The following is a 56,345-nucleotide window of genomic DNA, read 5'->3' on the forward strand; positions in this document are numbered from 1 at the left end:
CGCTGACATGGGATCGCGGCAAAGAACTAGCTGACCACAAGCGCTTCACACTGGCTACAGATATCCAGGTGTATTTCTGCGATCCACGAAGCCCGTGGCAACGCGGATCGAATGAAAATACCAACGGTCTGCTGCGCCAGTACTTCCCGAAAGGAATGGATATCTCGGGTTACTCGCAGGCTCAATTGAATGCTGTTGCCAGACAACTCAATGAACGACCGAGAAAAACTTTAAACTACGAAACACCGGCTCAACGGTTTTATCAATCTGTTGCATCCACCGGTTGAAACCGCCGCCAATAGCGGACATTCAGTATATTTATCAAATTGCCTATGACGACGGGATATCTTTGGAATATGCCCTATCACTTCAACAAGCCGAAAAGCTTGGGGTATTAAAACTTATTCGAATCTTTAGCCATGCCCTTGTGAATGGATACAACGGTTTCGAGCTGAGCTAAATAATCTTCCCGTGAGACGCGCAAGGACCGTTCTGCTTCTTCGAACATCTTACGGCAAAGCCGTTTATGGGCCATCCATTCATCGAAGCTAGCGAGCCTTTGGCTATCCGTAACTATACGATTCTGCGGCGCTGGTTTTATATCAGTAATTTTCTTGTCCATATTTCCTCCATGCAACACCTTTACATGCCGCTCAGTTGCCTGCAAGCATCGTAATGCTCAATACCATGTAGGACAAACGGGCATTGTTAATTAGATGAATTCCATTTGTCCCAGCTTTTCAATGTCAGCTTTGGGTCGGAAGCGGACTTCGGGTACCGAAACGATGTTCAATATAAAAATCCCGCTAAAAAGCGGGATGTTTATTTGGTCTGTCGGATCGACTTTCTTAATTTAAAGTGCTGAACGCTAACCCAACAGTTTGCTTATTTTTTACTTGTTCACCAGTGACTTCGGTTGCAGCAATGCCAGCACAGCGCCAATAATCAAAGCGCCAGCAACAAAGTACATGCCAGCGTTAGTGCTACCTGTGACGTCTTTCAACCAGCCCACGATCGATGGGCTGACAAAACCGGCAAGATTACCAACCGAGTTGATCAAACCGATACCCGCCGCTGCGGCTGCGCCGCTGAGAATGGCGCTTGGATAAGTCCAGAACACAGGCATCGTCGACAGCATGCCGGCCGTACCCAGGGACAAGGCCATCAAGGCCAGCACGACATTATTCCCATACACGGTGCTCAGGAACAGGCCCAGACCGCCGAGTGCACTGGCAATCGCAAAGTGCCAGCGACGTTCACGCATACGGTCCGCACTACGCGCCACCAGCAACGTAGCGATCACGCCGCACGTATAGGGAATGGCCGTCAGCAGACCGACGTCCAGTGCATCCTTGACGCCCGATGCCTTCACCAGTGTAGGCAGATAGAAGCTGATGCCGTACAAGCCCATCATGCAGCAGAAATAGATTGCTGCCATCAGCCAGACTTTTGGATTGGTGAACACGCCAGCCACAGAGTGCGACTTCGTTGCGCTGCCGTCCTTGGCAATGTTTTCTTCCAAGAGTTTTTTCTCATCTTCAGCCAGCCAAGTTGATGCACGTATGCTGTTTGGCAAATAGAAGAATGTGACTACACCCAGGATCAACGAAGGAATAGCTTCAAGCAAGAACAGCCATTGCCAACCGTACCAGCCGTTAACACCGGCAAAATAATTCATGATCCAGCCGGACAATGGCCCGCCGACTACACCCGCAATCGGAATACCGATCATGAACAATGCGTTCATGCGACCACGACGCGAAGCCGGGAACCAGTAGGTCAGGTACAGCACGATGCCGGGGAAGAAGCCGGCTTCAGCGACGCCGAGCAGGAAGCGAATCACGTAGAACATGGTCGGCGACGTGACGAACATGGTGGCCGCAGAAAGCACCGACCACGTCACCATGATGCGTGCGATCCAGACCCGCGCGCCCACCTTGTGCATGATGATGTTGCTTGGCACTTCAAACAGGAAGTAGCCGATGAAGAAAATACCTGCACCCAAACCATAAACGGTTTCACTGAACTGCAGATCGTTCAGCATGTTCAATTTGGCAAAACCTACGTTGACGCGATCGAGATAAGCCGCGACGTAGCAGATAAAAAGAAAAGGTAACAAACGCAGAGTTACTTTGGCGTAGATGCTGTTTTCCAGCGTTTCGCGTGCGCTGAGTGTGGCACTAGGATAAATGGCGCTCATAGGTAGGTAATGTCTTATTCAGATTGTCAGGCCGAGGACCGGAGAAAGACGCGAGTCCTGCCTCCGGCCAGCCGGATGATGCCTTGCCGCTAGCACGGTCAGGGCTAAAGTAATGCTGCAAATGCTGGATAGGCAGATATTTGCTGGGCGCCGATTCGGGATAAAACCGGACATGGGTAGGCACCGGTTTTGCCGGTCTCGGCGATCATAGCATTCGATATTTACCGATACACATGCAAAAAATTCACGCCCACTTGAAAATAATGCTGCTTAGCAGCAAAGAATAAAGCAATTGTTTTCATGAGGGAAACAATCGTTTTAATTCTGCTTGTTGAATGGAATTTCCCTGGAAAAACTTATCCCGACTCTGGCCTAAAATTTTCCGCCAGTAACCCTGCCGTATGAGATGCCTGAAGTGTTGCACAACCGGCCTAGACAACGTTATTCAGCCGAAGATTTTTCTAGCATAAGAACCAAGGTGCCCTCATCCCGTTAGAAAACCGGCGTGAAAGGCTTGTGGGTCATCTGAGACCGGCAGTTTGTCCGCAACGCCCGGCATTGCCGCGAATACAAAATAGAAGGCAAGACAGATTGTGCCTTTCTAAGTGGTTTATGAGAATAAAACTGGATTGACCGCTCCGAAAATGAAGTGTCAATTGGACCGCTAGCCCAACCCCTTTCATCATGGAAAACGGCAGCCGACCTTTCAGTTGGCTGCCGTTGTTTTCGTCACCAGTTGATCAAGTGATGCTGTGATGCACCATCCTTACTTTTCCGCCTGCTCCAGCTTCCAGTACATGGCGGCAACGACCATACCGAATATCGCATGTGCAACGACAGTTGCCCAACTGCGCATTTCACTGAACCAGGAGAAGAATCGCACCATGCCGTAGAAGTTAAACAGATATATCAGCAACCCGAATATCGCCCCGACCAACAATGCCATGCCTACACTGGAATCAAAATGGAACGACGCCATAACGGTGGCAAGAATCAGCGCAAATACTACGCCGAGCACGTAGTGGGTAATCAATGCGACCGCAACAATTGTCAGGTTGAAATCAGTGGACTGCAAGACATCTTGACCCATCACAATGGCAGCGACCATATGTGAGGTTTCCCAAGGACTAGCCCCCATGATAACGGTCGACCAAAGCAACTCCAGCACCATTAAAACTGCACCTGCGGCAAAGCCGGAAACAGCCGCTACTGTCCAGTCAGGACTGCGTTGTTCCCATCGATGTGAATGCATGTGAAGTTCCATAACAACCTCCATAAAGAAGCAATGCCGACTTCTTAAACATCAGGCAACCATTCGGTCATCGCAGCACAGCGAACAAAGAACTACCCGTTGATTTCAAGTTTCCGTCTCAGGGGAAAACCGGCATATGTGGTTCTTCACCACCAAATTTCAATTCTGGATGACGTGCGGCTAACATTTTTTCAATTTCTTGTACGCGTCTTGCGGGCACATCCACGATCATCAAGATCCGACCTTTTTCCAGATCAGGATAAAACTCTTTCAACTGTGAATTCGGTACTGCCGCCGCCACCATGCTGGATGCCCAGCCACCAAACAAGATACCCATCAGCGTCGTCACCAATACTGTCGCCTGACCGAGTTCGTAATACACAATCAGCAAGGCGCCAAATACCATGCCAAGAATCGCGCCGACAATCATGCCCGCAGCAGCGCCGTGCAATACATCTGTTTTCAGGAAGAAACCCGCCTCTGGCATATCGGGTGGTAATGGTGTGCTGGAGATAAAACGTATATGGCGCTGCTCTATGCGACTGAGCAACATGTCGTCAAAGCTGCGCCGAGCACTGTCAATATCTGGCAGGAAATAATATAGTCTGTGTCTCATGACAACTCCTTTGATGGTCTCCACGCGATTTAGTATAGGCAGTATGTTTTGACTTTCAATGTGTTATTTAGACAATAAATTATAAAGAATTCTTTCATTTTCAAATAAGAACCATTATCATTAATGCCTTGTACTCTTTTGCGAATACATCGTTTCGATGCGTTTCCTCATTTGAAATGTTGAGCATTCGCAGATATCCCTAATTCAGCCAGCCAATTCAATCGATTATCTCGATAGCCAGCCAACAGTCTTTGCTGCGGCTTGCCGCGCTTTTCATCGAGGTCATCTTGAATCAAAACACCATTGCTGCCTCCGTGGCAGCCTTGTTTTTACCATTTTCAGTATCGCTGGCGCATGCACAAAACAACCTCGCTCAAGACCCCGTGGTCCTACCCGCGGTAATCGTCGAAGCAGCGCAAGACGGTGACCTAGGCTTTACCGCCAAAAAAGCCGTTGGCAGCACAAAATCAGATGCCAGCTTGCTGGATACCCCGCAATCGATTTCCGTACTGACGCGCGAATTGCTCGACTCCCAGCAAGCCGTCACGCTGACAGATGCGCTGCGGAATGTTACCGGCGTCGTCAGCGGCAATTTTGGCCGACGCGGCTGGGATGACTTCATCATCCGCGGGCAGCGCGCGACAGAATCGGTTTTTCTGGACGGCTTGTCGGTTTCTCAAAATGCATGGGTCGCACAAGAACCGTTCGGCATGGAGCGTGTAGAAGTATTGAAAGGTCCTGCCTCCATTTTGTTTGGCAAGGTGCAGCCTGGCGGCATGGTCAATATGGTCAGCAAAAAACCGCGTAGCGATGCCTTTAATGAAGTCGGCGTCACAATAGGTAGTGATAACTTCAAGCAAGCGACTTTCGATCTAGGGCGACCGATTTCGGAGAACGGCAAGAGCGCGTTCCGTATTAACGGCCTGGTACTCGATCGCGACGATCCGACAGACTTCGTCTATCAAAAACATCGCTGGATCGCGCCGTCGCTGACACTCGATGTAGGCCCGGATACCGACTTCACGCTATTAACCAGCTATAACTACAATGAGTACATACGCCAGCAAGGCCTGTCGCCTTACGGCACTATCCTGCCCAACGTCAACGGTGAAATTCCGTGGAATCGCTTTATCGGCGAACGCGCATTTGGTCCTTATACATCGGAACAATATCGCGTCGGTTATGCCTTGGAACACCGCTTCACGCCCGACTTGAAATTACGGCAAAATTTCCGCTGGCAGGAACAATCGATGCAAGGCCGCGCAGTATTTAACGGAACCCTGCAAGCAAATCAGCTTCTGCAAAATCGCTCGGCCACACTGCAAGATTCAAAAAGCCGCGTGATCGGACTCGATACGAATATCGAAAAGAAACTCGATCTGCTTGGTATGAAACACAGCGTCATGGGCGGACTCGATCTGTCCCAGGACAGGGATCGCTTCAAGTCCAGCACATGTACGCTTGCGGCACTGGATCTCTATCAGCCCGTCTATGGTGCGACTATCACTTGCCCTGCAAACTGGGTGAACGACAACACCACCACCTTTTCGTCGACCGCACTCTACCTCCGTGATCGCATTGAATTCAATGATCGTCTGAGTGTGTTGCTCGGGGTCAGACGCGAGGACGGCAAGCTGGAAACACTTAACAACAATACATCCACAACACAAACGCAAAATACGTTGGCCACTACCTCCAGCAGTGCCTTGATGTTTAAGATTTCATCGAGTGTGACGTCATACATCAGCCACGCAGATTCATTTTTACCGATCAGCGGCCTCAAAATCAGTGGCGAACAACTTAAACCTGAGACCGGCAAGCAAAGTGAAATCGGTTTGAAGTTTGCATCCGAAGACGGACGGCTTACATCAGGTATTGCCGTCTATGATTTGAAACGTCAAAACGTATCGGCATCCGATCCTGCCAACACCGGCTACAACCTGCAAATTGGCGAACAGCACAGCAAAGGTGTGGAAGCGGACGTGGCGATGGATCTGCGTAACGGCTGGAACTTAATCGGCGGCTACACCTATACCGACAGCGAGGTCACCAAAGATAACGTCGCCGCCAATGTAGGCAAACCATTGAATAGTGTGCCGCGTCATGCAGCTACCTTGTGGGGAACCTACACCTTCCGCCAGGCTGCGCTGCATGGCGTCAGCGTAGGTGCCGGCGTCCGCTATTCCGGCGCCATGCGCGGCTATTCATACAACTACACCCTTCCCGGTTACACCCTGGCAGACGCTGCGCTCAACTATGTAGGCAAGGGATACAAACTGGCATTGAATGTCAAAAACCTGTTCGACAAAAAATACTATCCCGGTGCTTTGAACAATAATGTTGTTGCACTGGGCGATCCTCGTCAGGTCTTGCTGAACGCGACATTCTTCTTTTAAAACATATCCAAGGACTGCACATCTCTTGCAATAGTGGTCCGCAGATTAATATCAACGCAACGGGCCTGCTGTGAAGCAGGCCCGCTTTGTTTCAGTTGCGTCAGGCTTTTAAGCCGAAAATCCACCATCAATCGTCAAACTTGCACCAGTGATATAGCCAGCTTCAGGGCCCGCAAGATGCGCAACGAAAGCGGCAATTTCTTCTGCTTTGCCATAGCGCCCCACTGCCATCAACCCTTTCAAGCTATCTGCAAAATCGCTGTCAGCTGGATTCATATCGGTATCGACTGGCCCTGGCTGTACGTTGTTCACCGTAATCCCGCGCGGGCCGAGATCGCGCGCCAGCCCCTTGGTCAAACCGACGATTGCCGCTTTGCTCATCGCATATGCGGCGGCGCCCTGGAACGGCATGCGGTCAGCGTTCGTGCTACCGATCGTGATAATGCGACCGCCGTTACCCATATGACGTTGCGCTTCTTGTGTCGCAACAAACACGCTGCGTACATTCACTGCGACGGTACGATCAAAATCTTCCAGTTTGAAGTCCTCAATCGGACCTAAAGCCAATACGCCAGCGTTGTTCACCAGAATATCGATGCGCCCAAAGGTTGCTGCAGCCTGATCGATTGCTTGTTTTACTGCTGCGGCATCGCTACTGTCCGCCTTGATAGCCAATGCGCGCCCGCCGCTTTGCTGAACGGCAGAGACAACTTCATTTGCCTTGTCCGGCGAGCTGACATAAGTGAATACAACTGATGCGCCGTCGCGTGCCAGGCGTTTGACGATGGCTGCGCCGATACCGCGTGAACCGCCTTGAACGAAAGCGACTTTGCCTGCCAATGTTTGCTGTGTTGTGTTCGACATGATTATTCTCCGTATGGTTAATTTAGCTGCAATACGCAAGCTGAACGTCTTAACAAATTTCGCCAAGCTGGACTGCGTTGAATTGCGTGACGATGGAGTCAGTATCGGACATCAATTATGTTGTTACTAGATGGCAATTCTTATATTCTATTGAAACTAAAAGTTTCAAATAGCCGTTCAAATTGGCATGAAGGAGTCGTCATGGAGTCGATGAGCAGTATCGAATGCTTTGTCCGCAGTGCCGAGGCAGGCAGTTTTTCGGAAGCTGCACGGCGCCTCAGCCTGACATCTGCTGCGGTGGGTAAAAATGTGGCGAAATTGGAATCCAACCTGGGCGTGCGCCTGTTCCAGCGCAGCACGCGCAGCCTGAAATTAACCGAAGCCGGTGAACTCTTTCTGGCCGAAGTCAGTGGTGGTCTGGCGACGATTCAATCGGCGGTCGCCAATATGGCCAGCGCGGACGGCCAGCCAGCGGGTACCTTGAAGATCAGCATGGGCACAGGATTCGGCCGTACCTACATCGTTCCCTTGCTGAGTGATTTCCTGCAACGCTATCCTGCCATCGTGCCGGACTGGCACTTCGATAATCGGCGCGTCGATATGGTGGCAGAAGGATTCGATGCGGCGATCGGTGGCGGCTTCGATTTGCCGCCTGGCGTGGTTGCACGCGCACTGGCACCCGCGCATGGTGTACTTGTTGCAGCCCCACATTATTTTGCAGATAGACCCATACCAAAAGTGCCTGAGGATTTGTCGCAGCACGATGGAATTCTGATCCGCTCGCCACAAACCGGACGTATCCGTTCGTGGCCTTTGCGCAATCATGCGAATGAACAGATGCCGATCTTGCTGCGTACGCGCATGACGATGAGCGATCCGGATGCGGCGTGTGAAGCAGCGCAACTCGGATTGGGCATCGCGCTGATTTCAATGCCGAATGCGTTGCACTATCTGGAAAATAAGAAGCTGATACGCGTCATGCCGGATTGGTACGTCGATATAGGCACGCTATCTCTCTATTTCACTGCACAAAAACTATTGCCTGCAAAAACCCGCGTCTTCGTCGATTTCATTGTGGAGCATTTCCGCAAAGAGAAGTTGGCCAAGCGATTCTCGGCATTCTGAATACAAGTACGCTATGACGTCTACCAAACGAGCCATCTGTAACCAATGCCTGCGACCACAGAACACATGCATCTGTCGCTGGATCACGCCAATGGAGCATGCGGTTGAGGTTCTCTTTTTACAGCATCCGCTGGAGACAGCCAATCCAAAAGGCAGCGCACGCCTGCTGCATTTGAGTTTACCGGGCAGTCGACTGGTCACAGGCGAGGCGTTTTCTGAAGACACGCTGGAGGCATTGCTGTATTCCCCCTTCGACAACAGCAATAAGGGAAAGACCATCCAGCCGCTGCTCCTGTATCCAGATACCTCTGAGGATGGGCGCATCGAAAAATCACCAGCATTTATCCAGCCGGCAAGCAGCGCAGCGACTCAGTATCGTTTGATTGTTCTCGACGGCACCTGGCGCAAGAGCCGAAAAATGCTTTACTCCAATCCTTTGCTGCAGCAGCTACCACGTCTCCCCTTAAACAATCCGCCTGCTTCGCATTACCGAATACGCAAGGCACGCAAGTCCGACCAGCTCTCAAGCTATGAAGCGACCTGCTACGCGCTGATGCAATTGGAAAATGAAACTGAAAAATACCTGCCGTTGCTGACGGCCTTCGAGGGTTTTGTTGAACAAATCGGCGCCTATGATCCGCAAACAAAGCACCATCAATAGACCTCCAGTGGGAGGCGGCCTGTATTTGACCGCTGTTGCGCGGTGCGCAAGGGAATCAACGCATCAAAGGCGGACGTCTATACATTTTAAGTGTGCGTCCAACGCGTCTTCGATTTCCTGCCTATAATCGCAGCACGCATTATCGGCCATTCGCCTGCTTACTTCGCCAAACTCTTCGTCACACTCTTCATCAAGGATATTTCATGACCATTTCTCTGCACGCCGCGTCCGTCCCCGTTTTCAAGCAAATGCTCAACAGCCTCAGCGCTTTGCTGAGCAAAGCCGAAGAACATGCGACAGCAAAAAGCATAGAGCCAAATGCCTATCTGCAAGCCCGTCTGTTCCCGGATATGTTCCCTTTGATTCGCCAGGTACAAATCGCCGGTGATTTCGCACGTGGTGTATCAGCCCGTCTGGCTGGTCTGGATGTGCCAAAAGTCGATGACAGCCTGGCCACTACGTTTGCCGATCTGCGCACGATGCTGGCAGAGACGGTGGCGTTTATCGACGGCATTCCGGCCGACAAAATAAACGGCCAGGAAGCACGCGAGATCGTTCTGCGTCCGGGCACACCGAAGGAAAGAAAATTCAACGGTCAGGATTATCTGCTGCACTTCGGGCTGCCGCAATTCTTCTTCCATGTCACGACGACTTACGCCATCCTGCGTCACAATGGCATTGAAATCGGCAAGCGTGATTACATGGGCAATCCTTGATTGCTGCAGTCATGAACATCGCAGTCTGATCGATGCTGCGGACTGGCAGAATTCTGCTGGCCTTGTCTGCCTGCCTGCTGGCAGGCAGCTCCTTTGCGGAAAGAGATGGCAAGACGATTGCCGTCGCAAATAGTGCGGGCCCTGTAGAAGTAAAGATCATTGCCTTCAACGATTTGCACGGCCATCTCGAAGCACCACGTTTATCCCTACTCCTCCCCGCTGCCCATAAGGCCGGCAACTTTGTGCCGGCCGGTGGCGCGGCTTATCTGGGCAGTGCCATCAAATCGCTGAAACAAGCGAATCCTTATCATGCAGTTGTATCCGCCGGCGACATGATCGGTGCATCACCACTGGTCTCCGCGCTATTCCTCGACGAGCCAACGATCGAAGCAGTCAATGCATTCGGCATCGACTTCAATGCTGTTGGCAATCACGAGTTCGACAAAGGTTATGCCGAATTATTGCGCATGCAGAATGGCGGTTGTGCCAAATTTACGCCGCGCGAACCATGTGCCTTGAGCAAGCCGTTTACTGGCGCCAATTTCGGCTTTCTGGCGGCCAATACCTATCAGGCGGATGGCAAGACGCTGTTCCCGGCGACCGGCATCAAAACGTTCGGTAGCGGCACGCAGCAGGTGAAAATAGGCTTCATCGGATTGACGCTGAAGAACACGCCGCACATTGTCACGCCTGCTGGTGTCGCAGGCCTCACCTTCACAGACGAAGCACGCACCGCGAACGCGTTAGTTCCGGAATTGAAAGCGCAAGGCGCAGATGCCATCGTGGTCGTTATCCATGAAGGAGGAACGACCGACGGCACTCCCGATGATTCCTGTCCCAGCCTGAGCGGCGCTATCGTGCCAATACTGGAGCGACTCGATCCGGGTATCGACGTTGTCGTTTCCGGCCATACCCATCGCGCCTACATCTGCGATTACGGCAAACGCAATCCGGGCAAACCATTCTTGCTGACCAGCGCAGGACAATACGGCACGTTGGTGACAGACATCAAGCTGACGATCGATCCTCGCACCCACAAGGTTGTTGCCAAATCAGCGAATAATGTCATCGTGCAGGGAGACGCTTTCGTCAACCACGCCGGCGTCAGGATTCAGCCATCAGATGACTATCCGCGCTTTGTGAAAGACTCCGAGGTCGATGCGATTGTCAGCCGTTATACCGACGCGGCGGCATCACTGAGCAAGCGGATAGTCGGCAGATTGATGACGCCGCTAACTCGCAGACAGGTGGCATCAGGTGAAAGTGAGCTTGGTAATCTGATCGCCGATGCGCAACTTGCTGCGACCCAATCAGCGGAACATGGCGGCGCGCAGATCGCGTTGATGAATCCGGGTGGCGTGCGCGCTGATTTGTATGTGCCATATGGCGGCGGCGACCTTAGCTATGGCCAGATATTCAGCGTTCAGCCTTTCGGCAACAATCTGGTGGTGAAGAGTTTTAGCGGGGCGCAACTGCGCGGCTTGCTGGAACAACAGTTCAAGCGGCGCGCGACTGCAAACGACCATCCACGCATATTGTTTCCATCGACAGGTTTCAGCTACGCCTACAATCTGCAAAAGCCTGCCGGTTCGCGTATCAGCGCCATGCGTCTGAATGGCAGACCGATTATCGCTGGGGAAATTTATCGCGTAACGATCAACAGCTACCTCGCCTATGGCGGCGATCAGTTCAGCCTGTTCAATCAGGGCGGACATATCTCCGGCGGCGAACTGGATATCGATGCACTGGAAGACTATCTACGCAAACACTCGCCCATCCAGCCACCTGCGACCAATAGGATTACGCGCATCAATTGAGCTCCCCTGAGGAAAGTAATATTCATGCGAGGTATGCTTTAACAATGTGGCGGTAACAATCTGCAGTAACAATCTACAACAACAAAACTGTGGTGACTGGTCTGAAGTAACAAGCCTGAAATCAGGCAGCCCGCAAATGCATTATTCCTCGGCCTGCTGCAGCCATCTTTTCAAGCCTGACAGTGCTTTGAATTCGGATATAGAGCGACATTGCATATGCGGATAGCGGGTTTTCAACATCTTGGAAAGCGCGGCACCCGGCCCTAGTTCAATCACCATTGTCGCGCCCGCCTCATGCACGCTATCCATCACTGCTTGCCAGCGTATCGGCTCCGCCAGTTGGCGTGACAGCGCGGTTGCGGCAGCATTTTTGTCATGCAGGCGCGCACCGGAAATACCGGCCAGCACTGGGAAATGCGGTGCGCTCATACCACTCTCTTGTACTGCCATTTCAAAGGCAGGCACGGCAGCCTTCATCCAGGGCGTATGCGATGCAATCTCGATAGGCAGACGCGTTACCTTGCCGCCAGCCGCAGTCACCGCCTTCTCCAGCGCGTCGGCATGGGCAAGCAAACCGCCGCTGATCACCGCATCTTCGGCGACTTCAATCGCGATGTAAAAGCCATGCGCATGCAACAGAGACTCGATGTCGGCCATCTTCGTCACCGCATGCGAAAGGGAAATCGCCAGCATCAGTTGCGGCTGTCCCGGCGCTATACATGCCTGTAATAGTTGTGCACGCATGGCAGCTAGCCGAATCACCTTGTCTGGCGCGATCGCACCGGCCACCGACCACGACGCCAGTTCACCTATGCTGTAACCGGCTGTGATCACCGGCCGGCTGATGAGGCTGCGAATGATTTCCCATGCTGCCAATTGCGCCGCGACTACCAGCGGTTGCGCAATCGGATTGGAGAACAGCAGCTGTTCGCTGGATAAAATTTCGTGCAATGGATAGGCGCACAGCTCCTCCAGCTGCCATGCCTGCAGCAAGCGGCTGGCGTGCTCATCTTCGCGTATCAGATCGAACATGCCGGCGTGCTGGCCGGCCTGCCCTGAACATAAAATGGCAATCCGATTCGTCATTCCGTTCCTGTTGATTTATTCAATCAATTTACTCATTCAATCTTGTTCCGTTACTCTTGCGCCGGATGCGCTGATCTGAAACACAAACCAGCTCGCAGCCAGCATATCAGCCGCGCCACCTGGTGATAGATGTTTGCTGACGAATAATCGATGGCAAGCGCCTGCCGTTGCCTGCCATGCCGGCGCAGCAGTACCGCCTTGTGCGATGAATGCCTGCGCAGAAAGTTTGACCAGCTGTGCGCCGTCTGCGCCAGCACGGTGATAGGTATTCGTGTCTGTCATATACGCCATCAACACGAATAGCGCATCGATCTGAGCCATCGCGGGCGTGGCATCGCGCCGCAGGGATTTCAGTATCTGCGGCAAGCCAATCTCGAATACCGCAGGGAACCCTTTGGCTCCTTCTTCGCGTGCGCCGCCCACTGCGTACAGGCGAGCCACGCGTGTGCCATTCGATGGTAGTGACATTGCAGACGGCATGGAATGCATGATCAGCGCATCGCCCCATTGCTCCATCAATGTCCGGCGTATGCTGTCGGCAGACAAGGGCCTTGCATGCGCATGACAGTAGCCGACGGCAGCACACAACATGCCCAATGCAAAGATCGCGCCGCGATGCGTATTGACACCCTGCGTCGCCACCAGCATCCGCTGTTCCGCTTGCATGCCGAGTACTTTCAGTTGAGCGAATGCCGTATCGCGGGCACCGGCCTGCGCCATGCGTACAAAATAGTGGCGCAACGAAAACAGGCTGCGCATGAATAGCGCCACGTCCATATCTGCATGACTGCCGTTATCGACAGGCGACACCAGGCCAGGCTTGGGAAACAGCATAATCTCGGCATGCAGACTTCTGATGGCAACGATAGCGGTGTGCAGACATGCAGCGCGCAATGTGTGCTCCGATGTTCTGCCATGTGCATGTGCGGGGGCCGCAGCGTGCGCAGCAACGACGGTTGAAACGGGTAGCAGTTGCTTCACGATGGACTTTCCAGTTCCGCGTACAAATCTGCGACAGATACTAACGCTAAAGTGAACATGCCTTTTGCCAGCACGCGGGGTTGGGCGGGATTATTCTCTGCCAGCACCCATTCCTTCCATGCCACCGCGCGCCCGGATGGAAAAACGATTTCACCGTCCAGCGGGAGTTTTGCCGCGTAGCTTGTCAGGAGCGCGATGCCAGCCACAAGCTGGTCTTGCGTCTGCGGATAGAACAGCAAATCAATATCGGAAGCAGGAGTCAGATACGACAGCCCGGTAATGGCCTGCATCGCGGCAGAACCGTACACGCGAAACTCAAGGCCGCTATCCGTGACCTTCTCCGCCAGCTCGGCAAAATCGTTTTGCCATGCGGCAGGCAAGGCTTTTTCTGCACTGATGATCGCCAGCGGGACGTCATGCCGCACGATATTCTCGGTCGCCACCAGGAACGGAATACGCGTCTTCATACCAGTGTGCGGATCTGGCGGCGCAGCCAGCCCCAGACACAGAATATCGGGCGCAAGCGCCGATTCGCTTCTGCGTACGATCGCCGGCCAGTCGTTTTCAGCCCAGCGCGTCAATTCCTTTACATGTGCGGCCAGCGCGGTTGCGCATGCCAATTTCCATCCTGCCGTGGTCAGCCATACTCTGTTATGTCTTTGAAACATGGTTGACTCCCAGTACCGCTTGCGCAACGGGATAGGCCATCTTGCGACCACCTCTTTCCATTCCTCGCTGACTGCGAATATCCACTGATACCGAGGTTTGCAAGGCAAACGCCAGACATGTCGCCAAGTTCTCATGCCAGATCGCTTCCAGCCCGCCCATATTCAGATAATTTTCGGCGCCCGGTGCAAAGACCGGATTCGACTTGGCAAGCTCGATCAATCTCTCTTCAGGGACCTTGGTGATGCGTGCCATCGCAGGCAATCCCATGACACGGATTTCCGCATCTGGCAACGCATAGCACGCATCCGCCATCAAGCCGCTGGTAATGAAACCACCGGACAAGGCCTGATCGTAGACCAGGCCGATGACGCGGTGACCATGGCGACGCGCGAGGTCTATGCACTTGCCCAGATGCGCCATATAGCGATTGATGCCCAGCATTTCATCGCGATGACGCAGGCGCTGCCCTTGTGTGTCGACCAGGATGACCAGCGAGCGACCAGGAAAATCGCGCATCGTGGCCAGTATCGCCTCGGCCTGTGCCAGTGCGATTTCTACACCGATGGAGGTGTGTCCGGTGGTACCGATGATCGCTATTCTCTGTTCGCCAACCTGCGCCGTACCACGCAGGAAATTATCTTTCTCGACTATGTCATGACCTTCTGGAAACAAGGTGCTTGCGAGTGTCTGCCATTTCATCATCGTTCTCCAGCGCGAAAACCTGCGGCCTGCTGCATGAAGGCATCGGCTTCCAGCATCGGTAGCGATGCGGGTTCGGCAATCCCGAGACGCGTCCAAATATCCATAGGCTCAGAGAGTTTGCCGAAATCATTCAGGCGCTTGCTCAGCATCGCGTGTTCGGCTTCCAGTTCATCCAGTGTAAGTACCGCAGAATTCTGTTGATAGCACGCCAGAGTCTCGGCGGCGGCCTTGCGAAAAGCATTGATGTCGTCCGGCAGCACCGCATCGCAATCGCCTAGCAGGTAACGATGCTTGCCGCCAGTGGTGCGCCATACCAGCGCGCGGTCGCGCGAATCGAATTCCTCGACACCGTGCGTGGTCTCTATGACTTCCGGCCCTGACATGGCCAGACGCGCTTCTTCCGACATCAGAATGGCATTGGCACAGCAAGCCACAATCCCCATGCCGCCAAAGCAGCCGTTGGCACCACCGACTAAAACAATCACGGGAATATTAGCCGCTCGTGTATCGAGGACCGCGCGCATCACTTCGGATACCGCAATCAAACCTGCGTTGGCTTCATGCAAGCGCACGCCGCCGGTTTCCAGCAGCAGGATCACAGCGTCAACCTGATCGATGACGGCGCGCTTGAGCAGCCCCACCAGTTTGGCACCGTGGACTTCACCGACCGCGCCGCCCATGAAACCGCCCTCTTGCGACGCGGCCAGCACCGACTTGCCGATAAATCTGCCGCTACCGATCACGACCCCGTCATCGAACGATGCGGGCGTATCCAGTTGCGCCAGATGCGGACTGACGATGCGTGCCGATGGTGGCAGGAATTCCTCGAACGAGCCGGCATCCAGCAATTGATGTATGCGTTGTCGCGCATTGGCTTCCAGATAGCTGCTCATGCGGTTTCTCCGATGATCGATTCCACTGCCTGATCCAGACGCAGGCTGACGACGGCCGGCGTGGCACCCACATCGTTGATTGAAATGCGTACATCGGCCAGCGACCAGCGCGCGTGAAAATCGGTAATCACGGCCTGCCATATCGTCGCGAATCCCACTGCCGCCGTTTTTATTTCCACTTCGCAGGCACCGTTCAATGCAGCCGTTTCAATTAATACTTCCAGATTGCCGGAACTGACCACCCCGACCATATTGGCCTGCGGAGCAACATGTCTTTGTCCATGTTCAAAACGAAAATTCAAGGTTTCCATATTCGCTTTACCAGTTTCTGAAACGTTTTGGTGGCGCATACAAACCGCCCGATGCACGCACCAGATCTTTCATGTTTTTGGCGGCCAGCAAATCCCTGGTTGCCATACGCTTGTCTATACCCAAATCTTCCGCGCGCAAGATGATGCCGCGGTCGCGCAGGTTCTCCACCATTTTTTTATCACGCGCCATGCCGACCGGCGTGTAACCGGCAACGCCGCGTATCGCCTGCTCGCGCTCTTCCGGTGTACGGCACAAGAGCAGATTGGCTATCCCTTCTTCGGTCAGGATATGCGTGACGTCGTCGCCATAAATCATCACCGGCGGAATCGCGAGCTTGGCCTGCTCGGCGAGTTGCCATGCATCCAGTTTTTCCACAAACGCCGGCTGCATGTGTTCGCGGAAGGTTTCCACGATTTGCACTACCAGTTTTTGACCACGCGGCATCACATCCCTGCCCTGACGTGCCTGCTCGCCTGCTTTCAACCACGCAGGACTGGCATGTCTTCTGCCCCGCGCATCCGAACCCATATTCGGTGCGCCGCCAAAACCCGAGATGCGGCCCAGCGTGGCGGTCGAAGAGTTACCCTGCAAATCGATTTGCAGCGTTGATCCTATGAACATGTCGCAAGCATACAGCCCGGCGGTTTGCGACATCGCACGGTTGCTGCGCATCGAGCCGTCACGCCCGACAAAGAAGATATCCGGACGCGCTTCGATATAGCGCTCCATCCCCAGCTCGGAGCCGAAGGAATGCACCGACTCGACAAAGCCTGCTTCGATGGCCGGGATCAGCGCCGGATGCGGATTCAATGCCCAGTGCCGTCCGATTTTCCCCTTCAGTCCCAGCGACTCTGCATACGTCGGCAGGATCAATTCAATTGCCGCAGTATCGAATCCGATGCCGTGATTAATACGCTCTACCCCATATTCGGCATAGATACCCTTGATCGCCATCATCGCCATCAATACCTGCACTTCAGAAATCAAGGCAGGATCGCGCGTGAACAAAGGTTCGATGTAATGTGGCGTCGGTGCCTGCACCACAAAATCCACCCAGTCAGCCGGTATATCGACGCGTGGCAACACATCGACGATTTCATTCACCTGCGCGATGACGATGCCGCTTTTGAAAGCAGTCGCCTCGACGATGGCCGGTGTGTCTTCCGTGTTGGGCCCGGTGTACAGATTGCCGTGCCGGTCGGCCGCCTGCGCCGCGATCAGTGCCACGCGCGGGGTCAGGTCGATGAAGTAACGACCAAACAATTCCAGATAGGTATGAATCGCCCCGATATTGAGCTTGCCGTCTGCCACCAGACGCGCAAGACGCACCGCCTGCGGTCCGGAGAAAGAAAAATCCAGTTTGGAAGCGATGCCTTTGTCGAAGATATCCAGATGCTCAGGCAAGGCCAGTACGGAGAGCAACATGTGCAAATCATGCACATGCGCCGGATCAAGCGAACACAAAGCGCCCGCCAGAAAATCGGCCTGCTTCTGGTTATTACCTTCGAGGCAAACACGATCACCTGGCTCTATCAGCGCTTCAAGCAGCGCAACGATTTTGTCGGGGTCGGCGATACGGCCGGTAATCGCCAGTCCCCTTTCAATTCGCTTGCGCCGATTCTCGGACAGCAGATTCCATTGTTTCATTACGATCCTACTTTGTTAGGCAAATAGGTGACGATTTCGGGGAACACGGCCAGCAAGGCTATGAACGCCATCATGATGAAAATGAAAGGCACAACACCTCTGAGAATCTCGCGATTCTTGATGTCTGGTGAAATACCCTTGATGACGAATAGATTCAGTCCGACTGGCGGTGTAATCAATCCGAGTTCCATATTGACCGTGAGCACAATGCCGAACCAGATTGGATCAAAGCCGTTGGCGATAATTCCCGGCAAAATAACCGGCGTCACCATCAAGATGATGGCTACTGGCGGCAAGAAGCAACCGAGTACCAACAACAAAATGTTGACCCAAAACAGATAAGCCCATTTGGACATTTCCACTGAGGCCAACCACTCTGCCGAACTCTGCGTGATGCGCAGATAACTCATCACATAGGTGAACAAAAAGGCCATTGCAATGATCATCATGATCATGCAAGACTCTTTCGCCGTGCCAAGGAAAATCGCGCGTACGTCCATCCAGCGATAGCATTTGTAGACGAGCGCAACCAGCAACATCGCGCCAAACGCGCCGATGCCCGCGATCTCGGACGGCGTACCAATGCCGCCATACATTGCGTACATGATGACCGCAATCAAGATCACAAACGGTAGCAAGCGCGGCAGCACTTCAAACCGCTCGCGCCAGCTGTAAGTTTCAACAACAGGTGCGGAGTATGCATCCGGATTACCCGCCGCCAATGCCTCATTTGCCAGGCGAATATCCTTGGATGCGCGATACACGACATAGGCAGCAAAGAAAAATGCCAGCAACAAACCAGGAATAATCCCGGCCAAAAACAGCTTGCCGATAGACTGCTCTGTGATCAGGCCATAGATGATCAAGGTGATCGATGGCGGGATCAAAATGCCCAAGGTGCCGCCGGCAGCAATTAAGCCAGTCGCCAAAGCATCCGAGTAACCGCGCTTGCGCATCTCGGGGATACCCATGCCGCCAATTGCCGCACACGTCGCAGGACTCGATCCGCACAATGCGGCAAAAATCGTACAACCCAGCACATTGGCAACGCCCAACGAACCTGGCATTTTATGCATCCAGCGATAGGCCGATTCATACAGATCGACGGCCGCCCTGGTCTTGCCGATGGCAGCTCCCATGATGATGAATAAGGGAATCGTCAACAGTGTGAAATTATCCAGTTCACCGTACAAGGTTTCTGCCAACAACTCCAAATTCATGGGCGGCATAAAAAAGTACATGAAGCCAAGCGCACTCGCGCCGAGAGCAAACGCAATCGGCATACCGGAAAATAAAAGCACCAGAGTGACGCCGAGATAAAGCAAACCAAGTTCTAGCGTACCCATGTCATGCTCCCATCAAATTTTGTTCTTCATGTTTTTTCTGCGGGTCGCGATTAGTCGCCGTTTCGATGATCTGCATGACCATCTGCAGACCCATGGTGCTTAAACCAAAGGCCATGAAAAAATACGGTATCCATAAGGCAGGTGCCCACGTCGAGCTGGTGGTCCAGCCTTGTTGGTAGGCATTCCATGCGTAATGCCATGCATTGCGAGCGACAAAAAACACCACGATGAGGGACAGAAAATCACCCAGTAAAAGCCGGTAACGATTCCATTTCGGCGACATCACTTCATCCAGCACTTCGATACCTACATGACCGCGTTCTGCCTGCGTATAAGCGGCAGCAAGAAAGGTGGCTGCGATCAACAGAAAAACACAAAATTCGATCATCCAGTCATTGGCAATACGCAGGTAATAACGAGTCACTACCTCATAAACCAGCGCCAATGTCGCCGTCACAATCAGCAAGGCCGAAAGGATCGCCATCAAGCGGTTAAACGCTCGCAGCCCCTTACCCATCTGTTGAATAAAATTAGTCATAGAGATTCCTGAAAAAAATGCCTGCAAACGAAATTGCAGGCATTTTTATTTCAACGATAATTACTTGACGGCCTGTGCCATGTCGAGCAATTGCTGCCCATTCTTCACATTATCAGCAAAGCTTTTCCATGCGGTCTGCTTGGCCAGTTCGCGCCATTTGGCAAACGCGGCATCATCCATATCCGATGCAGTTGCGCCATTTTTGGCATAGACTTCGCCCAGACGAACGTCATCCTTCTTGGATTCTTCCATCGCGAATTTTTCCAGGCTGGTACCGACTTCCATCACGATTTTTTGCTGTGCCGGCGTCAGGCTGTCATAGGTACTTTTCGCCATCAGCAGCGGCTCGAACATGAACCAGAACGTATTTTTGCGCGCAGTGGTCACGTGTTTAGCAACTTCATACAGACGGAAACTTAACAACGATGTGCTTGAAGTCACTGCAGCATCCAGCACGCCGGTTTGCATCGCGTTATAGATTTCCGATGACGGCACGTTGGTGATGGAACCACCGGCGCCTTTGAGCATCATGTCCATTTCCTTGCTGCCGCCACGGATTTTCACGTCCTTGGTATCGCCAGGTTGCACTATGGATTTGCTCTTGGACGCCACACCGCCTGCTTGCCACACCCAGGTGATGATCTTGACGCCCTTGCTTTCGACGACATCGTTCAAAGCCTTGCCGATGGGTGCGGTTTTCCAGCGCAAGCCTTGCTCGTAACTGGTCACGAGCGCTGGCATCAAGCCGAGGTTGGTCTCAGGTATCTTGCCGCCTTCATATGCCAACGGCAGGACAGTCATATCCAGCGCACCGGTCTGCATTGCAGAAAACTGGCTGGTCGGTTTGACGAGTGAAGCTGATGGATAAATTTCGAATTTCAATTCGCCGTTGGTACGCTTTTCCACGTCCTGTGCAAACTTGACTGCCAGACGATGGCGGAAATCGACATCAGCTCCGTCACCACCAGGGAATTGATGGGAAATCTTGATAACCTTGGTCGCCGCCAGGGCGGGTGCCGCAAATCCCAGTGCAAACGCACCTATCAGGACAGACGATAGCGTGGACTTCAGAAACTTGTTACTGATCATTTTTGTCTCCTGTATGAACTTCTTTTTTAAAATTCAACTGCTCCAGACTGCCGGCAACAAGCGCTTTACAAGTCGTGCATCCCTATCTGTCCACGCTGGAAAACTGGCAATCAACCACCTACCACGTTGAAATTTGCATGTGCAATCGTTGTGCGATTGGCAAACAAAGCTCAGCGATGGCTTTTCTTTTTATGTATACAAGAATACATTTAAAGAATACACAGTCAAGAATTAAATCCCTTTTATAATGACTTTTGTATATTTATTATTCTTTTTCCCATCCTTTATAAAACCGCCTGCCCATGAAAAAACGCTCGGAAGTCCTGCGCGAAGCCATCGAAGAAATGATTGCGGTCGGCAAGCTCGCCCCTGGACATCATCTGGATGAAACCGAACTCGCCGCAGAATTTGGTGTGTCACGCACACCGATACGCGAAGCCTTGATACAACTGGCTTCGATGGGGATTATCGTGATGCGCCCAAGGCGTGGCGCCATCGTGGCCGAGATCAGCCCGCAAAAGCTGGTGGAAATGTTTGAAGTGATGTCCGAGATCGAGGCCATGTGCGCCCGCCTCTCCGCGCGCAGAATGTCACCCGCCGATCACGCTGAATTGCTGGCGCGCCATCATGCTTGCGAAGAGGCACGGAATGCTCCCGATCCTGATGAATATTTTTATCGTGGCGAAGAATTTCACGACTGGATTTATGTCGGCACTCACAATGCCTTCCTGATTGAACAGGCGCGCACCCTGCATCGCCGCTTGCGCCCATACCGCCGCCTGCAGTTGCGCGTGCGCGGTCGCATCAATACGTCGTTCTCCGAACATGATGCAGTGGTCAATGCCATCATTGAAGGCAATGGCGACAAAGCCAGCGCGTTATTGCGCGATCACATCATGATTCAGGGACAGCGCTTTACCGACCTGATTACGTCGATGTCCAACCTCGCCAACCTCGCTGCCTGATCACATCATGCAATCAAAGCAAGTGCAGCATCGCTGCTGAGGCTGGACGCCAGCAGACGCACCGGTTGCGCCAGTGCGCGTACATCGCGGACGGCCAGCAATAAGGACCGTTCTGCCCAGGCGTCTTCTACCTGTAAAAAATGTACGCCCAGCGTACACGCCTGCGCTGCCGTCAAAGCCGGCACCACGCCGATACCCATCCCGGCATGCACCATCCTGGATACGGCATCAAAGCTGCGCACTTGAGTACGCAGCTTCAAGGTTTTCTGCAGGCGACTGCATTCTGCGTGCAATCTTTCTGTCAATGAGGTCGCTTCGGCGAGACTGACAAAGTCGTAATCAAGTACATCCGCCAGCGTCACCGTCTTGCGGGCCACCAGCTGATGATCCAGCGGCACAATCAATCCCAGTTTCTGCTTGCGGTAGCTGAATGCGGCCACGCCCTCCATGGGTGTCGGCGCGGCAAATATCCCAATATCGGTACGATTTTCGCGCACGCCGGCAACCGTATCGCCGCTATTGCGCTCTTCCAGATCGATGCGTATGCCGGTATGAGTGCGCAAAAACTCATGCAAATCCAGCGGCAAAAATTGTGTGATTGCCGATGTATTGGCCCAGATGCGAACCTGTCCCCGCACACCGGAAGCGTAATCCGACATGACGCCGGACATGCGCTCCAGATCTTGCAGAATACCCTGTACGTGCTGAAAACACGCATTGCCGGCGTCGGTCAGGGTAACGCCGCTTGCGTGTCGAAAAAACAAGGGCGTACCGAAATGCGCCTCGAGATCCGATATGCGTTTGCTGGCCGCAGCGAGTGCCAGATTGGCTTGATGCGCCCCGCGCGTGATGCTGCCGGTACGGGCAATCGCAACAAAGAGATTAAGTGTGACCAAATCAAAACGCGCAACATTCAAGGCATTCCCCTTCACTGGGTGGCAAGCGACATGCCGCTGTGTTTGCATACTAGCGCAGCCTTCGTGGTTTGCGAAGACTCCTCCTCACGCATGACGAAATGACTTGCGGGATCGCCGGCGCTAGAGTGCAAGCAGGCAGGAAATAATTTGCCACGACTGCGCATTGAGCTGCGCATTCCTCATTACATGCATGTGTGAAAGGTGTACGCCATGAAGAATTACCGCATCGGACAAATCGTCCCCAGCAGCAACACCACGATGGAGACGGAAATCCCCGCCATATTGCGCGCCCGCGAAGCCATTGCCGCCGAACGCTTCACCTTTCATTCCAGTCGCATGCGCATGAAGCGCGTGACCAAGGAAGAGCTCGCGGCCATGGATGCCGACTCTGATCGCTGCGCGCTGGAATTATCGGATGCACGCGTCGACGTGCTGGGATACGCCTGCCTTGTCGCCATCATGAGCATGGGGCGTGGCTATCATCGCGTATCGGAAGAACGCCTGCACGGGCGCACGGTGGAAAACAATGCAGCGGCGCCGGTTGTCACCAGCGCAGGCGCGTTGGTGCACGGACTCGGAAAAATCGGTGCCAAAAAAATTGCCATCATCACGCCCTACATGAAGCCACTTACCGAACTGGTGATTGACTATATTGAACATGAAGGATTTGAAGTACTGGACAGCATTTCGCTGGAAATCGCCGACAACCTGCAAGTTGGCGCGCGCGATCCAAATGCGCTGATCGAGATTTCTCGACGTCTGCATCTTGCCAACTGCGATGCAGTCGTTCTTTCTGCCTGCGTGCAAATGCCTTCGCTCGCCTCGATACAACCGGTGCAGGACCGCATCGGCTTGCCAGTACTGTCGGCGGCAGCCTGTACCACCTATCAAATGCTGGAAAAACTGGGCTTGAAAACTATCGCCCCGCAGGCAGGCGCCCTCTTGTCGGGAGACTATTAATCCGCAGCAGAATGGTGTAATTCCGTCAGCAGGCTCCCATTCAATATTTGCCGTGGTGGCGCTCCCGCGGCATCGATACAAGCGGGCTGCCTTGTCGTGCCCAGGTATTGCCCGCTAATCGCAGTACCCGGAGCATGCGGCGCAATGGGCAGCGAGAGCATACGACGGTAAGCTGCTGGCTGCTCTATTGTGTCCGGCAGCACAGGGCTCCCTCCCCCTGTTTCAAACTTCAATAAACCCAGAACGCCAGCCGAATCTCAATGCGGCAATATAGATGACAATCAACATCTATTGCATTTATGATGATCAACATCTATAATCGCCATTATCGGTGCTTGCCACCTACATTCCAGAGACTGCCATGCCACGCGTATCCAAAGAACAAACCGATCTGAATCGTGCTGCGATCGAAAGCGTTTCTGCAAAACTGTTTCGTGAAAGAGGCCTCAACGGCGTCAGCGTCAATGACTTGATGGCTGCGGCCGGCTTGACGCACGGCGGCTTCTACGGCCATTTTTCATCCAAGGATGAGTTGGCAGCGGTCGCCTGCGCCAATGCGTTCGACCATGCAGTCGAGCGCTGGAAAAAGCGTGTAGAGAGCGCCAAGGACGAAAAGACTGCTTTCAAAACCATCGTCGATAATTATTTATCGTCGAAAAATGTTGTCGATATTGGCAATAGCTGTCCCGGCCCGGCCCTCGCCGTCGATGTGGCACGTGAGCCTTATGACAAACCGGTGCGGGCCGCCTATCTGGCTGGCACATCGGAACTGCTTGAAGTGCTGGCATCGCTGGTCGCATCCGACGATCCCGTCGTCCGCAGGAAAGTCGCGCTCGCACAATGGAGCACGATGGTCGGTGCCATGATGCTGGCGCGCGCCACCCATGATGATGCGATTGCGGAAGAAATCCTATCGGCCGCACGCGCACAATTGCTCGCCGCTGCAGATGCCTGATGCCTCACCGCGCACTCATTCGCCGCCCCACTTACTGACCGACTTACACACTCACCGCTGCTTGCCAGACTACCGAAAGGAAACTCATGTTCGCTCACTCCTTGTCTAGATGGCTGGATCGCAAAGGCATCCATTTTTCCTGGGTGATCGTCGCCATCACCTTCCTGACGATGCTGACGTCTGCCGCTGCACTCGGATTGCCAGGCGTACTTCTGCAACCGCTCAGCAGGGAATTCGGCTGGACCACTGACGAAATTTCTTCGGCGATCGCGCTGCGCTTCATATTGTTCGGACTGATCGGCCCCTTCGCAGCGATCTTCATGGAACGCTTCGGCTTGCGTAACGTGATCTCTACCGCACTGACGCTGGTCGCCCTGTGTCTCGCCTTGTCGACGCAAATGACGCAACTGTGGCACATGTTTTTGCTATGGGGATTGATCCTCGGGATTGCGACCGGCATGACGGCTCTGGTACTCGGTGCGGTAGTGGCCAACCGCTGGTTTGAAAAGCGCAGAGGACTGGTGATCGGTCTGCTGACAGCAAGCTCAGCTACGGGACAATTGATTTTCTTGCCGGTCGCCGCATGGCTGATCGAACATCACGGCTGGCGCATGGCAGTACTGCCGGTATTTTGTTGTTGTGCCTTGGTCGCCGTGCTGGCCTTTGTCTTGATCCGCAACCGCCCTCACGATATGGGTATCGCTGCTTATGGTGCTGACCCGAGCGTCGTACCGGTTATACCGGCGTTGGCAGCCAAAATGACTTTGCTGGAGCCATTGAAAGTACTCGCCAGTGTGTCGCGTAATCGTACATTTCTGGTTCTTGCCGGCACCTTCTTTATCTGCGGCTTGAGTACCAGCGGCTTGATCCAGACCCACTTCATTTCGCTGTGCGGCGATTACGGCATGGCTGCAATTCCTGCGGCAAGCATGTTAGCGCTGATGGGTGCCTTCGATTTTGTCGGCACCATCCTGTCGGGGTGGCTATCTGATCGCTACGACAATCGCAAATTGCTGTTCTGGTATTACGGTTTGCGCGGCTTGTCGCTGCTGTGGTTGCCGCATTCCGACTTCACGTTGTACGGTTTATCCATCTTCGCGATGTTCTATGGTCTGGACTGGATTGCAACCGTGCCACCGACTGTCAAACTGGCCGGTGCGGCATTCGGCAAGGAGCGTGCAGGCATGGTGTTCGGCTGGATCTTTGCCGCGCATCAGATCGGCAGTGCGATTGCCGCTTACGGAGCAGGCTTGTCACGCACGATGCTGCTGACTTATACACCCGCCTTGTACACGGCCGGCGCGGCGTGCCTGTTTGCAGCGGTGATTATTTTCATGATTCAAAAACCTGTAAAAGTTGCGTAGTACAGAAAATACAGCCGGTGCCCGGATAGCTGCGAACGATACCGGCTGTATTTATTGAATTTCCAGATGCACGATACGATCATCGCGCAGCCTGAATGTATAGTGCAGAGTGGCCGGGCTACCTGGAAAATTCCCCGTGACTTTGGCTGCTACGACGATATCGTCAGCTTGCAACACTACGGTCGTTACCTCTGCAACCGCAGCGTATTTTTCTCCCGTGTCTTTCATCCAATTTCGAATTGCAGCCACCCCGCGCCGCTCCTCTCTTTCATCCTGCACGACTGCATCTTCGGCAAAATAATCATGCAGATTACGCGTATCACATGCATTCGCGGCGGCAAAATAATCGGCGATGGGCTTCGGCAGATCGGCAGACATATGACTCCTTTGAGCAATCAGAAAACAAGGCAGGTGAAATCAGGATTTGCGCCACACCGACGCTAGCCAAGGCTGCTGTTCACGCGGCAATCCCGGCGGTCGATAGTAATGTTCAAGTTCAATGAAACCCGCATCCGTCATGAATTGTCGCCAGGCGGGCAACTCGTGATAAGTGCCATAACGATCGCCATGCCACCCTTCCTGATTCTCGCCGCGCGGATTGGATGTAAACAAGACGCCGCCCGGTTTCAAGGTCGCGTGCAATTCCTTCAGCACTCTGGGCAATTCCTGACTAGGCACATGGAACAGGGAGGCATTGGCGAACACGCCATCAAAGCGTTGTGCCGGTATATCCAGCTTCAGAAAATCCTGCTGCCACACTTCGCACTGTGCATAATCGCGCGCCATCTGCGCAAATTCAGCGGAGCCATCCAGACCTACCGGCTGATGACCCAATTCGATCAACGTTTTCAGATCGCGGCCAGGCCCGCAACCCAGATCCATAATACTGAAAGGTGCTGCGGCCTCGATATATTTCAATAGCGACTGGATATTCTGGCTGACATCGTGCGAACGCGTGCCCTCCCAGAATGCGGTGGCGCGCTGATTGTAATGATCCAGCGTGACTGCGGTGATCTGCCCCAACGCTTGCACATCTAGTTTTTTATCTGAATTTTGCATCGGGAATTATTGCGTTTTGAACAGTGAGATTAGCGGCGATGTATCTTCATGATTTTTTGATGCTCGCGCTGCCAGTCGCGTTCTTTCTCGGTATTGCGCTTGTCGTATTCCTTCTTGCCCTTGGCCAGCGCAATCTCGCACTTCACCCGCCCTTGTACCCAATGCAGATTGACAGGCACCATCGTAAATCCGGATTGATCGACCTTGCTGACCAGTCGCTTGATTTCTGCTGCATGCAACAAGAGCTTGCGCGTACGTATCGCTTCCGGGTGATCGAACGACGATGTGCTGTTCAAGGCGCTGACATGCGCACCGAACAGGTAAATCTCGTTATCGCGCGCAATCACGTAGGCTTCTTTCAGCTGCACTCGGCCGGCACGGATCGCCTTGACTTCCCATCCTTGCAATACAATTCCTGCTTCGTAGCGGTCTTCAATGAAGTAATCGTGAAACGCTTTTCTGTTATCTACTATCGTCATGGCACTCTCTATTAATACCGGCAGTGTAACGGTCTGCAGCACAATCTGCACTGGCGGCCATCGCGCGCGTCGTTTGCGTACATGATTTCCTACCTCTTTGTCCTGGTTGCAGGCTTGTTTGCCGGCGGTATCAGCGGCATCATCGGTACAGGCTCATCCATCATTCTGTTGCCGATACTGGTTTTCACCTTTGGTCCCAAACAGGCCGTACCCATCATGGCGGTCGCAGCGGTCATGGCGAATCTGGCGCGTGTATTGGCATGGTGGAAATTGATCGACTGGCGCGCATTCGCTGCATATTCGATCACAGGTATTCCGGCAGCCGCAGTCGGCGCGCGCACCCTGCTCGCGCTGCCGTCCACTCTGATCAATATTTTTCTGGGCATCTTTTTTATTGCGATGATTCCGGTGCGCCACTGGCTGATACTGCGCAACTTTCGCCTGCAACTATGGCAGCTCTCGATAGCAGGCGCCCTCATCGGCTTCCTGACCGGCGTAGTATTGTCGACAGGGCCACTCAGCGTACCCGCGTTTACATCATACGGGTTGATCAAAGGCGCATTCCTCGCAACCGAAGCGGCCAGCTCGCTCTTTCTGTACGTCAGCAAGATCATTACCTTTGGCGAGCTCGGCGCCATGCCACCGGATATCTTCATCAAGGGTTTGCTGGTAGGTGCATCGCTGATGGCAGGCACCTTCGCCGGAAAAATTGCAATACTGAAATTAAGCGATCAGGCTCACCGCTACTTGCTGGATATCTTGCTATTATTTTCCGGCTTGTCGCTGCTGTGGGCTGCATTGCGTTAATACTATTTTCAAACGCAAGAAGCGCCGCACGGCATTGTCACGGCGACAGCATGCACCCTTGCGGTTGACGTAAATCTGCAAACGGCTATACTCGTGCTCGCTGCGCATGCTTTGCGCGCAAACACTAACGTCTATCATCTCTTACATTGTTGTAATGACCCTCGCGCCAACTTTCCTGTCGAAACGCATTCGTTCTGCGCCGAACACGGAATCCTTGCGCGCGCATTTTTTGCATGCGATGAGCGTCTCGGCCATTGCACATGGCGTGGCCGAAATTTACACGCCATCGTCTTTCACAAGAGACCTCGCCTGCCTCTCTTAGGCTCGGCGAGTATCAGCAGGAACGAAGTTTCGTTCCCTCCTATCACTCCCGAGCCACCACTCTGAACCTTCCTTTTGTTGATGCATGCGTAGTCACGCGCATCAACATTGCATTGCCATTTCTGGCCTGCCTTCAACGGTCGGCCATGGAGAACTATTGTCATGAAAAATCAACGTATCCTGAAACAAAACGATGCTGCCATCCTGAGCCGGCTGGCCGAACAATTACTCCGTCTGGGCGAAGTTGAATTCAATGCCGGCGAAGAACTGCTCGACATGATTTCGACTGCAAAGATACTCGCAGCCGGTACCGAGCGTAAGGATTGCGCTGCGCTGTATTCAGTCGTGACGTACTCGCCGGCAAATATTGAGGACAGGCGCAGCGTCACGATAGTTTGCCCACATGAAGCCAATCCTCAACTCGCACATGTATCGGTATTGTCTCCAATCGGTCTGGCATTAATCGGCAGAAAAACCCTGCACATCGTTGATGTCGCCCTGCCATCCAAGCGGATGGAAAAAATCAAACTACTTGAGGTAGCCAATGCAGACATGACCAGCGAGGTGGAATAGCCATGAAACGTGCGACTGCACTCTATCTGCTTGAAAGACGACGACGCATACGCAAATGCCTGTACGCGATCATCGCCATCTGGACAGCATGCATCGCGGCGGCTATCACGCTGGAATAGTACGTATTGTCTTGAGAATCACTGGCGATGCGCGCTTTTCAGACGAGGGGGAATGGTTCAGGCAAAGATTGATATTCAGCTTTTGATCGATATATCAAACCGCATGCTTGAATCAAGTTCCGAAAAGCGCGATGCCTTGTGCAAGGCTGGTGGCGATGCGAGATAAAGCCATTGCCGCATGCCAGTCCCACAGGACTCGGGGAATCAGGTCTAACGCACGCCTGTTCCCTGCTCATAGGAGGATCGCTTCAGCCTACGGATATTCCCGCTTCATTCAACAAGCCGAGAACACCGTGCCAGAAGATTTCTATGCCTATGCACAACAGGATGAAAGCAGACAAACGCAGCAAGACCATCGTGCCGAGCGGGCCAAGCAAGTTCAGCAGCTTGTTTGCATAGTTGTAGCAGAGATAAATCACCACAGAGGTGAGTGCCGCGCCGAGCGCCGCACTGCCGACGGAGACCACCCAGTCGAGCACGCGCGTCGGGGTATTGGCACCCAGCGTAATCGATGCGGCAATTGCACCCGGCCCCACCGTCAGCGGAAAACTGATCGGATAAAAGCTGCGAACCTTGAAGTCCTCATCCGACCATACTTCTACCTGCTTGGTCGCGACCTGCGCCCGAATTGCATCATGCGAATTGTCGTTCAACAGACGCCAGCCGGTCACCATCACCAGGATGCCGCCGCCTATGCGCACGATGGGCAGCGATATCCCAAAGAAATTAAGCACATGCGAACCGATGAACATCGCGCCGACCAACATGAGAAAGCAGTTGAGGGCCACTTGCCGCGCCAAGCGCTTTTGCGCAATGGGGCCGATATTGCCATGCAGGCTGGCAAAAACCGGTGCATTACCGAAAGGATTCAGAATCGGCAACAAGGTTACCGGGATCAGGATGGCCGCCTTCAAAAACAAAATCAACATGCTGGTACTTCCATCGTGGATGAGCGGCGACTGACAGCATCGGCTATAAAATTTTTCTAATTGGTATCGACCGAAAGACCCGCAGCAACCCACGCGTCTATCCCGCCGGTCAATGGCCGTACCCGTGTGTAACCTCGCTGCATCAGCTTCTTGGCCAAGCGTGCCGCCGATGCTTCATTCGGACAGGAGCAATAGATAATGACCTCCGAATCCGTCGTTGTATTCACCACCAGCGCACTGATATCGTCATCGGTCAAGACGTGTGCACCGGGAATGCGGCCACTTTGCTGCGACAGTTCTGAACGAACATCAATGACCATGGGCGGATGTTCAGTTTTCAATAATTGATCCAGCTCTTCGACCGTAATACGCGCCATACGCAACTCTTTGATGAAGACATATCGTTGCCACCATTTCTTCGCGATGTAGACGGCCAATGCCAGCGCCACCAGGACAATTCCCCACTTGCCGAGGCTGGCCAGAATATCCAGCAAATCAGCAACGGCAGAGCTGAACAGCGATCCTAGAAAAATTGCCGAACCCGCCCACAAGGCAGCGCCCAGCGCATCGAAAAAAATGAATTTTGCGGGACGCGTGCCGATCGCACCTGCAAGCGCACTTGCAACCGATGCGAAGCCGGGGATGAACTTGGCAACCAGTAATGAGGCCGGACCGTAACGCAGGTAAATCGATTCGGTTTGCCGCACGCAAGAATCCGGTGACAGTGAAATGCGGCACAAACGTGCCATCACACTGGCGCCGTAACGGCGACCGGCCTGATACCAGGCAAAATCTGCGATCAAGGCGGCGATAACGGCGACCAACAGCAGCATGGGTCCGGAATATTCGCCGCGCCCCAGCAAGGCTCCAGTGATCACCAGCGTCGGATATGCGGGCACCGGTGCACCCAATTGCTCTATCAATACATTGCCAAAAACAAACAGCAAACCGTATTGCTCGATCAGTTCCAGTAGAAAGCTCATAGTATTCAGTCAGCAGTAAAGTCAGCTTGATGCCCGATTATCGGGACAGTGAAAGCATAGCAGGCAGAGGCGGGACACGTTCGCCGATTTCAAATGTCGGTGAAATGATAGGGTTGATGAGTAAAGATATACGCATCGTTCTGTTCGAATCATTTCCAGATAGTCTGGTCCAAAAGCAGACTGGATCAAGCAAGGAGAATGACATGAGCAAAGCAGGAAAAAACAGGCCGAATGAAATCGGTGCCGATCGCGAGAAAACCAAACCTGCGGACAAAAAACCCGAGCATTCGGTCAAGCAAGCCCAGCCACTCAAGCCCGCCGATCTCAAGGAAGACGAAAAACTACATGGCTTGGTGGATGAAGACCATCCCTTCCCGCCCAAGGGAAATTGACGCAAAGCGATAACTACGAAGCAGATGGGCTGTGGAATTGCAGCCTGTTATTGCGTGTTTGCACTGCCCATGGTTTCGCCCATACGGACTGCGCCCTCCGCAGACCACGCCGCATTGAAAGCCAGCGTTTTGGCCGGAAACAGCATGACTACGGTGGAACCGAGCAGAAAGCGGCCCATCTCCTCACCCTTTTTCAAGCTGATGAATTGCTTGTCATAGTGCCATTCGCGCACGACACCTAAACGCGCCGCATTGACGACGCCATGCCACACCGTTTCCATGCTGCCGACAATCGTTGCGCCGACCAGTACCAATACAAACGGACCGGCCTCACCTTCGAATACGCAAACGACGCGCTCATTGCGCGCAAACAACCTGGGGACGCCACGTGCGGTGGTCGGATTGACCGAGAACAAATCCCCAGGCACGTAAATCATGCGCATCAGCCTGCCATCGCATGGCATATGGATACGATGATAGTCGCGCGGGCTTAAATACAGAGTGGCAAAGCTGCCGTTCTCGAATCGCGCACCCAATTCACGATCGCCACCCACCAGTTCGGTGGTCGTGTAGCTGTGGCCTTTGGCCTGAAAAATCTGATCTGTATCGATCGCACCGAATTGACTGATCGCACCATCGACCGGGCAAATATAGGCAGCGTCCGCCATCGGCCGCGCACCGTTGCGCAGTGCGCGCGTAAAAAACTCGTTAAAACTGGCGTAGCTGTGAATATCCGGGTTCGCCGCTTCGCTCATGTTGACGTTGTACTTGCCGATAAACCAGCAAATCAGACCCGTCGTCAAGCGCCCCGCCTTTGCTCCGGCGACTTTGCCGGCAAAGATGGTCAATGCCTTTTTAGGCAGCAGGTATTGCGGAAGTACAGGCAGGCGATTGGACACAGTTAGTTGGGCGAGGTGATAAAAGGGTGACGTGAGGGTGGCGTGATTGCGGCGTTAGTTGTTGATTATGCTGGAGAGACCACGCGGGTGACGGTAATGCGGTCGATAAAAAACTCCCCGTCTACACATGCGCGATGCGGCACCTTGGCCAGTTCAAAGCCGCGATTTTCATCTTCCATCCACATTTTCACGAGCGTCTCGAACTCTTCGGGATCCAGGCGCAACATCTGCGCCGAAATCACAAACTGCGCGCCATCTTTTTGCTTCTTGACAATATCTTCTATGAGAGCCATGGACCATCCTTATTCCGCAACAAAAACTGCCGACATCATAGCTTTTGTTTCACTTCTATTCCATCAAATGCGTGATTTCAGTCACGGGCTTGACGTTTCGCTTTGCTGTTGGCGGCTTTTGCCTTCTGTGAAAACACCTGGTGACAGGGATCGGATTCGGGATTGGCACCATCCCACAGGGAAGTTGCAATGATACTCAGGCCGCTCGTAAAAATGGCCGCACCCACTCTGGCGATGGCGCCGACCGCACCGGATTCATCCAGGCTCATTTCCGGTTTGACGAGCTGACCGGTAATTTTCACGCTATTGGCAAAGGTCGAGATACCCAAATTGACGCCCGAGCGTGCTCGGACCCGGCCATGCAAATCCAGCGTCTGATCGCGCAAATCAATATTGCCACTGGTGAGTAACTGACTGGCGTCGCTGCGCGCACCGACAATGCTCTCGCCATCAGCCAAACCGGAATGGAACGGCAAGCGTGCACTGACACAGGAGAGGTCGACACGATCCGAATCCTTGGCCGAGAACAAACCGGTTAGCCAGAATTCAGCCTGCCCGGCCTTGGGAGAAAGAATTTTTGCCGGCCCAACCTGAATATCAACAGGACCGGTTATTGTTGCAGCAAGTTGATTCATCGTGCTTCCCAGCGCGGCGATCTTTGCATCGACCTTCATCTTGCCGCCGGAAATATTTATATTCTTGCCGGTTTGCTGAAACCACTGCTCGAGTGTCACATCCTGCATTTGCAGGTTCAGCTGCACGGCCTTTTGACTGCCATCGAAAGATGCATCGCCGGCGGCCGTACCGCCCAGCAATTTCCCTGAGAATTTATTCACCGTCATGCGATCGTCGTTGACGCTTATCTTCGCGCTGGCATCCGTAACCTCTATACCGGAGCGCAGTTTCAATGCCGCGATGCTGGCATCAATTTTTCCTTGCGACCCGTTCAGCGCCACCAGCAGATGCCATGCTAGCGGGTTGTCACGGAATAGTTGATCTGCCTTTTTTGGCTGCAGCGGTGGTTGTCCCGCATCCAGAAAGGTCTGGATCATGTCGACACGATCTGCACGCAACTGCGCACTGAACACTGGTCTTTTGCCACGCAGATTGAGCTGGCCTTCGCCCGACAAATTCATCTTCCCCAATTGCAGCTTGAGATCCTTGAAATCGGTCTTCTTGTTGACTGTATGCAGCGTGACACTGGCCTTTAATGGTGCAGGCGTTCCCTGTTTCTTCCCGAGAAAACCAAAAAATTCCTGCGTCGAAGGTGCATCGATGGCAACTACCAGATCAAAGTTGTTCATGGCAAGATCCAGTGGAATCCGTCCGCTGATAATCGCCGATGCCTGCCCCGACTTCGCGTTGACCACGCCATTGCTGACCGCGCCATCCTGTCCCAAAGAAGAGATATCTTCTATCTTGCCGTCAAGCTGAAGCAGATGGTTATCGCGCTCCAGCTGCATATCAAATTCAACATCGCGCAAATCTTGACGTCCACCGGCAACCAGGCTTTGTATCTGCCAGGTATTCGCCTCATCGTTGCCGCGACGAAAGCGAACGCGGCTATTCTTTGCGCTCACTGTCGTCAGCGCCATGGAAAATGATGACAACGCTTTCTCACCTGGAAATTCCCAGCTGCGCCTGCCATCATTGGCGACGTTGAAATTCGCTTTCAGCCCGTCAAAGTAAAGCCCGCTAATGACGAATTTCCCCGTCAGTAAAGGAAGGAAAGCGAATTCCACCCGCATATCTTCAGCATCGAACAGGTATTTATCTCTCGCCCAGTCTGGATTCGAGAGCATGACATTCTTGGCATGCAGTTGCGGATACGGCAATAACTGCAGTGCCAGATCACCTATCATCAGATCGCGCGACCATTCCTGACGCGCCTTGTCACGCGCCAGCTCTTTCAGATGCTTGCCATCAGTGAGTGCGGACAAGGTGATGATGCCGATCACGCATGTCAGCACCACACCGGATACGACCCACCATAATGCTTTACGCCCTTTGCGCATACCGCTGTCCCCGTGAAAACCATATTTCCAAGCGAATCAACGCTTTAATCGCCAACACAAGCCCGCACGTCTAGGGTGCAAACATGAGGCAACGGCAGCGATTGATAGTGGTCGAGGATATAACAGTTAGCACGTGTCGTCACGCCAGACTTGACGAGAAAGAACGTAGGACAAACAGACTTTAACTACTTGGAGAGCACCGTCAGCTACGCGGCCCTATCTTGCAGCAACCAGTGTCGGATTGACCCTATTGAGCAAATAGTCGATCAGTTCACGCACAGGACGAATCGCATTGCCGAATGGGAGGGGTTCCGAACCCCTGAAGAACAAGCCGCGCTCGACATCACCTTTCAGCGCAAAGCCGAGTTGCGTATCGATGCAGAACTGTCCGGCCTTCGCGATTCCATCCCGTAAACCGCATTGGTGAAGGCAATCGAAACCTACCGTGCAATCCTTGGGTCCGGCCTTGCCCTGAAGCTTGACTTCCTTGTCGAGATAATTGCTCAACCATTGCGTTTTGACCGCGCGCGCCGGCAAGCCTGCACAACTCATGAAGGTCACGATATCTTCCGGTTGCGCGCGCGTGAGTACCTGCTTGAAGTTGACATGTGCATCGCCTTCTTCCGACACGGCAAATGCCGTTCCTAGCTGCACCGCGCTGGCCCCCATGCCGAATAATTCATTGACCTGCTGCGGATTGTGGATGCCGCCAGCGACGATCAATGGGATTTTTTCAGACGCGATGCCGAGCTCCTGAAACAACTTCAGCGTCCCCTCCAGCACAACAGAAAATGCAAAGTGCGGATCGTTCACGCTGTCCAGACCGGCTGCGCCTAAATGGCCGGCAGCATATTGCGGATTTTCGATCACGATGGCGTCCGGCAAGCGATTGCGCCGCATCCATTTTTTGAGTATCAGCGCAATGCCGCGTACGTCAGACAAAATCGGTAGCAAAGCGACGTCAGGATAGTCAGCTGTCAACTCGGGTAAATCCATGGGCAAGCCAGCACCCACCACGATGGCGTCGGCACCACTCTCACAAGATTGTTTAACATAGGCCGAATACTCGGCGACTGCGCGCATGACATTGACTGCGATCATGCCGTTACCGCCAGCAATTTTTTTAGCGGCCTTGATTTCACGATCGAGCGCAATCAGATTGACGGCGTCAATCAAGGTCTTGTCGCGCGACTTCTCGGTTTGTTCCATCAGATCCGCATGATGGCGACGCAAATCGACACTGGAAATTGTGCCCACTGCACCCAGCTTTGCGACATTGCCTGCCAGGCGATGTGCAGAAATGCCCACGCCCATGCCGCCTTGCACGATAGGGAGCAGCAATTTATTTTTCAGCTTCAATTTCGGGAATGCAGTATTCAACACCATGTTCCTTCGCTTGCTATTTGGATACGACGAATGTAGCAAACAGGGCTGAGAAAAAATTGACATGGATCAAAAATGATCAGAACTAAGATGAGATGCTGGCCAGGCAAGATGCTTGGTGCAATGCATCTTGCCCTGCCAAAATGATAAAGTGCAATAACAATCAAACGTTCAATAAGGCATCGCATGCATCGCCACCATCACTCAGAAAATCATCGCAATGATCGCATCGGCTGGTTACGCGCAGCCGTACTTGGCGCTAACGACGGCATCATTTCAACCGCCTGCCTGATGTTGGGCATCGCCGCTTCGAATGCCGGGCGCAGCGAATTGCTGGTGGCAGGCGTTGCCGCACTGGTCGCTGGCGCCATGTCGATGGCCGCAGGTGAATACGTATCCGTCAGTTCGCAGTCAGATACGGAAAATGCCGATCTGGAACGTGAACGCGGGGAACTACGCGACCAACCGGTTGCCGAACACAATGAGTTGGCATCGATTTATGTGGGGCGCGGCCTCACACCGGAGCTGGCAACACAGGTGGCGCAGCAGTTAATGTCACATGATGCACTGAGCGCACATGCTAGAGACGAGTTAGGCATACACGACATTACGGCTGCGCGCCCGATTCAAGCCGCCGTGACCTCGGCACTCACGTTCTCGGCCGGTGCGGCATTGCCTTTGCTCACAGCAGTGATCGCCCCACCCCACTTGTTGACGGCTCTGCTCGCAGGCACTTCGCTGTTTTTTCTGATCGGTCTGGGCATGCTGGCAGCCATGGCTGGCGGCGCTCCAATGTTGCGCTCGGCGCTACGCGTCGGTTTTTGGGGAATACTTGCGATGGCGATTACTGCCGGCATAGGCCGGATTTTCGGCACCATCATTTAACGTTAATGCGTCCGTCAACACGCAGGACTGAATATTCATCCTGATATTGAATTTTTTGAAATCAGACACACAAGGCTGCCTCCATGAAATTCAAGGATTACTACGAAATACTGGGCGTCAAACGCGATGCCACGCAAGATCAGATCAAGAGTGCCTACCGCAAACTGGCGCGCAAGCTTCATCCTGATGTTTCGAAAGAGCCGAATGCCGAAGCTCGCTTTAAGGAAATGGGCGAAGCCTACAAGGTACTGAAGGATCCAGAGACGCGCGCATCCTACGATCAACTGGGTGCCAACTGGCAAAATGGCCAGGACTTTCAGCCGCCACCGAATCCAGATGCAGGTTTTGAATTTGGTGGTCGAGGCGGCCATGCAAGTTTCGGCGATGCATCTGATTTTGGTGAATATTTCGAACAGATGTTTGGTCGTCAAACCGGTTTCAGCCAGGGCCGGCGACGCACTATGCACGCGCAAGGGGAAGACCATCATGCGAAGGTACAGATCGATCTTGAAGACGCTTATCACGGCGCCGAACGCAATATCTCGTTGCGCATGCCGGTCGTTGATGAGAGCGGTCATGTAGTCACCAAGGATCGTACGCTCAGTGTCATTATTCCAAAAGGGATACGTGCCGGACAAACCTTGCGTCTGTCCGGCCAGGGTGGTCCTGGTGTCGGTGAAGGCAAGGCCGGCGACCTGTATCTGGAAATCGTTTTCCGTCCGCATCCGCGCTATCGCGTCGACGGTCGCGATGTCTATGTCGATCTGCCGCTCGCACCATGGGAAGCCGCACTCGGTGCCAGCGTGACGGTACCGATACCTGAAGGCTCCGTTGAACTGACCATTCCTCCAAATTCGATGGCAGGACGCAAGCTGCGCCTGAAGGGAAAAGGTATACCCGGCAAGGAAACCGGTGACTTGTATGTCCTCCTGACCATTGTCTTGCCACCAGCCGATACTGAACAAGCGAAGGAGGCCTATCGCAAGCTGCGGGAAGCCATTCCCTTCGATCCTCGCACTGCTTTGTAAGGACGTTCATCATGAGTAAAACAGTGATCAACTATCTCGAATGTCAGGTTGTCGAAGAGGACATCCGTCTAACTTTGCTTGAACTGTGCCAGGCAACGCATGCATCGGAAGAAACAATTACGTCACTGGTGCAGGAAGGCGTGCTCGAGCCGGTGGGACAGCAGCCGCAGGAATGGCAATTTACAGGTACTTCATTACGTCGCGCAAAACTGGCACAACAGCTGGCGGAGGAATTGGAAATCAATACCCCCGGCGTCGCATTGGCGCTGGATCTGCTCGAACGTATAGACATACTGCAAGCACAACTGACACGACTGAGTCGACATTAAACAAACGAATTACCCTTTATTCCGGATCAAGCAAGCGTGGTCCGGCCCCCTGCTCGGCGAGCGTGTCCATTGGATTGCGCAGCTTGCAGTTTTCTATCGACAGGCAGCCACAGCCTATGCATTCATTCAATTGATCGCGCAACTGCAACATCTTTTCAATGCGAGCGTCCAGCTCCAGTTTCCACTTAGCCGAAAGACGCGCCCAATCCTTCGCGGTCGGTGTGCGTGATTGCGGCAAAGTCGCCAGCGCCACACCAACTTCCGCTAACGGAATGCCGAGGCGCTGCGCAACCTTGATGATGGCCACGCGCCGCAACACATCGCGTCCGTAACGGCGTTGATTTCCGGGATTGCGCCGACTGGCGATCAAGCCTTTCGACTCATAAAAATGAATCGCCGACACTGCCAAACCGCTACGACCGGCCACTTCGCCGACCGTCAGTTCCTTGTGCATTTGCTCGTCATCCAGCATCATCAACTCCTGCTTGACCTTAACTTAAGTTGAGGTTTTACACTTACTTGCAAGCAGATGCAACAGTGCTGTTCATGCACAGAGCAATATCAATTTTGTATTTCATTTCGATGGAGAGCAGCAACGATGACCGACACTATCAATGTGGTCTTGATCTATGGCAGTGCGCGCGATGGACGTTACTGCGATACGGTCGCGAAATGGGCCCGCGCGCAGATTCTTGCGCACAAAGCATTTTCGCTGGATATCGTCGACCCCGCAGAACTCGCAATACCGCTCAGAATGTCACGCAATGAAAGCGGCGATCTGGATCTGTTGAAAGAACGCATAGGCACTGCAGATGCCTTTGTGATCGTCACGCCTGAATACAATCACGGTTAGCCGGCAGCGCTCAAGCATCTGATTGATTCTGTCTATGGCGAGTGGCAGGCCAAGCCGGTGGCATTCGTATCTTATGGCGCAGCATCAGGAGGCTTGCGTGCGGTCGAACAATTGCGTCAGGTCTTTGCCGAATTGCATATCGCGTCTATGCGCAACACCGTCAGCTTTGCCAATGTGTGGGAACAATTCGACGAGCAAGGCAGACTACACGCGCCCGAACGGCCGGAAAAATCGATGAGCATGATGCTGGCGCAACTGCAGTGGTGGGCAGTCGCATTGAAGAATGCGCGCATGCATACGCCTTACGATCTGGTGGCGACCTGAGACGTCATATGGCTCATCGCGCATCTGCATCTAATCGCAACGCTGATCTGTTCGGGCAACTGCCTGCTCCAGCTATCGCCGAACAGGATCTGCAATTGCCTTCAACGGCGTGAAGACACCACGATCCCGCCAACGATCAGCACAAAAGCAAACGCATGATAAAGATGCGGCACTTCGCCCAGGAAGGCTGATGACATGATCGCCGCAAACAGCGGCGTCAAATTACTGAAAAAACCTGCCACAGTCGGGCCAACGCGTTGCACGCCCAGCCCCCAGCAACGCAAGGCAATGATCGCAGGACCGATCGCAACGAATAGCAGCGCCGCGATCAGCGGCCAGCCCCAGTCTATCTGCGGAGCGCCGATCACCCATTCACCCGCAGCAAACGCGCCAGACCACACCGCGCCAAAAGCGACTTGCGCCAGCAAAAAAGCAATCCAGTTAGCACGTATTTCGACCGGGTCTTTCGGCAAGGTCAGCAACCAGCTATAAAAAGACCAGACAATCGCCGCCAGTATCATCAGGATATCGCCAGCCACCAGACGCAAGGCCAGCAACTGGCGCAATTCGCCCCGGCTCAGCACCAGCAACACGCCCGCAATTGACATGGCGGCGCCGATAGCCTGTTTGAGCGATACGCGTACGCCGAAAAATAGTGAACCTATCATCAGCATCCAGACCGGCATACTGGCCGCGACCAGGGTGACATTGATAGGCGATGAGGTTTTCAACGCCAGATACTGCAAGGAGTTATAGAGACCTACGCCAAGCAAGCCGAGCAAGGCAAAGCGTCGCCAATGTGTCCACATCTCGCTATTGCGACGGAATATCCAGGTCGCAAACGGCAGCAAAATCAATGCGGCAATCGACCAGCGGAAAAAATTCAGCGTAATCGGCGGCACCAATCCATTGACCGACCTGCCAACGATCGCGTTACCCGCCCACATCAATGGGGCAATCGTGAGCAACAGTGCGGTCGACGGTGTTATTTTTTGATTCATGTACAAAAGACGATGGCAAACATGCGATGGATCGCGCGCGAGGACAGTCGCGGCGACATTCAGCACCGAAGGATACTTGATATCGCTGACAACGTCCTGACGCGAAGACGGCAAAACTCATGGCGCACCGATTGAAAGCCGTTGCGCACGTTTTGACTTATATCAAAAGGACACTTCATCACACCACGCATACTCGGCTACCGTCTGCAATCAAGTAACAGCCAAGGCCTGTAGCAAAAAGGAGCCCGCCCTTGCCTCCGCTTACTGCAACAGACTCGTCACAACGTCGACGCAATCATTCAAACAATCTATTCGCGCAGGAACATGCATGGCAATTGAACTGTATAACGACGGCAATCACATTTGCCTGATGTTTTCCGATTTGGTGGAAGAAGATGGCGAATCAGTGCAATCGAACCAGTTTTTGATCGTTCAAGATGGCAACGGCATATTGCTCGACCCCGGTGGTGTGTTGACCTACAACGAGTTGTACATGGCCATGAGCCGATTTTTCCCGCCGAAGAAACTGAAATATGTATTCGCCTCGCATGCCGATCCCGACATCATTGCATCACTGCCGCGTTGGTTGAACGGCTCTGAGACCAGCTTGTTAATCTCGCGCATATGGTCACGCTTCGTGCCGCATTTCTGCCCGCAAGGTAAAACCGAAGGCCGCATCATCGAATTGCCGGATGAAGGCACTTTGCTACCATTTGGCAGCACCACATTCCAGATTCTGCCGGCTCATTTTTTACATGCAGAAGGCAATCTGCAGTTCTATGACCCGGTCAGTAAAATTCTCTTTTCCGGCGATATGGGCGCATCAATGATGCCGGCACATCTGAGTATGTCCACCGTCACCGATTTCGATCAACACCTGCCGTTCATGCGTGGTTTTCATACGCGCTATATGGTGTCGAACAAGGTCTGTCGTTATTGGGCGGCGATGGTGCGTGAAGTCGATCCCGAATGGCTGGTGCCGCAACATGGCGCACCGTTCAAAGGCAAGGAAATGATTGCTCGTTTTCTGGATTGGATAGAAGGACTCGATTGCGGTGTCGATTTGATGACACGCGCCATGTACATGGCGCCTCGCACCGTCAATATATCCATATGAGCAAATGATCAGCGAGACCGGCACTCGCAGCGCGCCGATCAATAGACGCTACCCCGAATGATGTGTTCAAAAGCACGAGAACACCATACACACTACAATCTATGCCATCGGATTTTATGCGGGGCTAATTTGCAATCCATCATTTCGGTCAAGAACCTGACCAAACAATATGCATCCGGCTTCCAGGCGCTGAAGGGAATCGATCTCGACATCCGTCGCGGCGAAATCTTCGCCCTGCTCGGCCCTAACGGCGCCGGCAAAACCACGCTGATCAATATCATCTGCGGCATCGTCAATCCCAGCGCAGGCACTGTGCTGGCTGACGGCCACGACATCATTACCGACTATCGCGCGGCACGGGCCAAGATCGGCCTGGTGCCGCAGGAGCTTTCCACTGACGCTTTTGAAACTGTCTGGGCCACCGTCAACTTCAGTCGTGGCATTTTCGGCAAGCCGCGCGATCATGCGCATGTGGAAAAAGTCTTGCGCTCGCTGTCGCTGTGGGACAAAAGAGATTCCAAGATTTTTGCCTTGTCTGGCGGGATGAAGCGACGCGTGATGATCGCCAAGGCCTTGTCGCATGAACCGCAAATCTTGTTTCTCGACGAGCCGACCGCAGGCGTCGATGTTGAATTGCGCCGCGACATGTGGGAAATGGTACGCGGCTTGCGCGAAAGCGGCGTGACCATCATTCTCACGACGCACTACATTGAAGAAGCGGAAGAAATGGCGGATCGCATCGGTGTGATTCGCAAAGGTGAAATCATTCTGGTCGAGGAAAAAGCGGTGCTGATGGCCAAGCTTGGCAAAAAGCAGTTGCGCCTGCATCTGCAACGCCCGCTTGCAGATATCCCGGCAGAACTCGCAAGTTCACAACTGGAACTCACGCCCGACGGCAACGAATTGATTTATACCTTCGATGCGCAAAGCGAGCAGACCGGCATCGGCGAGCTGTTGAAGAAACTCGGCGAACACGGGATCGATTTCAAGGATCTGCAATCCAGCCAAAGTTCGCTGGAAGAAATTTTCGTTAGCTTAGTGCACAGCAAAGATTAAGAAGACAACCATGAACATTTACGCAATCCGCGCCATCTACCAATTCGAGTTGGCACGCACCTGGCGCACGCTGATGCAAAGCATTGCATCGCCGGTTATCTCCACCTCATTGTATTTCGTCGTGTTCGGCGCGGCCATCGGTTCGCGCATGGTCGAAGTCAATGGCATCAGCTACGGCGCGTTCATCGTACCTGGCCTGATCATGATGGCATTGATGACGGAGAGTATTTCCAACGCATCGTTCGGCATCTTCATGCCCAAGTATGCGGGAACTATTTATGAAATTTTGTCGGCACCGATTTCATACGTAGAAATCGTGATCGGTTACGTAGGCGCAGCTGCGACCAAATCCATCATCCTCGGCGTATTGATTCTTGCCACCGCGCGATTGTTTGTCGCATTCGACATTGCACACCCAATCTGGATGCTGACCTTCCTGATTTTGACAGCGGTGACATTCAGCCTGTTCGGCTTCATCATCGGCATCTGGGCAACCGGCTTTGAAAAATTGCAGATCATTCCCATGCTGATCGTGACGCCGCTTGCCTTCCTTGGCGGCAGCTTCTACTCGATCAGCATGTTGCCGCCGGTATGGCAAAAAATCGCGCTGGTAAATCCTGTCGTCTATCTGATCAGCGGATTTCGCTGGAGTTTTTACGGCGTGTCCGACGTCAGCGTGACTGTCAGCATAGCGATGACACTGGTATTCTTGACTCTGTGCCTGACTGCCGTCTGGTATATTTTCAAGACCGGCTATCGCCTCAAGGTTTAAGTGCTAAAGAACCCTGAGCAAACTGCAGCCTGCTTTGTTGACGTGACTGATAATATCAAGCAAGCTATCTGTGCAAGTCAGCTTGCATGAGCCGACAACACGCTACTGAGCAGGCTACTGAGCACGCTTCTGACACTACTCTTGTTCACTCTTCACGAAAAAATAATATGAAAAAACTTACCTTGCTCTTTTTTTCCCTGCTTCCATTTTCCGCATTTGCACAGCAAATCGATCCTTGCATAGGCAAAGGCTCCGCGCAGGAAATGAGCGTATGTGCAAAAGCCGAATACCAAAAAGCCAACGACAAACTCGACAATACTTACAAAGCTTTGGTAGCGCAGATGCCTAAAAAAGATATCGACGGCATTCCATATGCTGCCGTCAAAAAGCAATTGAATATTGCGCAACAGGCGTGGAGCGGATTTGTCGAACAGGATTGCAAAACCGTCAGTGTCTACAACACTGGCAGCGTCTTGAAAGATGTCGAATACTATAGCTGCATGCGCTTGCATACAGAAACGCGCGCGCAGGAACTGGGTAAATTTGTAAACCGCAAAAAAGCGTAATTACAACGATGCAGGCACGATGAGTTCGCTAGCGCTAATCAGCGCTCCTTCATGCCTGCACGCATGCTGCCGTACGGATCGTCGATGATGTAACGCCACGATCCATCTTCCTGCTTACGCAATACTTCCAGCGTATCCACACTGGTTTGCACCAGTTGCCCGTCGGGCTTGGTGAACGCCAGTTCCGCCTTCATGCGATTTGTCGCCAAGGTGCCATCGCCGCTCAAGGTAGCCTTGATGAAGGCAATCGTGAACTTCGGTTTCAAGGCAATGACGCCGGCATTATTTTCGCGGATTGCCGCCAGTCCTGTCATTACTTCGCCTGACTTTTTGAACAGGACCGCGCTCGGTTCATACAGCGCGACCGAGGTTTCAATATCGCCCGACTCCAGTGCCGCAACCAGCACGCGGCTGCAATCCTCAGGATCGCGCGTCAACTTGCTGAGAGTCGCATTTAAATTTACATTTAAATCCGCATTAAAATTCGACATATTCGCTCTCCAGTTAGATCTGTTGGGTAGAGGTATCATCTCATGACGATGCATATATCTCTACCCAATCGAAAAACCGTTACTTTGGTCAAGACATGAAGCGCGCGACACCACAACAGGACACCATCATCCAGCGTTATGAATGGATAGACGACAGCAACGTCATTGGCTTTGTGGATTATTACGTTTTTGATGAAGTGTGCATGATCATGCACACAGAAGTCTTGCCGACGCTTGCGGGTCGAGGACTGGGTTCGCACCTGGCCGGAAAAGCGCTGGAACATGTATCCGAAATCGGGAAAAGCGTCGTGCCGATTTGCGGGTTCATTGTGCATTATCTGCGCAAGAATTCGCAGCACCATGCCTTGCTTACGCCGGAAAGTCGGCGCATTTTTAATATCGGCACGTAAACAACTTCAAACATATCCTGTCGATACGACTGCACATGATCAACGACCATGTGCAGTCGTTAGTGCTTATCGATCAAGCAAGGGCAGGATAATCGGTGTAACCCTCAGCGGTCGGACTGTAGAAGGTTTCCGGACGCGCAGGGTTAAGCGGTGCATTGTCTTTCAGGCGGCGTGGCAGATCGGGATTGGCGATAAACCATTTGCCGAATGCAACCGCATCCGCTTCGCCACTGGCAATCACCTGCTCGGCCGTTTCCTTTGTCATTTGTTCATTCGCAATATAGACGCCGCCGAATGCTTTTTTCAGCAAGGGACCGATGCGATTATCACCGATTGATTCACGCGAGCAAATGAAAGCAATACCGCGTTTGCCCAATTCAGCTGCGACATAACCAAAGGTCGCGACCGGGTCAGCATCGCTCAAGTCGTGCGAATCACCGCGCGGTGCCAGGTGCACGCCGACGCGCGATGCGCCCCACACATCGATACACGCATCGGTCACTTCCAGCATCAAGCGCGCACGATTTTCTATCGAACCACCATAGATATCGTTACGCAGATTGGTGCTGCTTTGCAGGAACTGATCAAGCAAATAGCCGTTGGCGCCATGCACCTCTACGCTATCAAAACCTGCGAGCTTGGCATTCTCTGCTCCTTTGCGATAGGCAGCAACGATACCGGGAATCTCTGCCAGCTCAAGCGCACGCGGTGTAACGTACTCAACTTGCGGACGCACGATGCTGACATGCCCCTTAGGCCGGATGGCGCTTGGTGCGACCGGCAATTCGCCATTCAAGAACATGGGATGCGAAATGCGGCCGACATGCCACAGTTGCAGCGAGATCAAACCGCCGGCCTTGTGTACTGCATCCGTTACCAACTTCCAGCCCGCGACCTGTTCGTCCGACCAGATGCCCGGCGTATCGGCATAGCCGACGCCTTGGGGTGTCACTGCAGTGGCTTCGCTCAGGATCAGACCGGCTGAAGCGCGCTGCACATAATATTCAGCCATCAGCGCATTCGGCACGCGACCGGCACCGACTGCGCGCGAACGTGTGAGGGGCGCCATGATGACGCGATTAGGTAATTCCAGGTCGCCGATTTTGATAGGAGTAAAAAGTGTAGTCATGTCATGCTTTCTTGAGAATTTGGAAAAAACTGCTTATGCAACTGCAACAACTGGCTCATTCGTAACGCCCGCTGCGCGTTGTACAAAATGCAGCGAGATACGTATTGCCACCACGGCACCCAGTGCAAGCACTGCCGCCGCCAAAGGAACTGCCTGCAGGCCTAACCCTGCACCAATCACTGAACCGCCAACCCATGCACCGAGTGCATTGCCGACGTTGAACGCACCGATGTTCAGCGTCGCCACCAGATTCGGTGCCGCCTTGCCAAAAATCATCACGTTGACTTGCAAGCCAGGCACCGCCGCAAACGACACCAATGCCCACAGGAATAAATTGATTTCAAGCGGGATCAGATGCGGACTGGTCCAGCGCACGATCGCACTGACCATCGCCAACACCAGAAAGATGCCGGTCAAGGCCGCACCGAGACGCCAATCTGCCAGGCGACCGCCGATGTAATTACCGACCGTCAAGCCCAGACCGATCAAGAACAAGCTCCATGTGACGGTGCGGGGCGATACCTGCGTGACGTCTTCCAGCAAGGGAGCAACGTAGGTAAACAGCGCAAATACGGCAGCCGAGAACAACATGGTCGTTGCCAGCGCGGCCCACAAACCGGCATTACGCAACTGTCCTATCTCGGCACGGATATCGGTTTTTTCTTCGTCTTGCCGCACCGGCATCACGCGCCACAAACCAATCAGCGACAAGACCCCGAGCACCGCAACTGCCCAGAATGGCATTTGCCAACCGGCGAATTGTCCGAGCGCGGTACCGAGTGGCACGCCCAATACATTCGCCAGTGTCAGGCCGGTAAACATCAAGGCCACTGCCGATGCCTTGCGATTTTCAGGTACCAGACTTGCCGCCACGACAGAACCGATACCGAAGAAAGCACCGTGGCATAGCGAAGTGATGATGCGTGCCACCATCAGGAAGCCGTAGTCAGTTGCAAGCGCACACAGGATGTTGCCGAGGATGAAAATTCCCATCAATAACAATAAGGCGCGTTTGCGCGGGAAAGATGCCGTCGCGACGGCCATGATGGGGGCGCCGATGGCAACACCCAGCGCATAGCCACTGATCAGCCAGCCGGCGCTGGGTATCGAGACCGACAGGCTACGTGCAACATCTGGCAGCAAGCCCATGATGACAAATTCGGTAGTGCCGATGGCAAAAGCGCTCAGCGCCAGGATGAGTAAGGCTAAAGGCATATGATTTTTCTAGAATATTTTAAAGAGTGCCTGGGATTACAAATCGCTATGGATAGCATCCAGAAAGGCCTGGATCGTGGCTTCATTACGCTTGAAAAATACCCACTGCCCCACACGCCGCGACACCACCAGTTCAGCTGCCTGCAAAGTCGCGAGATGCGCAGAGACAGTCGATTGCGACAAGCCGCTGCGCTTGTCGATCAAGCCGCAGCAAACGCCAAAATCGAGTGGATGCTCTTGCTCGGCAAAATAGACTTCCGGCGTTTTCAGCCAGGCAAGAATCTGCCTGCGCACAGGATTGGCCAAGGCTTTGTGTATGACATCTATATCCATAAAATTTCCTTTTCGACATGTTTCGTTAAAATACGAAACAAATATCGGAATTAATAGAATTTAATATCGCAATTGTACGATATTAAAAAAATGCCTGCTGAGCCTGCTTTTTCAGCTTGAAAATCAAGGCGGGAGAACCTGCAAAGACTGTCAGCGATCGCAAATAAAAGTGTTTACGGATTGTTGGAATAGCAAGCGCCATCGCTATGCTGTCTGGATACGCGCGCATGAAAGTGCGTGGCAACACATCGACAAAGAACGTCGACCAAGGTATGCCCGCGCCGCCATTCATTAGACGCAAACTTGATTCCCGCTCGCGCGGGAATCAAGAGGGGCACGATATAAGCGTTGTGAGATTTAGAGTTTTGAGGTTTAGAGTTGTGATGCAAAAGCGTTCGAAATCTGCTGATTCCTAAAGCCTTTGCGGCCGGTCTTGCCGCGTTTTTACCTGCCCATTCAACAAACCGTTGCGGACGCGCTCATCCCACGATGTCATCCAGTCGTTCACCGCTGCCGCCGGCATAGGACGCGCGATGAAGTAACCTTGCGCCACATCGCAATTGGTGTGGCACAGCAAATCCCAGTCATCCTGATCTTCCACCCCTTCCGCCACCACTACCATTCCCAGCCGTTTGCCGACGCCGAGACTGGCGTCGTAGATCGCGCGTACCGTTTCATCATGCCAAGCACCATGCACGAAACTCTTATCTATCTTGAGCTCATCAAATGAAATATCATGCAGTTGCGTCAGCGAAGAATGGCCGGTGCCGAAGTCATCAATCGATAAGCGAAAGCGTTTAAGCCGCAAGCGCGTCAAGACTTCAAGCGCGACACGCTGATCGTGCATCAGTCGACTTTCCGTTACTTCCAAGACGATGTCCTGCGGCGCTATGCCTATGTCTAGAGCCGCTTGCGCAACCTGGTCGACAAAGTTAAGCGCGGCCAGATTGTCCATCGACACATTAATGGCGATGCTCAGCTTGAGCCCCGCCAACTGCCACTGCTTGATCTGCTGCAAGGCGGTATGCAAGACCACCTGGGTCAACGCATCTATCATGCTGTGCTCTTCTGCCAGGTCTATGAATTGATCCGGGAATACCAGTCCATCGACCGGATGCTGCCAACGCACCAGCGCTTCCAGGCCGACCACTTCGCCTGTCGTGACTGCCACCTTGGGCTGATAATAAATTACTAGTTCGCCATCGGTAATGGCTGAAGCGAGCTCATCTGCAGCGTAGCTGTGGCTTTCTTTCAGGGTGATTGCAGGTGTCTCGCCATAGGTTTCCATCAGCGCAGAAAGCTCGGGCAATGAAACCGGTTTGGCCAAGTGTCCTAAGACATTGATGCCGTGTGCCAGAATCAGTTTTTCAGCCATCTGCAATACGCGTTCGTTTTCTCCACTGACCAAAACCAGACTGCCCCGATAACCATGTTCGGTCAGCTTGCGTACGAACTCTATGCCATCCATCTCAGGCATGTTCAGATCCAGCAAAATCAGATCACGCTCGCTATCAGAGGCGGCCACCCAATCCAGTGCGGCAATTCCGTTATCGCAAACTGTCATCTCCGTAAAACCCAGCCTCGCCAGCATGTGCTGGAGCAACTTGAGCATGAACGGTTCGTCGTCAAGAATCAGGATCCGTATCTTTGATTTATCCATGTTTTAATTCTTTCTATATGGGCGGCGGCGATCCGCCTGCGGCACGTGTTCAATGTCGAGAAATGCGTTGACCGCCGCCAGCTCTTGCTCAAAGGCGGGCAGCAAAGCAAGCAGTGTTTCGCTATTACCTTCCTTGCCGGCAGCTTCCATTTCCGCGCAGCGGGCACCGAGTGCCAGCGCACCAACAGCGAGTGCAGACGATTTGAGTTTGTGAGCATGACCACCGGCCTGTTGTGCATCCTGCGCGACACAAGCCAAGCGCAGCGTATCGGCAATCCTGGCGGCACTCATCTGAAAGTGATGCAGAAAATCATTCAATACCAAAGGATCGTTTCCAACCATGTTTTCAAGCACGCTGATGTCTATCACTTGCGTGGATACAGATGAAAAATTATTGCCTTCTTGCGGAAGCGGGATTGCCGTGGTCACAGGCAACCATTTTTGCAACGCTATTTTCAAATCCTTAAGCTGCAAGGGCTTGCACAGATAGTCATCCATGCCGGCAGCACGACAGCGATCACTTTCACCACTGAGTACATTGGCGGTCAGCGCCAGAACCGGCAGGCGCTGCTTGCCGTCTTCCCATGCGCGAATTGCTGCCGTCAATTCATAACCATCCAGTTCGGGCATATGCAAGTCAGTCAGTAGCAAGGCGTAGTTACAGCGTTGCACCTGCGCCAGCGCGGTGCGACCGTTATCAGCAAGGTCTGCCGCGAAGCCGAGCAAGGCCAGTTGTCGCACGATGACTTTCTGATTACTCTCATTATCTTCAGCCACCAGAATCAGGCGACCGTCTCGCAAGGCCTGCGCACGCGAAGGCGGGTCAAACGCGGCTTGATGGCTGCCGCGCGGCAGTCTGGCGGGTTCTGCACTGGCGCGACCAGCCGCCAGCGCAACGGCTTGCCACAATAGACGACGCGTCAACACATTCCCGTCTATCAAAATCATGTTCTCCTGCCGTGCATAAGGATGGCGACGTGATCCACGCTCTACATACACAAAACTTATGTTCTGCCCCGACATACTGCGCGCGAAAGCGAGCAATTCTTCCTGAGACACGCTGATATCCGCCGCGTCAACGATGCATATTAATAGCGGGGCCTGCGAAGCTTCCATCAGAAATCGCAAAGCGTGCATGTCACTTGCGCGTGCCACATGCGCGCCACCGTGCATTAGATAAGCTGCGATGGTATCCGTCAGGCCGCCATCAGGGCCGACGGTAAAGCATGCAAGGTCTTGTATCTCAGATACGCGAGGTGCAATTTGCGATCCATCCGGCAATTGCGCAAACTCCAGCTGTACACTGAAGGTGGAACCGTTTCCTGCGGCGCTTTTCAGGTTGAACCATCCACCCATCAAATCCACCAGATGACGCGAAATGACCAACCCCAGGCCGGTACCGCCGAAGCGCCTGGTAGTGGACGCATCTGCCTGGCTGAATGCGGTGAACAACAGTCCTCTGGTAACCTCATCTATGCCTATGCCATTGTCAATGACATGAAATTCAATCCGCACTTTCTCTGCGCTGCTTTCGGTCAGCAACACGCACATCTCGACTGTGCCGGGCAAATCGCGGCCGCTGGAAAACTTGACGGCATTACTAACTAGATTCAACAGAACCTGGCGCAATCTCAGAGCATCCCCGAGCACAAGATCAGGGATCGTGGGATCGACAAACAGGGTGAAGGTGACGTCATTTTTGATCGCCAGCTGGTCAAGCATGCCGCATGCTTTTTCAACCACGTCGGCTATTGAGAAAGGTGCCTGTTCTATTTCCAGTCGTCCGGCTTCGATCTTGGAAAAATCCAGCACGTCATCAATGATGGAGAGCAGTGAGAACGCGGATTCGCGTATCAGATCTACCATTTCAAGCTGGTAGTCGTTGAGCTTGGTTTGCTGCAGAACATCCACCATGCCGATCACGCCATTCATGGGAGTGCGCAGTTCATGAGACATGGCGGCCAGAAAAGCGGATTTCATGCGACTGGCATTTTCCAGCTCGATGTTTTTTTCCTGCAGCGTGAGCTCGAAGCGCTTGCGCTCGGTCACATCCCGTGCGGCTGCAAACACGCCTTGTAGCTTGCGATCACGATCATGAAAGGTCGCCGCATTATAGGAAACCACGGTTTCCTCGCCATTCAGCGCACGCACAGTCAGCTCGTAATTGCGCACCTTGTTTTCAGTCAGCACCCGCTTGATTGCAGCATCCGCCTGCGCCGGATCAGTGAAAAAATTCTTGCACGGTGCGCCTATCAGTTCGTCGCGCGTACGTCCGGTGAGCGCGATCATCTGTTCATTCACGTCTGAAATAATGCCTTGGGGATTCGTCATCATCAGCGCATCGATATTCGATTCGATCAGCGAACGCGTATAGAACTGTTGATCACGCAAACGCTGGTCCAGCAAGGTGCGCGCTTCCTCTACCTGCTTGCGCGCTGTATTGTCGGTGCCTATCAGCAAATAGCCGATGATTCCTTCCTGCGCGTCACGCAAGGCAGTGACCGAGACAATTGCGGGAAAGCGGCTGCCGTCCTTGCGGATGTAGGTGAGTTCATAGATATCCTCAATGCCGCGCGAGGCCTTGAACACCAGTGCCTCGAAGCCAGGGGTAATCGAGGTTTCCAGTTCCTGGCTGAGCACATCGGCGCGCGCAATCAATTCCAGCGGATCGGAAATGTCGGCCGGGGTGATCCGATTGACCACATCCAGAGCAACATAGCCGAGCATGCGTTCAGCACCGACGTTGAAAATCTGGATGACACCTTTTTCATCGGTCGCAATGCTGGAAAAATTGGCACTGCTGAAGATCGCATTCTGCAAGGCACCGGCTTTGAGCAAGGCTTCTTCTGCCCGCTTGCGCGCAGTGTTGTCAGTACCTATCAGCAGATAGCCGATGATTTTTTCCTGCGCATCCCGCAGTGCAGTGACGGATACGATTGCCGGAAAACGGCTGCCGTCCTTGCGGATATGGGTCAATTCATAGATGTCTTCAATACCGCGCGAGGCCTTGAACACCAACGCATCAAAGCCTGGCGTGATCGGTGTTTCCAGTTCAAGGCTCAGCGTGCTTGCGCGCGCAATCAATTCCTGCGGATCGGAAATGTCGGCTGGCGTGATCCGATTGACGACGTCCGCTGCGGCATAGCCGAGCATACGCTCTGCACCCACGTTGAAAATCTGGATGACGCCTTTTTCATCGGTTGCAATACTGGAAAAATTGGCGCTGTTGAAAATGGCGTCCTGCAAGGCGCCGGCTTTTAGCAACTTTTCCTGACGATAAAATTCGATAATGCCGTCCGGGCTAGCGCGCTTTTCTGCGGCTGTATCGTTAGCGTCTGTCCCAGGCATACATCCCCACGTCGGATTGAATATCAGTAAACAACTCGACACATTTGTTCGAGCTTACTGCAGTACAGGCTCACGACTTAGCACCTCATCAAGCATTCTGACAAAAGATGGCAAGGAATAAGGGATGAATAAAATTTGAAACAGCGAATTCGCAAGCGAACAATATAACAAGAAATCAAAATCATTTCTGACGTGCAATAGATAATAATCGAACAGCACAAAAACTTTAATATTTTTTCATTCAAATATGCGGTGAAAATCCTGCCGGCGGGGTGCTGCGATCAGCCGCGCAGATTCTTATAAAGAGGATCAACCCCCATCGATAAAAACTGATTAAATATCAGATCTTTCGACTTGCTATCTCGACAGGAAGGCGGGCACTATACGCTGGCAGCTTATACGCCATGGGTGTAAATCGAAGATAAAAATCGGCAGTTCAGGCACGACGCCTGAACCAACCGGCAATCGACAGGCGATCGCGGGTGGCAGGCAATACTTCATGCAGCATCTGCGCAGATAGAAACAAGACCAGACGACTGGCTAAGGGGCCAATATCCTGCGTGTCCAAGCCATCAGGATGCAGGCGCAAAGCACCGCCCTGCTCCGGCAACCAATCCGGATTGAGATAGATCACGACGGAAACGGTACGGCTGTCGTCGTCACGAAAGCGATCTAGGTGTTTAAGATAGGACGCTCCTGGCTTGTAGAAGGCAAAGTGGCTTTCATATTCATCCAGCCCAAGAAACAGCGTGCGATTGAGTGCCACGCGCAAGTTCTCCATGATCTGCAGGTAACGGTCGCATGCCAGCGATTGACCAGGCTTCAGCCATGTTATCTGGTCACCACGAATCGTCGGTCTTACCGCCTGGGCAATGCCACGCCCGACTCCGGCAAGCTTCATTCCACCAGCGTCGTTCAGCAAATGGCATTCTGCAGCCAGTGTGACCGTCAACTCCTCGCTCAAAAAAGAGTTTTGCTGCGACCAGCCATGTTCGGCTAGATCATCTCCAATATTCAAGCGCAAAATTTCACTGAAATATTCTGGATCAAGAGGGATTTCTGTAAGCATCGTTCACTTCTTTTCTGCAAAACGTGCTTGTAGGCTTCAAGCCAGGAATAAGTGCGACGGTCGATTGAGCAAACCGCAGTGGCGCCAGACCAGCGCGCTCACGCATTATGCACCTGCAAATCGCAGCAAAGGAAAATACAGATACCAAATTAATTATAGTTGCATAGCAAACTAAATTATCCTAGAATAACTGCATGTTCGATCACTGCCTCTATTTCAATACGACTGCCCTTGCCCGCGTTCTTGAGCGCGAATGGAGCAAGGCATTCAAGCCTTTCGGCCTGACGCCGTCGCAGGCATTCATGCTGCGCGCAGTATTGAAAAAGCCGGGCTTGCTGCAAAGCGAACTGGCCGGAGAATTGGTTATTTCGCGCTCTACCACGACCCGTACGTTGGATGGACTTCAGCATTTGGGATTGTTGCAACGCCAGGCAACCGGCAATGACGGGCGCGAATCTGCGATTCAACCTACCGCCGCCGGCATAGCGTTGCAGGCACAACTGGATACGGCTAGCGGCGAAGTGACGAAGCGCTTGAAAAAGGAACTGGGTTTGGCTCACTTTGATGAAACCGTCACCAAGGTGAAACAGGTACGCTCAAGCATGACTTGAGTGTTTTTTAATTAAATAGTTGCATAGCAAACTAATTGGAGGTTCACATGCCCATCCTTAACGTTAAAGTAAGTGCTGAAAAGTCTCCGGAATTGGTGAAACAGATATCCGAGCTGTTACTTGACCTGACCGGTCGTATCCTGAAAAAGAAACGCGAGGTAACCGCGATCGCCATTGATTTCATTGAGCGTGATAGCTGGGTCGTGGGTGGCCATCTGCTCAGTGAACAAAACAAGAATAGCTTTTATTTCGACATCAAGATTACCGACGAGACCAACACCAAAGATGAAAAAGCACTCTATATAAAGGAAGCGTTTGCTGGCTTCGAACGCATTCTCGGCAATTTGCACGAAGAGAGTTATATCTACGTGCAGGATGTACGCGCAGCATCCTATGGCTACGGAGGTCACACCCAGGAATATCGTTATCATCATTGAGGCTGGGTCATCTAAGTGCGCGCATATTTCGAGAGAATATGCCATCTTGATTGCGCATGCGATGCCAGCAAAATCAGCTCACATCGCATGCGCCCGTTTTGACAATCGAATAATTTTTTTACAAGTCTGCACGCCTAAAGTGGCACCGGAACGGTATGATGGGAAAACGATAACGTTCCTAAATACATGCCCACTATTCTCAATAGCCGCCTAGCCAAGTTGCGCGCCTTGGTCGTCGATGATTTACAGGCCATGCGGCAAAACATTCGAACCCAGTTAGGACAATTGGGGATCGAACAGGTCGATCAGGCAGCCACGCCAGATGATGCGATCAAGTGCATACGTAACGCCAATTACGATGTGATCGTCTGCGACTACAACCTCAACAAGGAAACCAACGGCCAACAAATGCTCGAATATTTACGTTCGAACAAAATGCTGTCGCCAACCGCAATGTTTTTCATGGTCACGGCTGAAAGCAGTTACGACAGCGTTGCCAGTACGGCCGAATTCCAGCCGGACGCATATATGGTTAAACCTCTGACCGGCGGCCGTATCGCGGATCGCATCGAGCGTTTGCTGGACAAACAGCAGGCACTGAAACCCATTACCGACAGGCTCGATCTTAAGGACCTCAGCGGCGCGATTGCAGAGTGCGACAAAGTCGCACAAAGCGCTCCGAAATGGATAGTCGATGTTCTTAAATTGAAATCATCCGCAGCATTTGATTTGGGTGATAGCGAAGCCGCGCGCAAAGTCTACGATCAAGCATTGGGAATACGTAACGATCTGGTGTGGGCCAGGCTGGGCTTGGCACGCTGCCATCAAGCCAGCGGCAAACTGGACGAAGCAAAGAGCATCGTAGAAAGTGTTCTCGAAAAAAATAATCAATACATCGGCGCCTACGACCTGCTCGCACAAATAGCGGAATCGCAAGGCAGAGACCAGGAAGCGCTGGATGCGTTGAATAAATCGTATGAAGTCATTCCATCGGCACGCCGCAGTCGCCTGGTTGGCGATGCTGCCTATCGCGTTGGTGACCTGGAACAGGCACGCACAGCTTTCACCAAGGCCGTCAGTCACACCCGAGGTTCGCTGACGGCGCAGGCGTCCGATGCATTGTCACTGGCGCAAGTACATGTGGATGCACACGAGCCAACGATGGCGCTGACAGTCTTGAGCACTGCGGCCAGGGACTATCAGGACGACTCCCGTTTTTCGACGCGACAGGCGATTATCGCGGCGCAGGCTTTTTCCTCTCTTGGCGATATGAAATCGGCCAAGGCCGCATTCGAATCTGCGATGGAAGCAGCAGGTGAAGTACGTGCCAATGCCGATTCTCTCGATTTGGCTAAAGCAGCGTTCTGCGTCGGATTGATTGAAGAAGG

At 53.1% G+C, this 56,345-nt stretch carries 59 protein-coding genes and 1 pseudogene (1 of these 60 running past the window's edge); 25 read left to right on the plus strand and 35 right to left on the minus strand.

What is annotated here, in order from left to right:
- The coding region (locus tag ACFQO0_RS15840; RefSeq protein ID WP_382235064.1) for an IS30 family transposase at window positions 1-287 on the plus strand (287 nt) is incomplete at its 5' end.
- Window positions 288-394: 107 nt separating this feature from the next.
- Here ACFQO0_RS15840 and ACFQO0_RS15845 read toward each other — a convergent pair.
- From ACFQO0_RS15845 to ACFQO0_RS15860, 4 genes are all read right to left on the minus strand, one after another.
- The gene (locus tag ACFQO0_RS15845; protein WP_382236533.1) at window positions 395-622 is read right to left on the minus strand and encodes a hypothetical protein; all 228 of its coding nucleotides are present in this window, start codon (window positions 620-622) and stop codon (window positions 395-397) included.
- A gap of 270 nt (window positions 623-892) precedes the next feature.
- Entirely contained in the window at window positions 893-2,200 is a 1,308-nt protein-coding gene (locus ACFQO0_RS15850; protein ID WP_382236536.1) for an MFS transporter, read from the minus strand.
- Between the two features lie 766 nt (window positions 2,201-2,966).
- Entirely contained in the window at window positions 2,967-3,464 is a 498-nt protein-coding gene (locus ACFQO0_RS15855) for a hypothetical protein (protein ID WP_382236539.1), read from the minus strand.
- A 106-nt stretch (window positions 3,465-3,570) separates the two neighbouring features.
- Window positions 3,571-4,068 carry a DUF1269 domain-containing protein gene (locus ACFQO0_RS15860; protein ID WP_382236542.1) on the minus strand — a complete coding sequence of 166 codons (498 nt, stop codon included), beginning with the start codon at window positions 4,066-4,068 and terminating at the stop codon, window positions 3,571-3,573.
- A 287-nt stretch (window positions 4,069-4,355) separates the two neighbouring features.
- On the opposite strand from ACFQO0_RS15860, the gene ACFQO0_RS15865 reads away from it, so the two are divergent.
- Complete coding sequence (locus tag ACFQO0_RS15865) at window positions 4,356-6,464, plus strand: TonB-dependent siderophore receptor (protein ID WP_382236544.1); 2,109 nt, start codon at window positions 4,356-4,358, stop codon at window positions 6,462-6,464.
- Between the two features lie 108 nt (window positions 6,465-6,572).
- Here ACFQO0_RS15865 and ACFQO0_RS15870 read toward each other — a convergent pair whose 3' ends face one another.
- Complete coding sequence (locus ACFQO0_RS15870; protein WP_382236547.1) at window positions 6,573-7,328, minus strand: 3-oxoacyl-ACP reductase family protein; 756 nt, start codon at window positions 7,326-7,328, stop codon at window positions 6,573-6,575.
- 201 nt (window positions 7,329-7,529) lie between these two features.
- Between ACFQO0_RS15870 and ACFQO0_RS15875 the strand changes: the two genes are divergently transcribed.
- From ACFQO0_RS15875 to ACFQO0_RS15890, 4 genes are all read left to right on the plus strand, one after another.
- Window positions 7,530-8,453: a LysR family transcriptional regulator gene (locus tag ACFQO0_RS15875; protein ID WP_382236549.1), complete on the plus strand. Its 924-nt coding sequence runs from the start codon at window positions 7,530-7,532 to the stop codon at window positions 8,451-8,453.
- 13 nt (window positions 8,454-8,466) lie between these two features.
- On the plus strand, window positions 8,467-9,114 hold the full coding sequence (locus tag ACFQO0_RS15880; protein ID WP_382236552.1) for a tRNA-uridine aminocarboxypropyltransferase: 648 nt from the start codon (window positions 8,467-8,469) through the stop codon (window positions 9,112-9,114).
- Window positions 9,115-9,317: 203 nt separating this feature from the next.
- Entirely contained in the window at window positions 9,318-9,830 is a 513-nt protein-coding gene (locus tag ACFQO0_RS15885; RefSeq protein WP_382236555.1) for a DUF1993 domain-containing protein, read from the plus strand.
- A 32-nt stretch (window positions 9,831-9,862) separates the two neighbouring features.
- The gene (locus ACFQO0_RS15890) at window positions 9,863-11,647 is read left to right on the plus strand and encodes a bifunctional metallophosphatase/5'-nucleotidase (RefSeq protein ID WP_382236557.1); all 1,785 of its coding nucleotides are present in this window, start codon (window positions 9,863-9,865) and stop codon (window positions 11,645-11,647) included.
- A gap of 141 nt (window positions 11,648-11,788) precedes the next feature.
- On the opposite strand, the gene ACFQO0_RS15895 is transcribed toward ACFQO0_RS15890, so the two are convergent.
- The 10 genes from ACFQO0_RS15895 to dctP are packed head-to-tail and all read right to left on the minus strand — an operon-like array spanning window position 11,789 to window position 20,910.
- Window positions 11,789-12,733: an ACP S-malonyltransferase gene (locus tag ACFQO0_RS15895; RefSeq protein WP_382236560.1), complete on the minus strand. Its 945-nt coding sequence runs from the start codon at window positions 12,731-12,733 to the stop codon at window positions 11,789-11,791.
- Between the two features lie 36 nt (window positions 12,734-12,769).
- The gene (gene mdcB / locus ACFQO0_RS15900) at window positions 12,770-13,714 is read right to left on the minus strand and encodes a triphosphoribosyl-dephospho-CoA synthase MdcB (RefSeq protein ID WP_382236563.1); all 945 of its coding nucleotides are present in this window, start codon (window positions 13,712-13,714) and stop codon (window positions 12,770-12,772) included.
- The gene (mdcG, locus tag ACFQO0_RS15905; protein ID WP_382236566.1) at window positions 13,711-14,382 is read right to left on the minus strand and encodes a malonate decarboxylase holo-[acyl-carrier-protein] synthase; all 672 of its coding nucleotides are present in this window, start codon (window positions 14,380-14,382) and stop codon (window positions 13,711-13,713) included. The genes mdcB and mdcG overlap by 4 nt, the downstream gene beginning before the upstream one ends.
- Complete coding sequence (locus ACFQO0_RS15910; RefSeq protein WP_382236916.1) at window positions 14,366-15,082, minus strand: biotin-independent malonate decarboxylase subunit gamma; 717 nt, start codon at window positions 15,080-15,082, stop codon at window positions 14,366-14,368. Before ACFQO0_RS15910 ends, mdcG begins: the two co-directional genes overlap by 17 nt.
- Window positions 15,082-15,978, minus strand: a complete 897-nt coding sequence (locus ACFQO0_RS15915; protein ID WP_382236569.1) for a biotin-independent malonate decarboxylase subunit beta — start codon at window positions 15,976-15,978, stop codon at window positions 15,082-15,084. Before ACFQO0_RS15915 ends, ACFQO0_RS15910 begins: the two co-directional genes overlap by 1 nt.
- Window positions 15,975-16,289 carry a malonate decarboxylase acyl carrier protein gene (gene mdcC, locus ACFQO0_RS15920; protein WP_382236918.1) on the minus strand — a complete coding sequence of 105 codons (315 nt, stop codon included), beginning with the start codon at window positions 16,287-16,289 and terminating at the stop codon, window positions 15,975-15,977. The genes ACFQO0_RS15915 and mdcC overlap by 4 nt, the downstream gene beginning before the upstream one ends.
- 7 nt (window positions 16,290-16,296) lie before the next feature.
- The gene (mdcA, locus tag ACFQO0_RS15925) at window positions 16,297-17,937 is read right to left on the minus strand and encodes a malonate decarboxylase subunit alpha (protein WP_382236572.1); all 1,641 of its coding nucleotides are present in this window, start codon (window positions 17,935-17,937) and stop codon (window positions 16,297-16,299) included.
- The gene (locus tag ACFQO0_RS15930) at window positions 17,937-19,283 is read right to left on the minus strand and encodes a TRAP transporter large permease (RefSeq protein WP_382236575.1); all 1,347 of its coding nucleotides are present in this window, start codon (window positions 19,281-19,283) and stop codon (window positions 17,937-17,939) included. The genes mdcA and ACFQO0_RS15930 overlap by 1 nt, the downstream gene beginning before the upstream one ends.
- Before the next feature lies 1 nt (window position 19,284).
- Window positions 19,285-19,821, minus strand: coding sequence for a TRAP transporter small permease (locus tag ACFQO0_RS15935; protein WP_382236578.1), 537 nt, complete (start codon window positions 19,819-19,821; stop codon window positions 19,285-19,287).
- Between the two features lie 60 nt (window positions 19,822-19,881).
- The gene (gene dctP / locus ACFQO0_RS15940) at window positions 19,882-20,910 is read right to left on the minus strand and encodes a TRAP transporter substrate-binding protein DctP (protein ID WP_382236581.1); all 1,029 of its coding nucleotides are present in this window, start codon (window positions 20,908-20,910) and stop codon (window positions 19,882-19,884) included.
- Between the two features lie 302 nt (window positions 20,911-21,212).
- On the opposite strand from dctP, the gene ACFQO0_RS15945 reads away from it, so the two are divergent.
- Window positions 21,213-21,875: a GntR family transcriptional regulator gene (locus tag ACFQO0_RS15945; protein WP_382236584.1), complete on the plus strand. Its 663-nt coding sequence runs from the start codon at window positions 21,213-21,215 to the stop codon at window positions 21,873-21,875.
- Window positions 21,876-21,880: 5 nt separating this feature from the next.
- On the opposite strand, the gene ACFQO0_RS15950 is transcribed toward ACFQO0_RS15945, so the two are convergent.
- Entirely contained in the window at window positions 21,881-22,792 is a 912-nt protein-coding gene (locus tag ACFQO0_RS15950; RefSeq protein WP_382236921.1) for a LysR family transcriptional regulator, read from the minus strand.
- A 210-nt stretch (window positions 22,793-23,002) separates the two neighbouring features.
- Between ACFQO0_RS15950 and ACFQO0_RS15955 the strand changes: the two genes are divergently transcribed.
- From ACFQO0_RS15955 to ACFQO0_RS15965, 3 genes are all read left to right on the plus strand, one after another.
- On the plus strand, window positions 23,003-23,752 hold the full coding sequence (locus ACFQO0_RS15955; protein WP_382236586.1) for a maleate cis-trans isomerase family protein: 750 nt from the start codon (window positions 23,003-23,005) through the stop codon (window positions 23,750-23,752).
- A 361-nt stretch (window positions 23,753-24,113) separates the two neighbouring features.
- Window positions 24,114-24,707 (plus strand): TetR/AcrR family transcriptional regulator, encoded by a 594-nt coding sequence (locus ACFQO0_RS15960; RefSeq protein ID WP_382236588.1) that lies wholly within the window; start codon window positions 24,114-24,116, stop codon window positions 24,705-24,707.
- A gap of 86 nt (window positions 24,708-24,793) precedes the next feature.
- Window positions 24,794-26,071: an MFS transporter gene (locus ACFQO0_RS15965; protein WP_382236591.1), complete on the plus strand. Its 1,278-nt coding sequence runs from the start codon at window positions 24,794-24,796 to the stop codon at window positions 26,069-26,071.
- Between the two features lie 51 nt (window positions 26,072-26,122).
- On the opposite strand, the gene ACFQO0_RS15970 is transcribed toward ACFQO0_RS15965, so the two are convergent.
- The 3 genes from ACFQO0_RS15970 to smpB are packed head-to-tail and all read right to left on the minus strand — an operon-like array spanning window position 26,123 to window position 27,609.
- A complete protein-coding gene (locus tag ACFQO0_RS15970) occupies window positions 26,123-26,449 on the minus strand; it encodes a nuclear transport factor 2 family protein (RefSeq protein WP_382236594.1) in 327 nt (108 codons plus the stop codon).
- A 39-nt stretch (window positions 26,450-26,488) separates the two neighbouring features.
- Window positions 26,489-27,130 (minus strand): class I SAM-dependent methyltransferase, encoded by a 642-nt coding sequence (locus tag ACFQO0_RS15975; RefSeq protein ID WP_382236597.1) that lies wholly within the window; start codon window positions 27,128-27,130, stop codon window positions 26,489-26,491.
- Window positions 27,131-27,159: 29 nt separating this feature from the next.
- On the minus strand, window positions 27,160-27,609 hold the full coding sequence (gene smpB / locus ACFQO0_RS15980; protein ID WP_382236600.1) for an SsrA-binding protein SmpB: 450 nt from the start codon (window positions 27,607-27,609) through the stop codon (window positions 27,160-27,162).
- Window positions 27,610-27,690: 81 nt separating this feature from the next.
- On the opposite strand from smpB, the gene ACFQO0_RS15985 reads away from it, so the two are divergent.
- Window positions 27,691-28,416, plus strand: coding sequence for a TSUP family transporter (locus ACFQO0_RS15985; protein WP_382236603.1), 726 nt, complete (start codon window positions 27,691-27,693; stop codon window positions 28,414-28,416).
- A gap of 483 nt (window positions 28,417-28,899) precedes the next feature.
- The gene (locus ACFQO0_RS15990; protein WP_382236606.1) at window positions 28,900-29,310 is read left to right on the plus strand and encodes a GreA/GreB family elongation factor; all 411 of its coding nucleotides are present in this window, start codon (window positions 28,900-28,902) and stop codon (window positions 29,308-29,310) included.
- 367 nt (window positions 29,311-29,677) lie between these two features.
- On the opposite strand, the gene ACFQO0_RS15995 is transcribed toward ACFQO0_RS15990, so the two are convergent.
- Window positions 29,678-30,358, minus strand: a complete 681-nt coding sequence (locus ACFQO0_RS15995) for a MarC family protein (RefSeq protein WP_382236609.1) — start codon at window positions 30,356-30,358, stop codon at window positions 29,678-29,680.
- Window positions 30,359-30,414: 56 nt separating this feature from the next.
- On the minus strand, window positions 30,415-31,341 hold the full coding sequence (locus tag ACFQO0_RS16000; RefSeq protein ID WP_382236612.1) for a DedA family protein/thiosulfate sulfurtransferase GlpE: 927 nt from the start codon (window positions 31,339-31,341) through the stop codon (window positions 30,415-30,417).
- A 203-nt stretch (window positions 31,342-31,544) separates the two neighbouring features.
- Between ACFQO0_RS16000 and ACFQO0_RS16005 the strand changes: the two genes are divergently transcribed.
- Window positions 31,545-31,733, plus strand: a complete 189-nt coding sequence (locus ACFQO0_RS16005; protein WP_382236615.1) for a hypothetical protein — start codon at window positions 31,545-31,547, stop codon at window positions 31,731-31,733.
- 47 nt (window positions 31,734-31,780) lie between these two features.
- Here the strand turns inward: ACFQO0_RS16005 and asd are convergent, their stop codons facing one another.
- The 4 genes from asd to ACFQO0_RS16025 all read right to left on the minus strand — a co-directional run bounded on the left by asd (window position 31,781) and on the right by ACFQO0_RS16025 (window position 36,326).
- Window positions 31,781-32,632 (minus strand): archaetidylserine decarboxylase, encoded by an 852-nt coding sequence (gene asd, locus ACFQO0_RS16010; RefSeq protein ID WP_382236617.1) that lies wholly within the window; start codon window positions 32,630-32,632, stop codon window positions 31,781-31,783.
- Window positions 32,633-32,697: 65 nt separating this feature from the next.
- On the minus strand, window positions 32,698-32,925 hold the full coding sequence (locus tag ACFQO0_RS16015) for a hypothetical protein (RefSeq protein ID WP_382236620.1): 228 nt from the start codon (window positions 32,923-32,925) through the stop codon (window positions 32,698-32,700).
- Between the two features lie 77 nt (window positions 32,926-33,002).
- Window positions 33,003-34,940, minus strand: coding sequence for an AsmA family protein (locus tag ACFQO0_RS16020; protein WP_382236623.1), 1,938 nt, complete (start codon window positions 34,938-34,940; stop codon window positions 33,003-33,005).
- 216 nt (window positions 34,941-35,156) lie between these two features.
- Complete coding sequence (locus tag ACFQO0_RS16025) at window positions 35,157-36,326, minus strand: NAD(P)H-dependent flavin oxidoreductase (protein WP_382236625.1); 1,170 nt, start codon at window positions 36,324-36,326, stop codon at window positions 35,157-35,159.
- A gap of 183 nt (window positions 36,327-36,509) precedes the next feature.
- On the opposite strand from ACFQO0_RS16025, the gene ACFQO0_RS16030 reads away from it, so the two are divergent.
- The 3 genes from ACFQO0_RS16030 to ACFQO0_RS16040 all read left to right on the plus strand — a co-directional run bounded on the left by ACFQO0_RS16030 (window position 36,510) and on the right by ACFQO0_RS16040 (window position 38,565).
- Entirely contained in the window at window positions 36,510-37,208 is a 699-nt protein-coding gene (locus ACFQO0_RS16030) for a VIT1/CCC1 transporter family protein (RefSeq protein WP_382236628.1), read from the plus strand.
- Between the two features lie 83 nt (window positions 37,209-37,291).
- On the plus strand, window positions 37,292-38,236 hold the full coding sequence (locus ACFQO0_RS16035) for a DnaJ C-terminal domain-containing protein (RefSeq protein WP_382236631.1): 945 nt from the start codon (window positions 37,292-37,294) through the stop codon (window positions 38,234-38,236).
- Between the two features lie 11 nt (window positions 38,237-38,247).
- Window positions 38,248-38,565: a chaperone modulator CbpM gene (locus ACFQO0_RS16040; protein WP_382236634.1), complete on the plus strand. Its 318-nt coding sequence runs from the start codon at window positions 38,248-38,250 to the stop codon at window positions 38,563-38,565.
- 16 nt (window positions 38,566-38,581) lie between these two features.
- Here ACFQO0_RS16040 and soxR read toward each other — a convergent pair whose 3' ends face one another.
- Entirely contained in the window at window positions 38,582-39,040 is a 459-nt protein-coding gene (soxR, locus tag ACFQO0_RS16045) for a redox-sensitive transcriptional activator SoxR (RefSeq protein WP_382236637.1), read from the minus strand.
- 123 nt (window positions 39,041-39,163) lie between these two features.
- Between soxR and ACFQO0_RS16050 the strand changes: the two are divergent.
- Window positions 39,164-39,742 (plus strand): annotated as a pseudogene (locus tag ACFQO0_RS16050) (NADPH-dependent FMN reductase).
- A gap of 101 nt (window positions 39,743-39,843) precedes the next feature.
- On the opposite strand, the gene ACFQO0_RS16055 reads toward ACFQO0_RS16050, so the two are convergent.
- Complete coding sequence (locus ACFQO0_RS16055; protein ID WP_382236638.1) at window positions 39,844-40,743, minus strand: DMT family transporter; 900 nt, start codon at window positions 40,741-40,743, stop codon at window positions 39,844-39,846.
- A 328-nt stretch (window positions 40,744-41,071) separates the two neighbouring features.
- On the opposite strand from ACFQO0_RS16055, the gene ACFQO0_RS16060 reads away from it, so the two are divergent.
- The 4 genes from ACFQO0_RS16060 (at window position 41,072) to ACFQO0_RS16075 (ending at window position 44,254) form a co-directional block, all read left to right on the plus strand.
- A complete protein-coding gene (locus ACFQO0_RS16060) occupies window positions 41,072-41,860 on the plus strand; it encodes an oxygen-binding di-iron domain-containing protein (RefSeq protein ID WP_382236640.1) in 789 nt (262 codons plus the stop codon).
- Window positions 41,861-41,989: 129 nt separating this feature from the next.
- Complete coding sequence (locus ACFQO0_RS16065; protein WP_382236643.1) at window positions 41,990-42,916, plus strand: ABC transporter ATP-binding protein; 927 nt, start codon at window positions 41,990-41,992, stop codon at window positions 42,914-42,916.
- A gap of 10 nt (window positions 42,917-42,926) precedes the next feature.
- A complete protein-coding gene (locus ACFQO0_RS16070; RefSeq protein WP_382236646.1) occupies window positions 42,927-43,688 on the plus strand; it encodes an ABC transporter permease in 762 nt (253 codons plus the stop codon).
- Window positions 43,689-43,855: 167 nt separating this feature from the next.
- Window positions 43,856-44,254, plus strand: a complete 399-nt coding sequence (locus ACFQO0_RS16075) for a lysozyme inhibitor LprI family protein (protein ID WP_382236649.1) — start codon at window positions 43,856-43,858, stop codon at window positions 44,252-44,254.
- A gap of 38 nt (window positions 44,255-44,292) precedes the next feature.
- On the opposite strand, the gene ACFQO0_RS16080 is transcribed toward ACFQO0_RS16075, so the two are convergent.
- Window positions 44,293-44,745, minus strand: a complete 453-nt coding sequence (locus tag ACFQO0_RS16080) for a YybH family protein (RefSeq protein ID WP_382236652.1) — start codon at window positions 44,743-44,745, stop codon at window positions 44,293-44,295.
- A 95-nt stretch (window positions 44,746-44,840) separates the two neighbouring features.
- Between ACFQO0_RS16080 and ACFQO0_RS16085 the strand changes: the two genes are divergently transcribed.
- Window positions 44,841-45,155: a GNAT family N-acetyltransferase gene (locus ACFQO0_RS16085; protein ID WP_382236655.1), complete on the plus strand. Its 315-nt coding sequence runs from the start codon at window positions 44,841-44,843 to the stop codon at window positions 45,153-45,155.
- A gap of 73 nt (window positions 45,156-45,228) precedes the next feature.
- Here the strand turns inward: ACFQO0_RS16085 and ACFQO0_RS16090 are convergent, their stop codons facing one another.
- From ACFQO0_RS16090 to ACFQO0_RS16120, 7 genes are all read right to left on the minus strand, one after another.
- Window positions 45,229-46,284: an alkene reductase gene (locus tag ACFQO0_RS16090; RefSeq protein WP_382236658.1), complete on the minus strand. Its 1,056-nt coding sequence runs from the start codon at window positions 46,282-46,284 to the stop codon at window positions 45,229-45,231.
- A 33-nt stretch (window positions 46,285-46,317) separates the two neighbouring features.
- The gene (locus tag ACFQO0_RS16095) at window positions 46,318-47,499 is read right to left on the minus strand and encodes an MFS transporter (protein ID WP_382236660.1); all 1,182 of its coding nucleotides are present in this window, start codon (window positions 47,497-47,499) and stop codon (window positions 46,318-46,320) included.
- A 36-nt stretch (window positions 47,500-47,535) separates the two neighbouring features.
- Complete coding sequence (locus ACFQO0_RS16100; protein ID WP_382236663.1) at window positions 47,536-47,832, minus strand: ArsR/SmtB family transcription factor; 297 nt, start codon at window positions 47,830-47,832, stop codon at window positions 47,536-47,538.
- 82 nt (window positions 47,833-47,914) lie between these two features.
- Window positions 47,915-48,124: a hypothetical protein gene (locus ACFQO0_RS16105; protein WP_382236666.1), complete on the minus strand. Its 210-nt coding sequence runs from the start codon at window positions 48,122-48,124 to the stop codon at window positions 47,915-47,917.
- Between the two features lie 120 nt (window positions 48,125-48,244).
- On the minus strand, window positions 48,245-49,492 hold the full coding sequence (locus tag ACFQO0_RS16110) for an EAL domain-containing response regulator (protein ID WP_382236669.1): 1,248 nt from the start codon (window positions 49,490-49,492) through the stop codon (window positions 48,245-48,247).
- A gap of 3 nt (window positions 49,493-49,495) precedes the next feature.
- Window positions 49,496-52,840 carry a PAS domain S-box protein gene (locus ACFQO0_RS16115; RefSeq protein WP_382236671.1) on the minus strand — a complete coding sequence of 1,115 codons (3,345 nt, stop codon included), beginning with the start codon at window positions 52,838-52,840 and terminating at the stop codon, window positions 49,496-49,498.
- Window positions 52,841-53,276: 436 nt separating this feature from the next.
- Window positions 53,277-53,909: a 2OG-Fe(II) oxygenase gene (locus tag ACFQO0_RS16120; RefSeq protein ID WP_382236674.1), complete on the minus strand. Its 633-nt coding sequence runs from the start codon at window positions 53,907-53,909 to the stop codon at window positions 53,277-53,279.
- Between the two features lie 194 nt (window positions 53,910-54,103).
- On the opposite strand from ACFQO0_RS16120, the gene ACFQO0_RS16125 reads away from it, so the two are divergent.
- From ACFQO0_RS16125 to ACFQO0_RS16135, 3 genes are all read left to right on the plus strand, one after another.
- On the plus strand, window positions 54,104-54,520 hold the full coding sequence (locus ACFQO0_RS16125; protein WP_382236677.1) for a MarR family winged helix-turn-helix transcriptional regulator: 417 nt from the start codon (window positions 54,104-54,106) through the stop codon (window positions 54,518-54,520).
- Window positions 54,521-54,567: 47 nt separating this feature from the next.
- Window positions 54,568-54,957: a tautomerase family protein gene (locus ACFQO0_RS16130; RefSeq protein WP_382236680.1), complete on the plus strand. Its 390-nt coding sequence runs from the start codon at window positions 54,568-54,570 to the stop codon at window positions 54,955-54,957.
- Between the two features lie 186 nt (window positions 54,958-55,143).
- A protein-coding gene (locus ACFQO0_RS16135) for a tetratricopeptide repeat protein (RefSeq protein WP_382236683.1) crosses the window boundary here: on the plus strand, window positions 55,144-56,345 show its 5' portion. 433 nt of this gene lie beyond the right edge of the window; only the first 1,202 of its 1,635 coding nucleotides appear in the window; it begins with the start codon at window positions 55,144-55,146; its stop codon lies off the right edge, out of view.

The sequence above is a fragment of the Herminiimonas aquatilis genome (assembly GCF_042665175.1).
GTDB lineage: Bacteria > Pseudomonadota > Gammaproteobacteria > Burkholderiales > Burkholderiaceae_D > Oxalicibacterium > Oxalicibacterium aquatilis.

Coding starts and splice junctions, on each gene's coding strand:
- ACFQO0_RS15965 (WP_382236591.1), top strand. CDS start 24,794: ATGTTCGCTCACTCCTTGTCTAGATGGCTGGATCGCAAAGGCATCCAT.
- ACFQO0_RS16055 (WP_382236638.1), bottom strand. CDS start 40,743: ATGAATCAAAAAATAACACCGTCGACCGCACTGTTGCTCACGATTGCC.
- ACFQO0_RS15985 (WP_382236603.1), top strand. CDS start 27,691: ATGATTTCCTACCTCTTTGTCCTGGTTGCAGGCTTGTTTGCCGGCGGT.
- ACFQO0_RS15855 (WP_382236539.1), bottom strand. CDS start 3,464: ATGGAACTTCACATGCATTCACATCGATGGGAACAACGCAGTCCTGAC.
- ACFQO0_RS16115 (WP_382236671.1), bottom strand. CDS start 52,840: ATGCCTGGGACAGACGCTAACGATACAGCCGCAGAAAAGCGCGCTAGC.
- ACFQO0_RS16095 (WP_382236660.1), bottom strand. CDS start 47,499: ATGCCTTTAGCCTTACTCATCCTGGCGCTGAGCGCTTTTGCCATCGGC.
- soxR (WP_382236637.1), bottom strand. CDS start 39,040: ATGATGCTGGATGACGAGCAAATGCACAAGGAACTGACGGTCGGCGAA.
- ACFQO0_RS16020 (WP_382236623.1), bottom strand. CDS start 34,940: ATGCGCAAAGGGCGTAAAGCATTATGGTGGGTCGTATCCGGTGTGGTG.
- ACFQO0_RS16035 (WP_382236631.1), top strand. CDS start 37,292: ATGAAATTCAAGGATTACTACGAAATACTGGGCGTCAAACGCGATGCC.
- smpB (WP_382236600.1), bottom strand. CDS start 27,609: ATGACGATAGTAGATAACAGAAAAGCGTTTCACGATTACTTCATTGAA.
- ACFQO0_RS15960 (WP_382236588.1), top strand. CDS start 24,114: ATGCCACGCGTATCCAAAGAACAAACCGATCTGAATCGTGCTGCGATC.
- ACFQO0_RS15845 (WP_382236533.1), bottom strand. CDS start 622: ATGGACAAGAAAATTACTGATATAAAACCAGCGCCGCAGAATCGTATA.
- ACFQO0_RS16040 (WP_382236634.1), top strand. CDS start 38,248: ATGAGTAAAACAGTGATCAACTATCTCGAATGTCAGGTTGTCGAAGAG.
- ACFQO0_RS15885 (WP_382236555.1), top strand. CDS start 9,318: ATGACCATTTCTCTGCACGCCGCGTCCGTCCCCGTTTTCAAGCAAATG.
- ACFQO0_RS15955 (WP_382236586.1), top strand. CDS start 23,003: ATGAAGAATTACCGCATCGGACAAATCGTCCCCAGCAGCAACACCACG.
- ACFQO0_RS15915 (WP_382236569.1), bottom strand. CDS start 15,978: ATGAGCAGCTATCTGGAAGCCAATGCGCGACAACGCATACATCAATTG.
- ACFQO0_RS15935 (WP_382236578.1), bottom strand. CDS start 19,821: ATGACTAATTTTATTCAACAGATGGGTAAGGGGCTGCGAGCGTTTAAC.
- ACFQO0_RS15945 (WP_382236584.1), top strand. CDS start 21,213: ATGAAAAAACGCTCGGAAGTCCTGCGCGAAGCCATCGAAGAAATGATT.
- mdcC (WP_382236918.1), bottom strand. CDS start 16,289: ATGGAAACCTTGAATTTTCGTTTTGAACATGGACAAAGACATGTTGCT.
- ACFQO0_RS16110 (WP_382236669.1), bottom strand. CDS start 49,492: ATGGATAAATCAAAGATACGGATCCTGATTCTTGACGACGAACCGTTC.
- ACFQO0_RS15910 (WP_382236916.1), bottom strand. CDS start 15,082: ATGAAATGGCAGACACTCGCAAGCACCTTGTTTCCAGAAGGTCATGAC.
- ACFQO0_RS15870 (WP_382236547.1), bottom strand. CDS start 7,328: ATGTCGAACACAACACAGCAAACATTGGCAGGCAAAGTCGCTTTCGTT.
- mdcG (WP_382236566.1), bottom strand. CDS start 14,382: ATGTTTCAAAGACATAACAGAGTATGGCTGACCACGGCAGGATGGAAA.
- ACFQO0_RS15995 (WP_382236609.1), bottom strand. CDS start 30,358: ATGTTGATTTTGTTTTTGAAGGCGGCCATCCTGATCCCGGTAACCTTG.
- ACFQO0_RS16015 (WP_382236620.1), bottom strand. CDS start 32,925: ATGGCTCTCATAGAAGATATTGTCAAGAAGCAAAAAGATGGCGCGCAG.
- ACFQO0_RS15975 (WP_382236597.1), bottom strand. CDS start 27,130: ATGCAAAATTCAGATAAAAAACTAGATGTGCAAGCGTTGGGGCAGATC.
- ACFQO0_RS16030 (WP_382236628.1), top strand. CDS start 36,510: ATGCATCGCCACCATCACTCAGAAAATCATCGCAATGATCGCATCGGC.
- ACFQO0_RS16125 (WP_382236677.1), top strand. CDS start 54,104: ATGTTCGATCACTGCCTCTATTTCAATACGACTGCCCTTGCCCGCGTT.
- ACFQO0_RS16080 (WP_382236652.1), bottom strand. CDS start 44,745: ATGTCGAATTTTAATGCGGATTTAAATGTAAATTTAAATGCGACTCTC.
- mdcA (WP_382236572.1), bottom strand. CDS start 17,937: ATGAAACAATGGAATCTGCTGTCCGAGAATCGGCGCAAGCGAATTGAA.
- ACFQO0_RS15895 (WP_382236560.1), bottom strand. CDS start 12,733: ATGACGAATCGGATTGCCATTTTATGTTCAGGGCAGGCCGGCCAGCAC.
- ACFQO0_RS15990 (WP_382236606.1), top strand. CDS start 28,900: ATGAAAAATCAACGTATCCTGAAACAAAACGATGCTGCCATCCTGAGC.
- ACFQO0_RS15880 (WP_382236552.1), top strand. CDS start 8,467: ATGACGTCTACCAAACGAGCCATCTGTAACCAATGCCTGCGACCACAG.
- ACFQO0_RS16000 (WP_382236612.1), bottom strand. CDS start 31,341: ATGAGCTTTCTACTGGAACTGATCGAGCAATACGGTTTGCTGTTTGTT.
- ACFQO0_RS16070 (WP_382236646.1), top strand. CDS start 42,927: ATGAACATTTACGCAATCCGCGCCATCTACCAATTCGAGTTGGCACGC.
- ACFQO0_RS16120 (WP_382236674.1), bottom strand. CDS start 53,909: ATGCTTACAGAAATCCCTCTTGATCCAGAATATTTCAGTGAAATTTTG.
- ACFQO0_RS16005 (WP_382236615.1), top strand. CDS start 31,545: ATGAGCAAAGCAGGAAAAAACAGGCCGAATGAAATCGGTGCCGATCGC.
- ACFQO0_RS15850 (WP_382236536.1), bottom strand. CDS start 2,200: ATGAGCGCCATTTATCCTAGTGCCACACTCAGCGCACGCGAAACGCTG.
- ACFQO0_RS16090 (WP_382236658.1), bottom strand. CDS start 46,284: ATGACTACACTTTTTACTCCTATCAAAATCGGCGACCTGGAATTACCT.
- ACFQO0_RS16085 (WP_382236655.1), top strand. CDS start 44,841: ATGAAGCGCGCGACACCACAACAGGACACCATCATCCAGCGTTATGAA.
- ACFQO0_RS15890 (WP_382236557.1), top strand. CDS start 9,863: ATGCTGCGGACTGGCAGAATTCTGCTGGCCTTGTCTGCCTGCCTGCTG.
- ACFQO0_RS15930 (WP_382236575.1), bottom strand. CDS start 19,283: ATGGGTACGCTAGAACTTGGTTTGCTTTATCTCGGCGTCACTCTGGTG.
- ACFQO0_RS15970 (WP_382236594.1), bottom strand. CDS start 26,449: ATGTCTGCCGATCTGCCGAAGCCCATCGCCGATTATTTTGCCGCCGCG.
- ACFQO0_RS15860 (WP_382236542.1), bottom strand. CDS start 4,068: ATGAGACACAGACTATATTATTTCCTGCCAGATATTGACAGTGCTCGG.
- dctP (WP_382236581.1), bottom strand. CDS start 20,910: ATGATCAGTAACAAGTTTCTGAAGTCCACGCTATCGTCTGTCCTGATA.
- ACFQO0_RS16130 (WP_382236680.1), top strand. CDS start 54,568: ATGCCCATCCTTAACGTTAAAGTAAGTGCTGAAAAGTCTCCGGAATTG.
- ACFQO0_RS15875 (WP_382236549.1), top strand. CDS start 7,530: ATGGAGTCGATGAGCAGTATCGAATGCTTTGTCCGCAGTGCCGAGGCA.
- ACFQO0_RS16105 (WP_382236666.1), bottom strand. CDS start 48,124: ATGAATGGCGGCGCGGGCATACCTTGGTCGACGTTCTTTGTCGATGTG.
- ACFQO0_RS16060 (WP_382236640.1), top strand. CDS start 41,072: ATGGCAATTGAACTGTATAACGACGGCAATCACATTTGCCTGATGTTT.
- ACFQO0_RS16025 (WP_382236625.1), bottom strand. CDS start 36,326: ATGGTGTTGAATACTGCATTCCCGAAATTGAAGCTGAAAAATAAATTG.
- ACFQO0_RS16075 (WP_382236649.1), top strand. CDS start 43,856: ATGAAAAAACTTACCTTGCTCTTTTTTTCCCTGCTTCCATTTTCCGCA.
- ACFQO0_RS16100 (WP_382236663.1), bottom strand. CDS start 47,832: ATGGATATAGATGTCATACACAAAGCCTTGGCCAATCCTGTGCGCAGG.